Genomic DNA, 44,853 nt, shown 5'->3' with positions numbered 1-44,853 from the left:
CCCCACCAGGTCGGCCACCCCCTTCTTCAGATCCTCCGGACCCAGGCCGGCGGCCTGGAGCACCTTGGCCGCCACCCCCTGGCCCTCCCGGGCCAGCCCCAGCAACAGGTGCTCGCTCCCCACATAGCCGTGACCCAGCTCAGACGCGCTCTCCTGGGCCAGCCGGAGGGCCGTCTGGGCCCGCTGGGTGAATCGGGTGTCGCTCATGGTCTCACCTCGCCGTTCTCTCCTCCAGGGGAGGAACAGACGCTTGCGCTTTACGGGCTTCATTGGGTTTCTCACGCCCCTTTTCCTTTGTTCTACGGGTATGGGCCCCGCTTCGGGGCGCCCCGTTCAGTTCGGGCGTAAGACTGCCCGCCGCCTCCATGCGGAAGCTGGATGTTTGATCCATGGTATCGCTCCCTTCCCGCCTGGCTCCGTTTCTAGTTTTACCCGCCAGGAAAAAATATACCCATAGTCCAGTAATTTTAGCATTGCATTTTTCAAAAGTTATGATACAATAGCGTTAGCTTTAGAGTTTGGAGGTGGATCCGATGGCCTATGTCATCAGCGATTCTTGCGTGAGCTGTGGCGCTTGCGAGGGTGCTTGCCCCGTGGGTGCTATCTCTCAGGGCGATGACCACTACGTGATCGACGCTGGTTCCTGCATTGATTGCGGTTCTTGCGCCGACACCTGCCCCACGGGTGCTATTTCCCAGGGCTAATTGGTACATCCAATCAAAAAACAGCGGCATACCGATGGTATGCCGCTGTTTTTCCACATATACGCCGTTTTGCCGTTGGAAAGGAAGAATGGACATGCAGCTGAGGGGAAAGGGCCTGCTCCTGGTGGGCCTTACGTTATTTTCCATGTTCTTTGGGGCGGGCAATCTGATCTTCCCACCGGGCATCGCCGCCCAGGCGGGGACTGCCACCTGGGCCGCTTTCCTGGGGCTGTCCATCAGCGCGGTGGGCCTGCCAGTACTGGGCGTGGTGGCCGTGGCCCGCTCCGGCGGTCTGGACAAGCTATGTGGCCGGGTACACCCTCTCTTCTCCCTGGCCTTCACCATTGCCGCCTACCTGGCCATCGGCCCCTGCCTGGCCATCCCCCGCACCGCCACCACCTCCTTTGAGATGGCCCTCCCCCTGCTGCACGGGTTGGAGGTCCCTCAGGCCCTGCTGCGGCTGGTCTACTCCCTGGTGTTCTTCGCCGCCGCCCTGGCCCTGGCTCTCCGGCCGGAAAAGCTGTCCGACCGGCTGGGCAAGATCCTCTGTCCCATCCTGGTTGCCCTCATTGTGGTGACCTTTGTGGGATGTCTGGTCAATCCTCTGGAGGGCTACGGATCCGCCTGCGGTGACTACCTTACTCACCCGGTGGTGAAGGGCTTCCTGGAGGGCTACCAAACCATGGACACCATTGCCGCCCTGGCCTTTGGAATCGTCATCGCCGTGAACATCAGGGCCCGGGGAGTGGAGGAAGAGAGGGCCGTGGTACGAGGCACCATCTGGGCGGGCTTCATCGCCGGGGCCATGCTGCTGGCGGTCTATGCCATGCTGGCCCATGTGGGAGCCCTCTCCGGCGGGGCCGTTCCCAACCCCGCTGACGGAGCCGCCGCCCTCACCAACGTGGTGGGACTGCTCTTCGGCCCCATGGGCAACGCCCTGCTGGCGGGTATCTTCCTCATCGCCTGCTTCAACGTGTGCGTAGGACTCATCAGCTCCTGCGGAGAGTTTTTCCACAGTCTGTTCCCCAGGCTGAGCTACAGGAGCTGGGCGGCCCTCTTCGCCCTGGTGAGCATGGTGATCTCCAACGCTGGCCTGGCCCAGATCATCTCGGTGTCCGCCCCGGTACTGGGTGTGCTCTATCCCATGGCCATCATGCTCATCGCCCTGTCCTTCTTCCAGACCCGGCTGGAGGGACGGCGGCTGGTCTACCCGGTGACCATTCTGTTTACCGGCGTGGCCAGTCTGCTTTACGCCCTGCTGGACGCCGGACTTCCCCTCTCCTTTTTGAACGCAGTTCCCTTGGCCTCCATAGGCCTGGGCTGGGTACTCCCCGCCTTGGCCGGAGTCGTGCTGGGGCTCATCCTCTCCGGCCGCAAAAAATGACCGTTTCCGGGATACCGCCACGGCGGTATCCCGTTTGTTTTTGCTTGCCTTTTGTCCCGCTTGCGGGTATGATAAGATAGTATGAATTTAACTATGAACTGGTGATGCTTTTGAGATCCTTTCTGCGCATACTGCGATGGGTGGCTTTGATCCTGTTGATCCTTACCGCAGCCGTCCTTCTGACGGTGTGGCTTCTGCGCTGGCGGGGCCTGATCCTCTTTTCCCATGAGGCCGCCCCAGAGCAATGGGAGGTCTTTGGGGTGGACGTCTCCTCCTACCAAGGCACGGTGGATTGGCCGGTGCTGGCTGGACAGGGAGTGGATTTTGCCTTTATCAAGGCCACCGAGGGCTCCACCCTCCAGGATAAGGCTTTTGCGGACAACTGGTCGGGAGCCCAGGCTGCCGGGGTACGGCCAGGCGCCTACCATTTTCTCAGCTATGACAGTCCCGGAGAGACCCAGGCGGAGAATTTCATTTCCATGGTTCCGGTCACCGACGGCGCCATGCCGCCGGTGGTGGATATTGAGTTCTACGGGCCCTACCTCAAAACACCTCCGGACAAGGAGCGGGTTCAGGCCATTCTGGATCCCCTGCTGGCCGCTCTGGAAGCCCACTACGGGGTGAAGCCCATCCTCTACGTGACCTATCGCTCTTTTTACTCCTATCTCAACGAGGCCAAGTACGCCGACTACCCCATCTGGTGCTCCAGCCCCACCGTGTTCCCCCTGGTGCCCCGATGGGACTTCTGGCAGTATTCCCATTCCGCCCAGTTGGATGGCTACCACGGGGCCCAGACCCGCATTGACCTGAATATCTTCCGGGGCAGTCAGGAGGAATTTGAGTCCTTCGGTTTGAGATGATCTGATTGCCCACCACCCATTCCGCCAAGGAGGCTTATATGGATCGTTTTACCTCTCTTATCCAACAACTGAAGCAGACCGTCCCCGGCCTGGAGCTGCGGGAGAACGAACCCATGAAGTCCCACACCACCTTCCGCATCGGCGGCCCCGCCCGGCTCATGGCCCTGCCCAAAAACCGGCAAGAGGCTATCGCCGCTGTCCGAGCGGCCAGAGTCCTGGGTATCGCGCCCTTCTTCCTGGGGAACGGCAGCGACCTGCTGGTGTCCGACCAGGGCTATGACGGCTTTATTCTGAAAACCGCCGGACTGGACGGTCTGGAGAGCACAGAAGGCGGCTTGCGGGCTGAGAGCGGACTCCTGCTGGCCCGTGTGGCCAACGCCGCCTTGGACCTGGGTCTCACCGGCCTGGAGTTCGCCCACGGCATTCCCGGCAGCCTGGGGGGCGGGGTGAGCATGAACGCCGGGGCCTACGGTGGGGAGCTGGTGCAGGTGCTCACCGCGGTCACCTTCCTGGACGGTCAGGGAGACGTTCAAACCCTCCCGGCAAGGGAATGTCAGCTGACCTACCGCCACAGCCTGTTCAGCGACCACCCGGAGTATCTGATCCTTGCGGCTCAGTTCGCCCTGACCCCCGGAGACCAGGGGGTCATCAAGGCCCGTATGGAGGAGCTGATCCAAAAACGGCGGGAAAAGCAGCCCCTGGAGCTGCCCAGCGCCGGCAGCACCTTCAAGCGGCCGGAGGGCCACTTCGCTGCCGCCCTGATCCAGGAATGCGGTCTGAAGGGCGTTGGCATCGGCGGAGCTCAAGTGTCGGAAAAGCACAGCGGCTTTGTGGTCAACCGGGGAGGCGCCACCGCCGACGACGTACGGCGGCTCATGTCCCTGATCCAGGAGACCGTCCTCCGGGAGACCGGAGTGGTTCTTGAGCCCGAAGTGAAGTTTTTGGGATTTTGAGGTGAGTTGCCATGGATTTTATCATCATTTCCGGCCTGTCCGGCGCGGGCAAAAGCAAGGCGGCCTCCTTTCTGGAGGATATCGGCTTTTATGTGGTGGACAATATGCCCGCCCCGCTGATTCCCAGGTTTGCCGAGCTGTGCATGGCCACCCCCGCCCGATATGACCGGGTGGCCCTGGTCACCGACATCCGGGGAGGCCAGACCTTTGACGGCCTGTTCTCCGCCCTGGACGAGCTGCACACCATGGGCTGCGATTACAAGATCCTCTTTGTGGAGGCCAGCGTGGAGACCATCATCAAGCGATATAAGGAGACCCGCCGGGGCCACCCCCTGGCGGCTTCCGCCGACTCCCTCAACGAGGCCGTCCAACTGGAGCGTACCGTCCTCTCCCCCGTTCGCCAGCGGGCAGAGTACATCATTGATACCACCGCCCTGTCAACCGCCAAGCTACGGGGTGAGATGCTGCGGCTCTTCGGCCACAGCGGCGATACGCCGGAGATGACCGTCAATGTCACCTCCTTCGGCTTTAAGTACGGCATCCCCATTGAGGCCGATCTGGTGTTTGACGTGCGTTTTCTCCCCAACCCCTACTACATTGCCGAGCTCCGCCACCAGACCGGCCTGGACGCGGGAGTGTACGACTTTGTGTTCGGCTACCGTCAGACCGCTGACTTCATGAATTATCTGGAAAACCTGATCGGCTTTCTGCTCCCCCTCTATGTTGCCGAGGGCAAGACCGCCCTGGTCATTGCCGTGGGCTGCACCGGCGGCCACCACCGGTCGGTGGCCATCACCCATGCCCTGGCGGAGTTCATCAAGCAGAAGGGCTATCAGGCCGCGGAAAATCACCGGGATATGACCCGGGCGTAAGGGAGGACCAGCCATGTACCAATCCTTTTACGAGCGCCGCTGGGCCAACGGGCCCAAGGTGGTGGCCATCGGCGGAGGCACCGGGCTGTCCACCATGCTGCGTGGCCTGAAAAGCCACACCAAAAACCTTACCGCCATCGTCACCGTGGCCGATGACGGGGGCGGTTCCGGCATACTGCGGCAGGATCTGGGTATGCCCCCGCCGGGGGATATCCGTCACTGTATGGAGGCCCTGGCCAATGCCGAACCGGTGATGCAGCAGCTACTCACCTACCGCTTTCCTCAGGGCTCAGGCAATCTCACCGGTCAATCCTTCGGCAACCTGATCCTGGCCGCCCTCAACGGCATCTCCGGCTCCTTCGACGAGGCGGTGACCCGTATGAGCCAGGTCTTGGCCATCACCGGCCGGGTGCTGCCGGTGACCACCGCCGATGTGGTGCTGGAGGCTACCTTTGAAAACGGCACCAGGGTCCAGGGAGAGTCCAAGATCTGCGACTTCAAAAAGGCTCAGGACTGCCGTATCGAATCCGTCCGTCTGCTGCCCGAGCACCCCTCCGCCCTGCCTGAGGCTGTCAAGGCCATTCAGGAAGCCGATCTTATCCTGCTGGGCCCCGGCTCCCTGTACACCAGCGTCATCCCCAACCTGCTGGTGGACGGCATCGCCCAGGCGGTCTGCGCCGCCCGCTGCACTAAGATCTATATCTGCAACATCATGACTCAGGACGGAGAAACCGAGGGCATGACCGCCTCTGACCACGTAAAGGCCCTGCTGCGCCACTCTGGTCCCGGCCTGGTGGATATCTGCCTATGCAATTCCGCCCCGGTGCGCCCGGGTCTGGTGGCCCGGTACAAGGCGGAGGACGCTGTCCCTATTGTGGTGGACAAGGACGCCATTGAGGCCCTGGGGGTGGAGCTGATCACCAGGCCCCTGGCCTCTGAGACTCTGGACTATGCCCGCCATTCCTTTGCCCGGCTTGCCGCCGCAGTGATGGATATCTACGAGGAACGGGCCAACACCCGGGTGCTGTAAGGAGGCCGGCCATGTCATTTTCCTCCCAGGTCAAGAGTGAGCTCTGCCGCGTCCCCCTGAACCGGACCTGCTGCGCCCAGGCGGAGGCCTACGGAGTGCTCCTGTTCTGCTCCCTGTCCACTCCCGCCCAGGTGCGGATCACTACCGAGTCTCCGGAATTTGCCGGCCGCCTGCCCACCCTGTTTCAGAAAGCCTTCCAGACGCGCTTTGACCGTCTGCCCGCTGCGGGGGCGGGAAAGCGCGTCTTTTCCATCACCCAGCCGGATAAGCTGTCCACCCTGTGGGCGGTTTTTGGCCACGACCCGTCGGAGGCCCTGGCCCACCACATTAACTTTGCCGTGCTGGAGGAGCCGCATTGCCGCTCCGCCTTCCTCCGCGGGGCTTTTCTGGCGGGTGGCTCAGTCACCGACCCGGCCAAACGTTACCACCTGGAGCTGTCCACCTCCCACCTGTCGGTGAGCCGGGAGCTCCACGCCCTGCTGCTGGAAATGGGATTCTCCCCCAAGGAGAGCCGCCGCAAGGCCAACGCCATCACCTACTTCAAGCAGAGCAACGCCATTGAGGACGTGCTTACCGCTATGGGGGCCCCTTTGTCCGCCATGGCCCTGATGAACGCCAAGGCGGAGAAGGACCTGCGCGGGAGTATCAACCGCCGTGTCAACTGCGACGCCGCCAACCTGGACAAGGCGGTGGACGCCGCCCAGGGCCAAATGGAAGCCATTTACACCCTGGAGGCGCGCGGAATGCTGGAGGGCCTGCCGGACAAACTCAAGGAGGCAGTGGATCTGCGGATGGCCCACCCGGAGCTCACCCTGTCCCAACTGGCCGAGCTGTGTGACCCTCCTGTGTCCAAATCCGCCTTCAACCACCGGCTGCGCAAGCTGATGATGCTGGCAAAGAGATAATCTTGTATTTTTGAGAGGATGTGCTGTCATGAAAGTAGACCGCAAATGGCTGACCATCCCCGCGGTGCTGTGGGGGATCTGGGCCCTGGCGGGCCTGGCCATTCTTTTTATCCCCACGCCCCCCGCCTGGTTCTTCCCCGTCTTTCTGGTTGGGCTGATCCCGGTGGCCTTTCTGACCATACTCTGTCTCAGCCGGCTGCGCTGCCCCCACTGCGGGGCCAGCCTGTTCAGCCTGACCAAGCGCACCCTGGAGACCCGGAGCGACCGCACCTGCTGCGCCCAATGCGGTAACGAGGTCAAGTTGGACTGAGCCGCCCCTCTTTGCTGCCCGCTCATTTGGAAAGGAGGTTTCCATGCGCCGTTCCTCCCGTCTCTATCTCCTGCTAAGCTGTCTCAGCCTGGCCGCCATGGTAGCCGGAGCGTTCCTTGACGTCGGGCGGCCGGTCGCGCTGGCTCTGGTTTTCGGTGGGCTGGCCTGCCTGCTGCTCTTTCTCATTCTGCTGGGGCTCTCCCTGGCAAAGCGGTGTCCACACTGTGGCTGGCCCATTCCGGCCCGGTTTGGGACCCATACCCAAATCAATATCCGCCGCTGTCCCCGGTGTGGCGCCATTCTGAAAGACCACAGCGCCCGCAACTAAGGAGGTAACCCCATGTCCTTTGTCCACCTGCATGTCCATACCGAATTCTCCCTGCTGGATGGGGCCTGCCGTATCCCCCTGCTGGTCAAACGGGTAAAGGAACTGGGCCAGCCCGCCGTGGCCATCACCGACCACGGGGTTATGTACGGGGTGGTGGACTTCTACAAGGCCTGCAAGGCAGAGGGGATCAAGCCCATTATCGGCTGCGAGGTATACGTGGCCCCCCGGGGCCGTACCGACCGGGTCCATGAGCTTGACGCCGGAGCTTACCACCTGATCCTCCTGTGCCGCAACGAGGAGGGCTACCGTAACCTCTGCTATCTGGACTCCTGCGCTTTTACCGAAGGCTTCTACAACCGCCCCCGCATCGACAAGGAGCTGCTGCGGCAGCACGCCGGGGGGCTCATCGCCCTGTCGGCCTGCCAGTCCGGGGAGGTGCCCCGACGCATTCTGGCGGGAGATTATCAGGGCGCCAAGGCCATCGCCCTGGAAATGCGGGCGCTCTTTGGAGAGGATGGCTACTACCTGGAGCTCCAGGACCACAACCTGCCCAACGACCCGGCCATCAATCAGGGACTCATCCGTATCCACCAGGAGACCGGGATTCCCCTGGTGGTCACCAACGACGCCCACTACCTCCGCCGGGAGGATGCCCGAACCCAGGACATCCTCATGTGCATCCAGATGGGCAAGACGGTGGACGACCCCAATCGACTGAAGATGGAAACCAGCGAGCTCTACATCAAGTCCACCGAGGAAATGGCCGCCCTCTTCCCAGAATGGCCGGAGGCGGTGGAAAACACGCTGAAGATTGCCGATCTGTGCAATATGGACTTTCAGTTCGGCACCTATCATCTGCCGGAATTCAAGCTGCCCGAGGGATACACCGATGGGGATTCCTATTTTCAGATGCTGTGCGAGGAGGGCTACGCCCGCCGGTACCCTGACGATCCAAGCGGTTACCGGGACCGGCTGACCTACGAGATGGGAGTCATCCGGCAGATGGGCTTTGTGGATTATTTCCTCATCGTCTCCGATTTTATTGGGTATGCTAAAAGCCAGGGCATCCCGGTGGGCCCGGGACGCGGCTCGGCGGCGGGCTCCATGGTGGCCTACTGCATGAACATCACCAATGTGGACCCCATGAAGTACTCCCTCTTCTTCGAACGGTTCCTCAACCCGGAGCGGGTTACCATGCCCGACATCGATATCGACTTCTGCATCCGCCGGCGGCAGGAGGTCATAGAGTACGTCCAGGACAAGTACGGCTCCGACCATGTAGCTCAGATCGTCACCTTCGGCACCATGGCCCCCCGGGCCGCCATCCGGGACGTGGGCCGGGCCCTGAACATCCCCTATGCCGAGGTGGATACTGTGGCCAAGCAGGTGCCCACCAGAGGGCCGGACAACAAGCCCATCACCATGGACACCGCGTTGCAGCTGTCCAAGCCGCTGCGGGACGCCTACGAGGAAAATCCCCAGGTCAAGGGTCTTATCGACACCGCCAGAGCCATCGAGGGGATGCCTCGCCACGCCTCCACCCACGCCGCCGGGGTGGTCATCACCCGCCGGCCGGTGGTGGACTACGTGCCCCTGGCCAAAAACGACGACTCGGTGGTCACCCAGTACGTCATGACCACCCTGGAGGAGCTGGGCCTGCTCAAAATGGACTTTCTTGGTCTGCGCAACCTGACCGTGCTGGAGGACACCATCGCGCTGGTGCGGAAGACCCGGCCCGACTTTTCCCTGGCGGATATTCCCGACGATGACCGCTCGGTCTTTCAGATGCTGTCCGACGGCAAAACCTCCGGAGTGTTCCAGATGGAGTCCACCGGCATGACCGGTGTGTGTGTGGGACTCAAACCCCACAGCCTGGAGGATATCACCGCCATCATCGCCCTCTACCGTCCCGGCCCCATGGTATCCATTCCCCGGTTCATCGCCTGCAAGCACAACCCCGGCCAGGTGAAGTACAAGCACCCCACCCTGGAGCCCATCTTGTCGGTGACTTACGGCTGTATCGTTTATCAGGAGCAGGTCATTGAGATCTTCCGCCAGCTGGCGGGATACACCATGGGACAGGCCGACATGGTGCGCCGGGCCATCTCCAAAAAAAAGCGGGCCCAGATCGAAAAGGAGCGCCACACCTTCGTCCACGGTGATCCTGACCGGAACATTGCCGGGTGTACCGCCAACGGCATCCCTCAGCAGACCGCCGAGGATATTTATGACGAGATCGAGGCCTTTGCCGAATACGCCTTCAACAAGGCCCACGCGGTAAGCTACGCCGTGGTGGCCTATCAGACCGCCTGGTTCAAATGCCACTACACCAAGGAATACATGGCTGCTCTCCTTACCTCGGTGCTGGACTCCAGCGAAAAGGTAGCCGAGTATATCGCCGAATGCAAGGAATGCGGCATCCCCCCTCTGCCTCCCGATATCAACGAGTCGGAAGCTGATTTTACCGTATCCGGTCAAAATATCCGTTTCGGCCTGGCGGCGGTCAAGGGGGTAGGCCGGGGCTTTATCAACGACGTGCTGAAAGAGCGGCGGAAGGCTCCCTTCCACTCCTTCCCTGACTTCTGCCAGCGGATGTTCGACGCCGATCTGAACAAAAGGGTACTGGAAAGCCTCATCAAATGCGGCGCCTTTGACAGCATGGGCATCCCCCGCTCCCAGCTGCTGGACGCCTATGAGTCCCTGGTGGACACCATTGCCCAGAATAAGCGAAAAAATTTGGATGGACAGTTTGACCTCTTCGGCGGCGGTGGGGACGAGCCCCAGTCCGCCCCCCAGCTCAACCTGAAAAACATCCCGGAATTTTCCCGGCGGGAACTGATGAGCATGGAAAAGGCGACCACCGGGCTCTATCTGTCGGGACACCCCATGGACGAGTACCGGGAGCTGGTGAAGCAGCTGAAGGCCGTCTCCATTGGGGCCATTATCGCTGACTTTGATCAGGATAACGGACCCACCACCTTCCGGGATGAGCAGCGGGTGACCATCGCCGGTGTGGTGTCCGCTTCCCGCACCCGCACCACCCGAAACAACACTCTGATGGCCTATGTCACGCTGGAGGACGATACCGGCTCCATGGAGCTGCTGGTATTTTCCAAGGCTCTGGGGGAGAGCGGCCCCTATCTGAAAGAAAATGTGCCTCTGCTGGCCGAGGGCCGCATTTCGGTCCGGGATGAAAAAGCCCCCCAGCTCATGTGCGACCGCATCCGACCTCTGGACCACATCAACAGCGATGCTCCTCCTCCGGCGGAGCGGGCGCAAAGCAGGCGGCTTTATATCCGCATACCCAGTGTGGATGATCCCCGATGGGCCCGAATCCGGCTGGTGCTCACCATGTTTCCCGGTAGGGAGCAGCTGAAGGTGCGCTGCGCCGACACCGGCAAGCTGTTGGCCGCTCCCTGCCTGATTCATCCCGCCCTGGTGGCCGAACTGGAGGAGCTGCTGGGTCAGGAAAATGTAGTGGTCAAGTAACCCTTTCGCCAAAAGGAGGCCCCCTTGAACGTCAAAAAGCTAACCTCATGCCTCTTTCAGCGGACGGTCATTGTCTCCCTGCTGATCCTGCTGCAATTGCTGGTGCTGCTGGTACCCACGGTTTGGATCTCCAGCTATTATGTCTATGTCTACTGGATCTGCGTGCTCCTGTCCGCTCTGGCAGTGCTGATCATCGTCAGCCGTCAGACCGATCCGGGCTACAAGATCGCCTGGATCATCCCCATCCTGCTCTTCCCCATGTTCGGCTGGCTGCTCTATCTGCTGTGCGGCGGCAACCGCCTGTCCCCCCGTCAACAGCGGAAGATGGCAGGTATGGACCGCACTATGCTGGAACAGCTGGAAGAGGACAATAAAGCGGAGCAGCTGGCCTCACTGGGAGCGGACGAGGTCACCCTGGCCCGCTACCTGGAGCACTGTGCCCGCTGCCCGGCGTACACCAACACCTGGACCCGGTATTTTCCCCTGGGAGATACCCTCTATCCTGTTCTCCTGGAGGAGCTGCGCAAGGCGGAACGATACATTTTCCTGGAGTACTTCATCATTGCCCCCGGCCGGTTCTGGGACAGCGTGGTGGATATTTTGAAGGAGAAGCACGCCGCCGGGGTGGATGTTCGGGTGATTTATGACGACGTAGGCTCCTTGGCAACCCTGCCAGCTTACTTTTCCACCCAATTTGAGGAAGAAACCGGCATCCCCTGCTGCTGCTTCAATCCCTTCCGCCCAGTGATTTCCATCCGCATGAACAACCGGGATCACCGTAAATTCTGTATCATCGACGGACATACCGCCTTCACCGGCGGCATCAATCTGGCCGACGAGTATATCAACCAGAAAATCCGCTTCGGCCACTGGAAAGACAGCGCCATCCTGGTGAAGGGGGAGGCGGCCTGGAGCATGACGGTTATGTTCCTCACCATGTGGGAGTATATCCGGGAGGTAAAGGAGGATTACCACGCCTTCCGGCCAGCCTCCCTGCCGCTGGAGGCCCGGCTGGGGAAGGACTGCTTTGTCCAGCCCTATACTGACAACCCGCTGGATAATGAACCTGTGGGAGAGTCGGTTTATCTCCATCTGATTGCCCGGGCCAGGAAGTATATCTACTTTATGACGCCTTACCTGGTGGTAAGCAGCGCAGTAAATACGGCTCTATGCAACGCCGCCAAATCGGGGGTAGACGTGCGCATCATGACCCCCCATATTCCGGACAAGCGCACCGTTTTTGAGCTTACCCGAGCCCACTATCAGCCCCTGCTGGAGGCTGGGGTCACCATTCTGGAGTACACTCCCGGCTTTGTCCACGCAAAAAATGTGGTGGCTGACGACAAGTACGGAGTGGTGGGTACCATCAATATGGACTACCGCAGCATGTTCCTTCACTTTGAGAACGCTGTGCTCCTCTATCGGGACCCCTCTATTCTGGACATCAAGGCCGATTTCCTTGCCACTCAGCTCCAATGCACCCCTATCACCCTGGATCGCTGTCTGGACCGGTCCTGGCCCCGGCGGCTGTTCCGCTCGATCCTCCGGGTATTGGCTCCTCTGGCATGAAAAATTCCCCGGCGCAGCAGCGCCGGGGAATTTTTCATGGATGGATCAGTACAGCAGGTTCTTATCGGTCTGGGGATCAAACAGATGAACCAGCTCAGGACGGAAGGCAAAATTGATCTCGGTGCCGTAGGGGATACCGGCCCGGTGCTCCTCGGGCAGGTCAGTGGTGGGAATGCGCAGCACCACGTCCTTGCCAGCGGCAGTCACATGGAGATAAACCTCGCTGCCCATCATCTCGGACACATCCACCTTGCTGGACACGGTGTGAGGACCGGCCACGGAAGCGAAGGAGATATGCTCGGGACGGATACCGGCCACGATGTCCATCTCACCGGCGCCCTTGTCGGAGAGGATCTTCTGAGCCTTGTCAGCCAGCTCGATAACGGCGTCGGCCACAGCGATCTGATACTTGCCATCCTTCTTGATGAGCTTGCCGTCGAAGAAGTTCATCTGGGGAGAGCCGATGAAGCCGGCCACGAACAGGTTGGCGGGGCGGTCAAACACCTCTTGCGGCGTGCCGATCTGCTGGATGAAGCCGTCCTTCATGATAACGATGCGGTCACCCAGGGTCATGGCCTCGGTCTGGTCGTGGGTCACGTAAATGAAGGTGGTATTGATGCGCTGGCGCAGCTTGATGATTTCCGCGCGCATCTGGTTACGCAGCTTGGCGTCCAGGTTGGACAGAGGTTCGTCCATCAGGAAGACCTGGGGGTCCCGGACGATGGCACGGCCGATGGCTACACGCTGACGCTGGCCGCCGGACAGAGCCTTGGGCTTGCGCTCCAGGTACTGGGTGATGTCCAGAATGGCCGCGGCCTCCCGCACCTTCTTGTCAATCTCCTCCTTGGGTACCTTCCGCAGCTTCAGAGCGAAGGCCATGTTCTCGTACACCGTCATATGGGGATACAGAGCGTAGCTCTGGAACACCATGGCGATATCACGGTCCTTGGGCTCCACATCGTTCACCCGCTTGCCGCCGATGATCAGGTCGCCCTCAGAGATGTCCTCCAGGCCGGCCACCATCCGCAGGGTGGTGGACTTGCCGCAGCCGGAGGGACCTACCAGCACGATGAACTCCTTGTCGGCAATCTCCAGGTTAAAGTCGTGCACAGCGGTCACCTTGTTGTCGTAGATCTTCTTGATGCCTTTCAGAACCACAGTTGCCATATGCGTGAGCCGTAAGGGCAATGCCTCCGCAAATACCCTCTTATCCGGGGAGAGCGAAACTCCCGGGACATTACGACAGGTCTCCACACTGCCGCACCGCCGGCCCGGCGGAATTCCTCCTTTTTTACGACTCCCCCTGCCCTATGGGAATGGAGTAGGGCCGGGAGGCCAGATTTTGGGGGTGCGCTTTCTTCAACCGCGGACCAGCTGGCCGCGGTAGAACACGTCTTTTACGTTCAGATCCTGATCCAGAATGACCAGATTGGCACGCTTGCCAGGCTCCAGACTGCCCACCCGGCTGAAAATACCGATGGCCTGAGCCGGATTAACGGCGGCGGCCTGCACGGCGTCGGCCAGCGGGATGCCGAAGGACACGGCTGTCTTCATGCAGCTCATCAGGTCGGTGACTGAACCGGCCAGAGTACCGTCGGCCAGGGTGGCGTACTTGCCCTTCACCTGTACCGCCTGACCACCCAGGGTGTAGTCCCCGTCGGGCATACCGGCCGCCCGCATGGTATCGGAAATCAGGATCACCCGCTGGGCGCCAAACATCTTGAACACCGCCCGTACCGCCGCGGGGTGGATGTGGACGCCGTCGCAGATCAGCTCCACCCGCACCTGGGGATTGTCCAGGGCGGCCCCCACCACGCCGGGAGCGCGATGGGTAAAGGCGGGCATGGCATTGAACAGATGGGTCACCTGCCGGGCCCCCAGACGGAAGGCCTCCATAGCAGTGTCATAGTCCGCCGTAGTGTGGGCAATGGAAATGGTGACTTCGCTCTCCACAGCCTTGATGAACTCCATGGCTCCGGGCTCCTCAGGAGCCAGGGAAACCAGCTTCACCAGGCCTTGGGAAGCAGCCATCAGCCGGCGGAGCATATCCACGTCGGGAGCATGGAGCCAGTCGCCGTTCTGAGCGCCTTTTTTGGCCATGGAGAGGAAGGGCCCCTCCAGGTTGATGCCGCAGAGGGATGCGCCGGGCTTGTCAGCCTTCTTGTGAGCGGCGGCAGTCTGGCACACCTTGGTGAGCTGATCCTCCAGCAGGGTCATGCCAGCGGGGCAGATCTGGGTCACGCCCCGGGACAGCTGATACTTGGCCATGATTTCCAGACCTTCGGAATCGCCGTCGGAGAAGTCATGGCCCTTGCAGCCGTGGAAATGGACGTCCGTAAGGCCGGGGATCACATAGCAGCCGTTGGCGTCATAGTTTTCTCCGTCGCTGCTGGCGTTGGTAATCAGACGTCCGTCGAAACACAGGTCCTTCTGGACAAAGCCCTCATGCAGGTCAAAGACCTGACCGCCGGTTATCCGCATACGGGCACACCCGCTTCCACCAACTTGCTGAGAGCAGCCTTGTCGCCTACCAAGGTCACGTCGGGATGGAGCTGCAGGATAGAGGCGGGGACATCTGTGGTCACCGGGCCGACAAAGGCGTTGTACACGGCCTCTGCCTTGTCCTCGCCGCTGACCACCATCAGGATCCGCCGGGCATGCATGATGTTCTTGATGCCCATGCTCAGGGCATGGCGGGGCACCTCATCCCGGTTGTCAAAGAAGCGGGTATTGGCGTCGATGGTGCGGTCGGTAAGGGTGACCAGGTGGGTCTCCAGGCCAAAGTCGTCGCCCGGCTCATTGAAGGCAATGTGGCCATTGTGGCCCATGCCCAGCAGCTGCAGGTCGATGCCACCCAAATCCTGGATCAGCTTGTTGTAGGCGGCGCACTCCGCCTCAGGATTCTTGGCCAGGCCGTTGAGCACATGGGTGTTCTCCGGCTTGATATCAATATGGTCGAAGAGATTATCCTGCATGAAGTAGCGATAGCTCTGCTCATGATGGGGGGACAGGCCCACATACTCGTCCAGGTTGACAGACCGCACCTCAGCGAAGGACAGGTCGCCCTTCTTGTACCACTCCACCAACTGCCTGTAAGTGCCCACGGGGGTACCGCCGGTAGCAAGGCCCAGCACGCAGTCGGGCTTGTAAATGACCTGGGCGGAGATGATATTGGCGGCCCGGCGGCTCATGGCCTGATAATCTTCCGATTGATAAATACGCATGATATGTATACTCCTAACTTTTCAAATTGGGGCGGGCGGAAGGCCCGCCCCTGTTTTTGAACCGATCAGCAGTATTTGGCGATGGCGGCGGTGATCATGGCGTAGGACTCATCCACCACAGCGGCATCGCTGTCAATGAGGCCAGGCATAGGCTTGCGGACAGAACCGCACACCACGCCGCTCTTGGCCAGGATGCCCTTCATCACGGCGTACAGGTTGCCGTGGGCGGAGCACATCTTGTAGATAATGCGGCAGATCTCGTTCTGGATCTCCCGGGCAGGCTCCATCTCGCCCTTCTGGAAGTGCTCGTACACCTTCAGGAAAAGCTCGGGCATGACAGCATAGGTACCGCCGATACCGGCACAGGCACCCATGGCCAGACCGGAGATGTACTGCTCGTCGGGTCCGTTGAACACGATGACCCCGGCATCCTTCCACATCTGGATATCCTGGACAGGCATGGAGGAGTTCTTCACACCGATAACCTTGGGGTTTTTCTGCATCTCCGCCAGCAGGGAGGGAGTCAGCGCCACGCCGGCCAGCTGGGGAATGTTGTAGATGATAAAGTCGGTATTGGGAGCAGCAGAGGAGATGTCATTCCAATACTGGGCGATGCCATACTCGGGCAGGTGGAAGTAGATGGGGGGGATGGCAGCAATGGCGTCTACACCCAGGCTTTCAGCGTGGGCAGCCAGCTCCATGCTGTCGGCGGTGTTGTTGCAGGCCACGTGGGCAATGATGACCACCTTGCCCTTGGCCTCCGCCATCACGTTCTCCAGCACCACCTTGCGCTCGGCCACGCTCTGGTAAATGCACTCGCCGGAGGAACCACCCACGTACAGGCCGTTGACGCCCTTGCCGATGAGGTAGCGGGTAAGAGCGCGGACGCCCTCGGGAGAAATGTTGCCCGCCTCGTCATAGCAGGCATAGAAGGCGGGGATCACGCCCTGGTATTTTTTCAGATCGCTCATGTAAAAAACCTTCTCTCAAATGATTGGTAGAGGCATATGGGACATTAGCCCTTGACAGCGCCCATGGCGATGCCCTGGGTAAAGTACTTCTGGAAGGCGATGAACACCACCACAATGGGGATGGCGGCCAGGGCGGCGCCAGCCATGATCAGGCCGAAGTCGGAGGACATTTCGCCCTGGAGGTTGGCGATGGCCAGGGGCAGGGTCCAGATCTCTTCATCGGTCAGCATGACCAGCTGGAGGAAGTAATCGTTCCAGGTATTGACAAAGGTAAAGATAGCCAGAGCTCCGATGCCCGGCTTGATCATGGGGAATACCACGCTGAAGAAGGTGCGCAGCTCACCCGCGCCGTCCACCCGGGCAGCCTCCAGGATCTCGTTGGGAATGGTCTCGGAGAATTGCTTCATCAGGAACACGCCAAAGGGCCAGCCGACGGTGGGCAGGATGACCGCCCACAGGTTATTGTTCAAGTGGAAGAAGGTCATCTCCTGCAGCAGGGGGATAACAATGACCTGCTTGGGCAGGGCCATGGCACAGATGATGATGGTGAACAGGATACCCCGGCCATAGAACCGCTTCTTGCCCAAGGCATAGCCGGCGAAGGAGGCAGTGAGACAGGTCAGGATCATGGCCATGGCGGAGATGAACACGATGTTGAACAGCCACCGGAAGGCTTCGTGCTCAAACAGCCTGGCGTAGTTATCCGTAGTGGGATTCTGCGGGAACCAGATGGGGTACTTGGCGTTGATCTCGATGGCGTCCTTGAAGGAGCCGGTCACGATCCAGTACAGGGGGAACAGGAAGAACAGCGCCAGCAGGATCAGGACCACCACGGCAAATACCTTGTAGCCGGTAGAAGTACCGCTCAAATCAGTCGTTTTAGCTTTCATGTTCTCACCCCCCCTTAATCAGTCTTTACCACTTTGAACTGGATGGCAGAGAAAATCGCGATGATAATGGCCAGGATAACGCCGATGGCGTTGGCGTAGCCCAGGTCGTTCAGCCGGTAAGCGGTGTCGTAGACCTGGTACATGATGGTCATGGTGGCGTTCATGGGCCCGCCCTTGGTCAGCAACTGGATCAGCGCGAAGCACTGGAAGGAGTTGATGGTGGTGATGACCAGCACATACAGGGTAGTGGGCATGATCTGGGGCCACTTGATCTTCCAGAACACCTGGAGCTTGGTGGCGCCGTCTACCTGGGCGGCCTCCACCAGGGACTGATCCACATTGCCCAGGGCCGCCACATACAGCACGATGGGCTGGCCGATGGAGGTGGTGAACAGGATCAGGATGATGAACCAAATGGCGGTGCTCTGGTTGCCCAGCCAGTCAAAGCCGGCGGTGCCCGTCAGCTGATTCAGGATACCGTTGTAGGGATGGAGGATCCACTTCCACACCACGGTGATGGCCACCGAGCCGGTGACCACCGGCAGGTAGAACACGCAGCGGAAAAAGGACCGGGTAAAGGCGTGCATCTTGTAGATGGCGGAGCTCACCCACAGGGAAAAGGCGGTGACACAGGGCACCGCGATGACCACGATGAGCACGGTGTTCAGGAAGCCCTTGTGAAAAATGGGGTCCTGGAAGAGCTTGATGTAGTTGTCCAGGCCGGCAAAGCCCTTGATGCCGCCCAGGCCGTATTCCATAAAGCTATAGAACACGCAGATGAACATGGGAACGACAACGAAACCAACGAAGAATACCAGACTGGGCAGCAGGAACAGGTAGGCGGAGATGGTCTCTCTCCGGACCAGCGCCTTACTCATTCCGGAGAACTGGGAACGCTTTTCCTTCTTGGGTTTTTTGCCGGCAGTTGCCACGGCATTCTGCGCCATAAGTATCTCCCCTCTTTCAACGCATTTTTGGGTTACCTAAGGATCGCCGGACATTAGCAACTGTGCCCGCCCCCTCCCAGGGAGCGGGCACAGATCTGCTCAGGTCAGGTAAACCTTCTTGGAGTTTGGCCTTAGCCGATGTTGGCGTTGGCCTGGGTCACAAAGTCGTCGGCAGCGGTCTGCACGTCGGCGCCAGTGGTCATGATCGCCTGGAGCATGGGCCACCACAGGGCACGCTGCTCGGTCCAGCCGCCGGTCAGGGCATAGTACCGGCCCAGGTAATCGCTCATCAGAGCAAAGGGAGCACGGACCTCGGCGTCCTCAGCGTCGGCATAGACATCGCCCCAGTCAGCGTGGACGGGGAAGAAGCCGGTGGTCTTCACAGCCTCGGTGCCGGCGGTCTGGTCGTTGCACACAAAGTCCACGAACTTCTTGGCAGCCTCGATCTTGGCCTCATCCTTGTTGTTGAACACACCGAAGCCGTAGGGGCCGGCCATCTCCAGCTCGGGCTCGCCGTCGTCAGAGGGGAAAGCCATGGCAAAGGGAGTGAACTGGGTCTGCTCAGCATACTGAGTGTAGTTGGAGTAGTTCCAGCAGAAGGTGACAGCACAAGTCTGGTTGGCAAAGGCCTGCAGCTCGTCGGAAGCGGCGAAGCTGGCGTTGGCGCTCATGGACTTATTGTTGACCATCTCCTGCAGCAGGGTCAGGGCCTTCACGTTGTTGGCGCTGTTGGCATTGTAGGAGCTGCCGTCCTCGGTGACATAATAGTCGGAGTACAGGTTGTTCACCAGAGCGCGGGTGCCCTGGTCGCCGCCCTGGGCGCCGCAGTAGATGATGCCGGGCACGGTGATGTTGATGGTGCCGTTGGCAGAGGCGTCACGGATGGCTTCCATCGCCTTCACGAAGTTGTCGGTGGTCCAGGTGCGGGTCTCCTCGTCGATGTACTGCAGGGCGCCGGCGGCCTCAAAGGCCTCATAGTTGATGGCCATGCAGTGAGCGGCCACGCTCAGAGGATACATATAATAAGTACCGTCCAGCTGGGACACGGAAGAGATGCCCTCGGAGATGTCAGAGCCGCTGGCAGTCCACAGGTCGGACAGATCCACCATCAGGCCCTCACGGGCGTAGTTGCCCACGATGCGCTCGGGGCCCTCAAAGATGATGTCGGGGGCGTTATTGGAGCTGATAGCAGTGGTCAGCTTCTGGTCGCCGTCCTGATAGTTGATGGGAGTCACAGTCACCTTGATGCCGGGGTTGGCCTCCTCGAAGGCAGCCACGATGGAGTCCCAGGCAGCGGCGTCGGTAAAGCCGCCGATGTTGAAGGACCACAGGCTCAGCTCCACAGAGCTGGTCTCACCGCCGGAGCCGGTCTCACCACCGGGAGTGGTCTCGGTGGTGCCACCGCCGCCACCGCCGCAGGCAGCCAGACCCAGGGACATGGAAGCGGCCAGCAGGAGCGCAAGAATCCGTTTCTTCATTTCATACATCCTCCTCTTATTTTTTTGAATAAGAATGTGATTACCACAGCGGTAACCCGTTGTGTAGATTGTACAGTTCAACTCAGGATTTGTCAATAGCAAAATGCTTATTTTTTTCTTTTTTTATCGACTTTGCAAATTATTTTCAAAATTCGTGAAATGGGGTCAGATGTGTTTGTCGGAAAGCACCTCAGCTACCATTTCCTGCCTGCTCCGATATCCCTCCGGATCCCTGCGGCAGACCTCCCGAAACAGCACATCCATCAGGTAGAGCTGGGCCATGCGGGCGGCCACCGATCCGCCCTGGAGAGGGCCCTCCCGGGCGCCGCACTGGAGTACCACGTCGGCGTAGGCCGCCCCAGGGGACTTGGGAAACCGGGTCACCAGGATGGACCTGGCTTTTCGGTCCTGGATCAGCTGGAGGTTTTTCAGCAGGGCGGTGGTAGAGCCGGAGTAGGAGAAGTAGATCACCACATCTCCGGCGGTGAGCTGGGAGGCGGCGATGGCCTGCATATGGGAGTCCATCACGGCCTGGAAGTTCATCTGGATGGTGCTGAACAGATGGGCGCACTCCTGGGCCAGGATCATGGACCCCCCCTGCCCCATGCACAGCACCCGGCCAGCGGAGGCGATCATATCCACCGCCTTGTGGATGGTCTCCGGGCGCAGCAGCTCCAGGGTCTGGCGAAGGGCATCCACATCATTTTCATAGGCCACCCGGCAGCTTCCCTCCAGACTATCCTCTGCCAGATCCTCCCGACGTGCGCCGCCAGGTTCCTGCCGTCCGGCGGTGGCGTTGGCGATGGCCAGCTTGAAGGCGCTGTATCCTTTATACCCCAGCCGCTTGCAGAAGCGGGAGATGGTGGCCTCTGCCACCCCCGCCTCCTCCGCCAGCTCGGAGATGGACATAAACTGGGTCTGCTGCTGGTGGATCACCGCGTAGTCGGCCACCTTCTTTTCCGCGCTGGTCAGCTGATAGTACTCTCCGTTGATCTTTTCAAAGACGTTGACGCTGGGCATAGCCGCCCTCTCAATTCCGCCCCAGGATCTGGCCGATCATCACGTCACACATAATGAGCATGCGGGGCAGGTGGAACGGGCCCTTAAAGGTAGAACCCTTGCAGGGGGGCTCGGTGGGCTTGCCGTCCCGGCGGAGATAGCCGAACCAGTCGCCGTACTCCGGATCAGAGAAATACTGCTTGCAGTAGTCCAGAGTTTTTTCAAACCACTCCAGGTACTTCTCGTCCCCGGTGTCCCGGTAGATCATGATGGAGGCAATGAGGATCTCATCGTGGGGCCACCACAGCTTCATGTCGTGCTCATAGGCCTCGGGGGGACGACCCAGACAGTCGATGAAGTAGAGCAGTCCGCCGTACTCCTTGTCCCAGCCGGCATTGATGGCCTGGTCAAAGATCTTCACAGCGGTGGCGTGCTGCTCTTTGTTGCCCCGGAGGTTGGCGTCCTCCATCAGGAACCAGGAGCACTCAATATCGTGGCCGGGGTTGACTACACGGCCCTCGGTCACGTCGCCCCGGAACTCGCCGTTGGGGCCCACGCTCTCCAGGGTGCAGCCCAGCTCGGGCTTGTAGTGATAGCGGAAGATCTCGTCCACACACTGGGCGGCCCGCTGGTTGTACAGCTCGGCCTGCTCCGGATCCACCCGGCGGAGGACGGAGGTGATGTTCAGATAGATCATGGGGTTGGCCAGAGCACGGCCGGACCGGGTCTCGGGGATGGTCTTGGGTCCCATGCCGGTGGGATCCTGGATGAGACCGTTATTCAGGTTCCAGATCAGGTCATAGGCGGCCCGGGCACGCTCCAGACACACCTTCTCACCAGTCACACCATAATACTCGGCGTTGGCAATGGCGTAAAAACCCTCGGAGAAACAGTAGCGACGCTGGCGCAGGGGCTTGCCGTCCCCGGTGACGGTGAAGTACATCCGGTTGCCCGCCTCACGGTTGATGCAGAACTTCTCCATAAAGTCCAGACAGCTCTTGCTGGCGGCCAGCCACTCCTCCTTCACCCCGTAGGTATGGCACAGGTAGGCAAAGGTCCAGGCGCAGCGGCCCTGCATCCACACGCTCTTATCGGTGGAGAAGATCTTGCCCTCCCGGTCCAGACAGGTGTATACGCCGCCGTTCACCGGGTCCATGCCGTTCTTCAGCCAGAACGAGACGCTCCGCTCCAGCTCCTCCCTGATCCACTTCTGATGATCCTGCAGTCGAGCAGTGATATCCATTGTATCAGTCCACCTTTCATGATTGGGAGAGCCCTCCCGTTACGTTCATCATACCTGTCGGTACAGTTCCCGTCAAGAGAATTTTAGAAAATTATTTTCAGAAATGTGAAAATTCCCTTGACAGATTTAAAAAAGCTGATAGCCTATACGTAGAGCGATTTGTCTGCTTCCCACAAATGCAAGGAGGATCTCCATATGAAACATCTTGGAATTGAAGTTCCCGTCAAAAATGTCCCTGAACTGGACCCCGGCTTCCTCCCCCTGGGCAAATTCCGCGCCTCCTTTTTGAAGGATGCCAAGAAGCCTCTGGACCTGGCTGTGGAGCGGGCCGGCGGCGAGGTGGCCGTCTACAAGACTTTCATCCACGGCACCCCCGACATGGCGGAGGCTGACCGCTATTATGTGGACCGTATCATCAAGTCCATGCTGTGGTACATGGGCGGCTTCAAGGTGTACATCAGCGGCGATAAGGATATCTACGAGTCCATGAAGGCCACCTACTGTGTGGGCGGCAAACGGGCCTTTGACGCCGACTTCATGTCCAATGTGTATGAAAAGCCCTTTGAGGTGGTGTACTGCGACCAGGTCCCCGCCGAGTACAGTAACCCCCAGGCGGTGGGCCGCCACCTGGCCGGCTGCCGCATCGGCTTTGACGCCGGCGGCTCCGACCGCAAGGTATCCGCCGTCATCGACGGCCAGCCCGTTTTCTCCGAGGAGGTCGTCTGGTTCCCCAAGACCACCGCCGACCCCGACTACCACTATGACGGCATCGTGGCCGCCCTCAAGTCCGCCGCCGAGCATATGCCCCGGGTGGACGCGGTGGGCGTGTCCTCCGCCGGCATCTACATCGAGAACCGCACCATGGTGGCCTCCCTCTTCCTGAAGGTGCCCAAGGAGGACTTTGACGCCAAGGTGAAGGACATCTACATCCGGGCTATCAAGGACACCTTCGGCGACGTACCCTACGTGGTGGCCAACGATGGCGACGTGTCCGCCCTGGCCGGCGCCATGAGCCTGGAGGAGAACAATATCCTGGGTATCGCCATGGGCACCAGCGAGGCCGTGGGCTTTGTGGACGCTAACGGTAACATTACCGGCTGGCTCAACGAGCTGGCCTTCGCCCCCGTGGACGTGTCCCCCGACGCCATGGAGGATGAGTGGTCCGGGGACATCGGCTGCGGCGTGAAGTATTTCTCTCAGGACGGCGTTATCAAGCTGGCTCCCGCCGCCGGCATCGAGCTGGACCCCGCCCTCTCCCCCGCCGAGAAGCTGAAGGTGGTCCAGAAGGCCATGGAGGAGGACACCCCCGGCGCCGCCGCTCTTTACCGCTCCATCGGCGTATACCTGGGCCACTCCCTGGCTCTGTATCACCACTTCTACGGCTTCAAGCACGTGCTGCTGCTGGGCCGGGTCATGTCCGGTAAGGGCGGCGACATCATTCTGGAGACCTGTAAGAACGTCCTGGCCGACGAGTATCCGGAGATCGCCGACAAGATCAACCCCACCCTGCCTGACGAGAAGGCCCGCCGGGTGGGCCAGTCCGTGGCCGCCGCCTCCCTGCCTGAGATCAAGTAAGTGCGCCGGCACATCCTTTGTCTGGGGGACTCCAATACCCACGGTTACTGCGCCGACCCCGCCGACGGGGCCGACGGAGCCCTTCGCCGGTTCAACGAGGCGGAACGTTGGCCTTGCCTGTTGCAAAAGGCCCTGGGGGAGGGCTATTTGGTTATCGAGGAGGGTATGTCGGGGCGCACCACCGTCTTTGACGATCCGGTGGAGGAAGGGTTGTCCGCTCTGGCACACCTGCGGCCCATCCTGAAAAGCCACCGCCCCATCCACCTGCTGGTGGTCATGCTGGGCACCAACGACGCCAAGGAACGGTTCGCCACCAATCCACACGTTATCGGCCGGGGCATGGAACGGCTGGTACAGCAGGCCATGGTCACCGACTGCTGGGGAGGCGAGAAGCCCAACATTCTCATCGTAGCCCCCAAGACCATCGAGCCAGGAGTGCACACTTCCCCGGTGGCTCATGAGATGGGCCCTCGCTGCGTGGAAATTACCCGGGGGCTGGCCCCGGTGTACCACGAGGTGGCCGTGCGCAACAGCTGCCACTTTCTAGACGCCAACACCCTGGGGCTCACCTGCAACCAGATTGACTTTATGCACCTGACCCGGGCGGCCCACGCACGGCTGGCTGCTGCTCTGGCAGAGCTTATCCCCACACTTTTTCCTGAGTAACATAAAAAGTCCGCAGATCTTTTGGATCCGCGGACTTTTTATGTTATTTGCGCTTGGCCAGCTCTTTCCACACCGCCTGGGCGATGATCTCCTGTCCCTCGGGAGAGCGGAGGACCTCCAGCACCATGGCCTTGAACTGCTCCTTGGCTTGCCGGGTGGCAAAGAGGGCGTCCAGCATGGTGGCTCCGCCACCCATAGAGGCCGGCTCCGGTTTGGGTCGTTTGGGAGGAGGGGCGGGCCGGTATACCGGTTCCTCCTCCCGGCTGGTGAGGGCTCCGCTCATCCAGTCCTCCTGCCGGGTGCGGTCGCTGCTTTCTCCCCTGAGGTAGAAAATGGAGACCCCGAAATAGGCCGCCAGCTTCTCCTGCTGCTCCTTGGTAGGGGTGGCCCGACCGGTCTCAAACTTCTCAATGGCGTTTTTGGGAAAGCCCACCGCTGCCGACAGAGCGGGGCGGGACAGCCCCGCCTCGTCCCGCAGGGCTTCAATCCGCTGTGCCATAGTAACCATGTACATACACTCCTTTATTCAAAAGGGAAAGGGGCTTCCGCCCCTTTCCCTTTCGGTCTCAATCACCGCTCGCCCTTGTCGTAGGGGATGCCCTCCGCTCTGGGGGCGGCAGATTTTTTGGACGTAAAGGCCAACACAATGAGGGTGGCCACATAGGGGATCATCTTGTAGATATCGCTGGACAGGCCCAGCCCCGCCAGGAAGGGGATGTTGGCGTAGGTCACCGACAGGGTCTTCATAAAACCAAAGAAGATGGCGGCAAAGAGGATACGGCCCGGTTTCCACTGGCCGAAAATGAGCACCGCCAAGGCCAAAAAGCCGTAGCCCGACACGGTGGCGTTAAAGTTCACCGAGGTGGGCACCACAAAGATCACCCCGCCGATGCCCGCCAGGGCTCCCGAGATCAGGGTGCCGGCGTAGCGCATCTTATACACATTGATACCCACTGAATCGGCGGCCTGGGGATGCTCGCCGCAGGCCCGCAGCCGCAGGCCAAACCGGGTCTTGTACAGCACCACCCAGGAGAGCACCAGGATGGCTATCCCCAGATAGGTGGTGATATAGGCCTTCTGGAAGAACATGGGGCCCAGCACCGGGATATCCCCCAGCAGGGGTACCTTCTGGATAAGGAAATCATTTTTAAAGGTGACCTGCTGCACCCCCACCAGCATACGGGCCACATAGATGGCAAAGGCGGGGGCAAAGGTGTTGATGGCAGTGCCCGAGATGGTCTGGTCGGCCTTCATGTTAATGGAGGCAAAGGCGTGGACCAGACTGATGACCACACCGGACACGGCGGCCACCACCAGAGAGAGCAACAGGATGCCCTGGCCGGTGACGGTAAACTGCATCATGTGCATGAACAGGATCCCGGCGAAGGCGCCGATGATCATGATACCGTCCAGGGCGATGTTGACAATGCCCGAACGCTCAGCGAACAGGCCGCCCAGAGCCACCACCAGCAGGGGGATGGCAAAGGTCATGGTCTGCTGTACCAGGAAGATGATCAGGTCAAGACCACTCACACGCCCTCACCTCCTTTCCCCAGGTCAGCCGGGGGTGGACTTTCGGCGTTGGCGTTGCTCCGCTCCTTCCCCTTGGCCAGCTTGGCGATGATCTGGCTGAAGAAGAGGATGAAGGCGGCAAAGTAGACGATCACCGAGGTAATGATGGTAATAACCTGGGAGACAAAACCAAAGCTCTGCATGGCAAGGCCGCCCACTGTCAGATAGGCCATGAGAATACCGGTAAAGATGATGGCAATGGGGTTGGACATACCCAGCAGAGCCACAGCGATACCGTCAAATCCCTGCTGGGCCAGAGTATCGGACACCATGATGCCGGTCCCGGCGCCGGCCAGATAGTTCAGGCCGCCGCCGATGCCCGCCAAGGCCCCGGAAATCACCATGGCCTGGACGATGTTGCGCTTCTCGCTGATGCCGGCGTACTTGGCGGCATCTTTGTTGAACCCGCAGGCCTTCAGCTCATAGCCCATCCTGGTCTTCTCCAGGATGATCCACACCACCACCGCCAGCAAAATAGCCACCAGGATACCGGCATTCACACTGGAAGGGGTCCCCCCCTCCACCACAAAGATTTTGTCAAAGCCCAGCTTGGGCAGCTCCGCTGTGGCGGCGGGCCGGAAGGATTGGTTCTTGGCCCGGTCGTAAATAAAGGAACGAATGAGTTGGTTGGACATGCTCATGGCAATATAGTTCATCATGATGCAGGTGATGACCTCGTTGATCCCCCGCCAGGCCTTGAGCACCCCAGGCAAAATGCCCCACACCGCCCCGAACAGGCAGGCGGCCAGAATCGCGGCCAGACAGTGGAGCCCTGCCGGCAGAAAGGTCCACTTGACCCCCACGTAGACAGCGGCGAAAGCCCCCATCATATACTGGCCGGAGGCACCGATATTGAACAGGCCGGTCTTTTTGGCAAAGCCCACCGACAGGCCGGTCATAATGAGGGGAGTAGCATAGTAGAGCACCTGCCCCAGGTTCTTCAGATCGGACACGCCTCCGGTGAGGATAGCCAGCATACCCTCCCCCGCCCGGGACACGTCTGTGAACAGCAGGACGATAAGCCCTACCGCCATACCGATGAAAATAGCAATGATGGCAGCGATGGTATTTTGTACCCCCTGCCGCTGGAGAGGATTGCCCAGACCTTTGTCCTTCATTTATTTCCCCTCCTCTCGCTTAGAGCCTGCCATATAGAGGCCCAGTTCCTGGACGGTCACTGTCTTGGGGTCCAGATCGGCCACAATCTGTCCCTCAAAGATCACCAGGATACGGTCGGACAGGTTCATCACCTCGTCCAGCTCCAGAGAGATGAGCAGAACGCCCTTGTTCTGGTCCCGCTCGGCCACGATCTGCCGATGGATATACTCGATGGCGCCCACATCCAGGCCACGGGTGGGCTGGACGGCGATGAGCAGGTCTGGATCCCGGTCGATCTCCCGGGCCACAATAGCCTTCTGCTGGTTGCCACCCGACATGGAGCGGGCAATGGTGCGCCCTCCCTGGCCGGAGCGGATATCATAGGTCTGGATCAGCTTGTCCGCGTATTGGTTGATCTTGTCGTACTTCAAGAAGCCTCCCCGGCAGTATTCCGGCTCAAAATAGCTCTGAAGCACCAGGTTGTAGGACAGGGGGTAATCCAGTACCAGGCCGTGCTTGTGCCGGTCCTCGGGGATGTGGCCCATGCCGTGGGTGTTGCGGTGGCGGATGGAGCTGTAGGTTATGTCCGCCCCCTTCAGCTTTACCGTGCCCCCGTCGGTCTTAATCAGGCCGGTGAGCGCCTGGACCAGCTCGGTCTGGCCGTTACCGTCGATACCGGCGACACACACGATCTCTCCCCGGCGCACCTGGAAGGAGACGTTGTCCACCACCTTTTTCCCGTGCTCCCTGTTGACCACGGTCAGGCCTTCCACCTCCAGCACCTGCTCACCGGGATGGGCCTCCGCCTTTTCCACCCGGAGAGACACCTTGCGGCCCACCATCATTTCGCTCATCTCTTCTTTGGAAACCTGAGCCACTTCCACAGTGCCTACATACCTGCCCTTGCGTAGAACGGTACAGCGGTCGGCCACCTCTTTGATCTCGTTGAGCTTGTGGGTGATGAAGAGGATGCTTTTCCCCTCGGCGGCCAAGCCCTTCATGATCTTCATCAGCTCAGTGATCTCCTGGGGCGTAAGGACGGCGGTGGGCTCGTCAAAGATGAGGATCTCATTGTCCCGGTAGAGCATTTTTAAGATCTCCACCCGCTGTTGCATCCCCACGGTAATGTCCTCGATGAGGGCGTCCGGGTCCACCCGCAGGCCGTACTGCCGGGAGAGGTCCATCACCTTTTTCCTAGCCTCATCCATTTTCAGGAAACCGCCCCTGGTGGTTTCCACTCCCAGGATGATATTTTGGAGCACCGTGAAGTTGTGCACCAGCTTGAAATGCTGGTGCACCATACCGATGCCCAGCTCGTTGGCGTCGTTGGGATCCTTGATCTTGACCTCCCGGCCTTCCTTTTTGATGACACCCTTCTCCGGCTGATACAGCCCGAAGAGGACGCTCATCAGGGTGGACTTCCCCGCGCCGTTTTCGCCCAGCAGCGCGTGGATCTCTCCTTTTTTCAGCTGGAGCGTGATATCGTCATTGGCAATGATTCCAGGAAATTCCTTGGTGATATGGCACATTTCAATGACATATTCGCTCATCCGCCATCCCTCCTCTGTTTCGTCTTTTCCGCAGATAGGGCCACGGGCGGGAATTGCCCGTTCACTTAACAGTATTATACCGTTTTCCCGCCATTCACGCAAGCAGAAGTACAGTTACATAAAAATGGACGGGCCGCAAACACGGCCCGTCCATTGGGACTGAACGTTACTCCACGGTCACGGTCACATTGGCGCAGCCCAGATCGTTGGGGGAGGCAATGGCGTTGCCGTCGGCGTCGGTATCCTTCTGCGGGGTGATCTCGCCGTTGGCCAGCTTGGTAAACAGGGCCTCATAGTCGGCCTCGGAGAAGGTCTTCCACTTGGAGGTAGCCATGGGCAGCTGGACGGCGTCCTCGGCGGCGCCCAGGGTCAGGTTCTGGCCGCCCACAGAGAAGTTGTCGTTGTAGTAGGAGTCCAGCATCTGCTCCACCGCAGAGGCCAGGCCCTTCATGGCAGAGGACACCACGGTGTCGGACTCGGGGGACTGGTCCACGTCCACGCCGATGACCAGACCGTTATTCTGCTCAGCGGCAGCCATGACGGAGTTGCCCACAGAGCCGCCACAGCCAAAGATGATCTCAGTACCAGAGCTGTACCAGCCGGCGGCCCGGGTCTGGGCCTCAGGGGTGGCGTCAAAGCCGTCGGTGTTGAAGTAGCGCATCTCCACAGTGATGCCCAGCTCGGCTGCGGCATCATTGGCGCCCTGGACATAGCCATAGCCATAGCGGATAACGGCGGGGACAGGCTGTCCGCCGAAGAAGCCCAGCTTGGTGTAGCCGTCCTTCACGGCGGCGTAACCGGCCAAGTAACCGGCCTGCTCCTCGGAGAAGAGGATACCCACGGTGTTGTCGCCGGTCTTGTAGTCGCTGTAGTCGGCGTTGTGGGGATTGCCATCGATGAGGATGAACTTCACGTCAGGGTTGTTGTCCTGCACCAGATAAACAGGCTCCTCAAAGAGATAACCGGGGGTGACGACCACCTTGGCGCCGTCGGCAATGGCCTGCTCAATGGCGGTGACATAGTCGTTGGTGGTGGCGTCCACAGGCTTGTAGTACTTGCAGGTCTTGCCATTCTGCTGGCAGTACTCCACAATGCCCTCCCAGGTTCCCTGGTTGAAGGACTTGTCGTTGATATCGCCCTTGTCGGTGATCATGGCGATCTCGAAGCTGCCGTCCTCGGCCAGCAGCTCAGTGGGGATCTTGACCTCGGTCTCGCCGCCGGGGGTAGTCTCCTCAGTACCCGAGGGCGTGGAGCTGTTCCCGGCTGGGGTCTGTGTGTTCTCGCCGGAGGGAGTGGTGCTGGTACAGGCAGCCATTCCAAAGACCATGGCTAACGTGAGCAGCAGCGCAAGCAGTTTCTTTGTCTTTTTCAATGTGATCTACCTTCCCTTCTATAGAATAAAATGGCCCAGGTCGGTCCAGAACCTTGGGATCTTTTCCTCCTGAGCTTGTCTCTATTATACACGGTTCCGCTTCAAAGGGCAATCTTCATTTTAGCACGTTCCTCATTTTTTTCACGTTTGATGCCGGTCCTCTTCAGCTTGAAGAAAAAAGAGCCTGCCGCGCCCATACGCGGCAGGCCCTGCGGCTTAACTCAGAGACACCACCTGATAGCCCGCCTCGGTGACGGCATTGGTCAGGGTCTCGTCGGACACCTGGCCGGTCAGGGTGACCGTAGCGGTCTTGGCCGCCAGATCCACCGTGGCGCTGACTCCTTCCAATGCGTTGAGTGCCTTTTCCACGTGGGCCTGACAGTGAGGGCACATCATGCCCTCGATCAGCATAGTCTTTTTCATGTTCTCAGTTCCTTTCTCTGAATGGATTTGTTCCGGCTCCGCCGGAACTTCCCGGCGGTCCGGCTTGAAAAACCGCAGGCGCAGGGCGTTGGTGACCACGCACACCGAGCTCATGCTCATGGCTGCCGCCCCGAACATGGGAGAGAGCTGCCAGCCGGTTATGGGCGCCCATACCCCGGCGGCCAGCGGAATGCCGATGATGTTGTAGATAAAGGCCCAGAACAGGTTCTCCTTGATATTGCGGATCACCTTTTTGGACAGCCGCACCGCCGTCACCGCATCCAGCAGGTCACTCTTCATCAGCACAATGTCCGCCGATTCGATGGCTACGTCGGTGCCCGCCCCGATGGCCATGCCCACATCGGCCCTGGCCAGGGCAGGGGCGTCGTTCACCCCGTCGCCGATCATGGCCACCCGCTTCCCCTGGGCCTGGAGGGCGGCCACCGCCTTTTCCTTGTCCTGGGGGAGCACCTGGGCGATGACCTGACTCACCCCCAGCTCCTGACCCACCGCCTGGGCGGTGCGCTGGTTGTCGCCGGTGAGCATCACCACGTCGATGCCCAGCTCCCGGAAGGCCTGCACCGCCGCGGCGCTGGTGGGCTTGGGCCGGTCGGCCACCGCCACCACACCCAGCATCCTGTCCCGCTGGGCAAAGTACAGCGGAGTTTTACCCGCCTGGGCCAGCTCCTCTCCCCTGGCCTCAAAGCCAGCCAGGGAGATACCGGCCTGCTCCAGCATGGCCTGGTTGCCCGCCAGGATTTCCTCTCCGTGGAGCGCACCCCGGATGCCCCGGCCCGGAGCGGCCTGGAAGCCCTCCACCTCCACCAGGGGGATATTCCGGGCCCTGGCCTCCGCTGTGATGGCGTCGGCCAGGGGGTGCTCCGAGGGCTTTTCCAGGGAGGCAGCCACGCATAAAAGCTCCTCCTCGGTCACGCCGGGGGCGGGGATACAGTCGGTGACCTGAGGCTTGCCCTGGGTCAGGGTGCCTGTCTTATCCACCACCACGGTCTGGATGGTGTGGAGGGTCTCCAGGGCTTCGGCGGATTTGATTAGGATGCCGTTTTCCGCGCCCTTGCCGGTGCCCACCATAATGGCCACCGGAGTGGCCAGCCCCAGGGCGCAGGGGCAGGAGATCACCAGCACCGCCACCCCGGCGGTAAGGGCGGACTCCACGGATTGGGTAAGAATGAGCCACACCGCCGCCGTCACCAGGGCAATGGCAATGACGGTGGGCACGAACACCCCCGCCACCTTGTCGGCCAGCTTGGCGATGGGAGCCTTGGAGGAGGAAGCCTCCTCCACCAGTCGGATCATCTGGGCCAGGGTGGTGTCCTCCCCCACCCGGGTGGCCCGGAAGGTAAAGGAGCCGTTCTTGTTGATGGTGGCGGCGGCCACCTTGTCCCCCGGGCCCTTTTCCACCGGGATGGACTCACCGGTGAGGGCAGACTCGTCCACCGAGGAGCCCCCGGAGACCACTACCCCGTCCACCGGCACCCGGCCGCCGGGCTTGACCACAATGATGTCCCCCACCATCACCTCCTCCACCGGCAGCTCCATCTCTGCCCCATCCCGCACCACCAGGGCAGTCTTGGGGGCCAGATCCATGAGGCGGGTAATGGCCTGGCTGGTCTTGCCCTTGGACCGGGTCTCCAGCCATTTGCCCAGGGTGATGAGAGTGAGGATCATGCCGGCGGACTCAAAGTACAGGTCCATAGACCACTTGTCCACCCGAGCCTGATCCCCGTGGCCCAGACCCCAGGCCATCTGGAACAGGGCGGCCACCCCGTAGACCACCGCGGCGGTGGAGCCCAGGGCGATGAGGGAGTCCATATTGGGTGCCCGGTGCCACAGGGTCCTGAAGCCCACGGTGTAGTATTTCCGGTTCAGGTACATGATGGGCAGGGTGAGCAGAAACTGAATCATGGCCACCACCATCACGTTGCCCGTATCGTGGAAGAAGCCGGGCAGGGGCCAGCCCATCATGTGGCCCATAGCGATGTAAAACAGGGGGAGCAAAAACACCAGGGAGGCAAAGAACCGCCGCTTCATGCCGGCGGCCTCCTCCTCCATGGGGTTGGCCCGGACGGGGGCGGCCTTTGCCCTGCCGCCGGGGATGGACGCCCCGTAGCCCGCCGCCTCCACCGCCCGGATGATGGCGGCGGAGTCGGTCTGGTCCTCGTTGTAGTCCACCAGCATGGAGTTGCCCAGCAGGTTCACGTTGACCTGGTCCACCCCCGCCACCTGGCACACCGCTTTTTCCACATGGGCCGAGCACGCTGTGCAGGTCATGCCGGTCACATCAAACTTTTGCTTCATCGTGTCGCCTTTCTACTTTAAAATACGTCCCAGGGTGGTAATGAACTCGTCCACCTTCTGGCTGCGCTCCTCCGGCGTCTCCGCCTCCTGGACGCAGTGCTTCAGGTGGGCGGCCAGCACCTCCTTGTTGGTACGATTGAGCATGGCCTCGGTGGCCATAAGCTGCTGGGAGATATCGATACAGTACCGATCCTCCTCCACCATTTTGATAATGCCATCGACCTGTCCCCGGGCGGTACGCAGCAGCCGGAGGACGGTTTTCTGGTCTGCCATCATGTCAGACACCCCCCTGGGGTGTAGTATACCCCAGGCAGTTAGTCCTGTCAACCTGCCCGCCGGAAAATTCTCCAGAAAAAAAGTAGGATTCCCTCTTGACATATTAGAATATTTGAATATAATAATAAACAGAACAAAACGGGGAGGCGATCCCATTGGAGGAACAGGATACCATCTATCTGGAGAAGTCCGAACTGCTCAAGGCCCTCTCCCATCCCCTGCGGCTGCGCATTGTCCGGGGCCTGCTCCACTGCGGCTGCCGCAACGTGGGATGCATGGAGGCTAACACCGGCCAGTCCCAGTCCTGTATCTCTCAGCACCTGATGCGCCTGAAGGCCGCCGGCATTGTAAAGGCCGCCCGGTCGGGCAACGAGGTCTATTACGAGGTCTCCGACCCCAGGGCTGCCGCCGTGGTGGCCGCCCTCTTCGGAGAATGTGAGGAGGAATACCATTGTACGACATCGCAGTGATCGGCGGCGGCCCCGCCGGGCTGTCCGCCGCCGTCCAGGCCAGGGCCAGGGGCAAATCGGTGCTGGTGGTCAGCGGCGACCGTCGGGACAACGCCCTGTATAAAACCCCTCAGATCGACAACTACCTGGGCTTCTGGGGGATCACCGGCCAGGAGCTGCTGGACCGGTTCCACGCCCACGCGGCAGAGGCCGGAGCGGAGGAAAAAGAGGGCCGGGTGCTGAATATCATGCCCATGGGCGACACATTCTATCTCAGCATCGGCTCCGACATGGAGCAGGCCCGGGCCGTCGTCCTGGCCACCGGGGTGGTGCGGGCCAACAAATACCCCGGGGAGGAGGCCTTCCTGGGCCGGGGGGTGAGCTACTGCGCCACCTGCGACGGGATGCTCTACCGGGGCAAGGAGGTGGCCGTCATCGGCAAGGCCGCCGACGCCCCCCAGGAGGCCAACTACCTCCAGGAGCTGGGGTGTAAGGTCACCTACGTCAGCGACAAGGCCCCGGAACACCTGCGGACCGACATCCCCTTCGTGAAGGCCCCCAGGCCGGAGATCCTGGGAGAGCAGGCCGTCACCGGCCTGCGGGCGGGCAGCGTGACCATCCCCTGCGAGGGGGTATTCATCCTCCGGTCCTCCATGGCCCCGGCGGACCTGCTGCCCGGCCTGGCGCTGGAGGAGGGCTATATCCGGGTAGACCGGAACATGGCCACCAGCGTACCCGGGGTATTTGCCGCCGGGGACTGCGCGGGGCTGCCCCTCCAGGTGTCCAAGGCGGTGGGGGAGGGCCTGGTGGCCGGCCTCCGGGCGGCGGAATATGTGGATCAAATCACAAATCAAAAGGGATAAACAGAAAGGAAGTTTACTATGTCTATCATTCATCTCACCAACGAGGCCTTTGACAAGGCGGTTTCCAACGGCATTTCCATGGTGGACTTCTGGGCCTCCTGGTGCGGCCCCTGCAAGATGCTGGCTCCCGTCATGGAGGATCTGGCGGGCAAGTACGAGGGCAAGGCCCTGGTGGGCAAGGTCAACGTGGACGACGAGCTCGACCTGGCCCGGCGCTTCGGGGTCATGAGCATCCCCACCGTGGTGTTCCTGAAGGACGGCAAGGAGTTCGACCGGAAGGTGGGCGTCATGCCTCCCCAGGCCTACACCGCCGTGCTGGACGGCAACCTGTAAGCAAAACCCCGCCTGCCGCGGCCGCGGCAGGCGGGGTTTGTCAGTCGTCCTCTTCCTTTTCGATCAGGTGGGAGACCAAAGCGCAGATCACCCCGGCAATAGGATAGACGATCCATCCCCAGCGCCAGCCCCAGTCGCCGCTGTAATCTCCCACAGCGGCCATAGAACCAAAGCCTACGATCATATAGATCACGGTGGCAGCGATCATGATGGCGCCACACACCCAGCCCGCTTTTTTCTGGCGGGCCAGCTCTTCCGGGCTGGGGTTGTGCTGTTTGTTCCAGGCTTCAATATCGTATTTTCCTTTACGGAGTGCCGCCCATACCAGCACTGTTACCGCTACAGCCACCACTGCCAAAAAGCCGGCAACCAAGCCCATTTCTGCCCGCTCGCCCCGCTGCTCAGCCCATTCACCCAGCAGCACCAGCCACAGGGTCCCGATGATGATGCCTGCCACCGGAAGGGCGATCAGAAAGGGGAACCGGTTCAGATAGCGCTCCCGCTCCTCTTTGGTATAGAAATCCTGGAGTGTGGGGTGCTCCTTCTCAAAGCGGTCATACCGCATCCCGGCCACGATGAGAATGGCAACCGCCACCGCCACGCCGGACAGCAGCACCGCAGGGACGGCAATCTCCGGCGCCCCAAACCAGCCCCGGCAGCCCAACCCAAAGGCCACCGACAGAATGATCAGGCCGATGGAAAAGGCCACCCAGTTGGAAAACCAGTTCATGAACCGGTCATAGCCCACGGTGTCGCTATAAAACTTCTGGCTCACATCCTGCCGCAGCAGGGTATCCAGATCAGTATGGAACAGGTCGCACAGGATGAGCAGCTTCTCCATCTCCGGGAAGCTGGCGTCCGACTCCCACTTGCTCACCGACTGACGGGACACCTGGAGGGCCTCCGCCAGCCCCTCCTGGGTCATGCCCGCCTGGTCCCGCAGAAATTGCAGATTTGTGCCAAAGCTCATGGCTTTTCCCTCCTTCTCAGCAGGCATCAGCATAACAAAACCCAAGCGCAACCGGAACCAATTTGCGGTTGCGTTTGGGTTTTTTCCTGTCAACTTTGGGTTGCGGTGGGATTTTTACCTCAAAAATCTTCAATGGGAGCGGCTGCCCAGCATGGCGTTGAGCTCAGCCTGGGTGCAGTGGTAGTCCCCGTCCCCGCTGCGGCGGTAGGCCCCCCGGCGCAGGTTGCCCCCGATGTACACCGGCAGCTGGTCCCGCTGGGCCATGGGCACGGTGACCGCCACGATATCGCCCCCATCCACGTGGAGGATCTGGATGTCCTCCTCCCGGAGGATGTTGACGCTGACCACCGCCGGGTCGTCCAAACCGGCCATCAGCTCCTCCACCATGCCCTGGGGGTCCAGCAGGCCCTGCACCCGGAGGGTGTGGTCGGGCAGCTCCTCCACCCCCAAAAGGATCACCCCGCCGTAGGAGTTGGCAAAAGCGGAATAGGTCTCCCAAATACTGTGGGGCAGGCCGCCGGTGGCCAGCTTGGCCTCCAGCCGGTTGTTCTCCCGGTAATGGCTGATCTGGGTAAAGTCAAACATGGGCCCGCCCCCTCTCCTTTGCCCCATTATACTGTGGCGAGGCGCCGTTTGCAAGGGGCACTGTCTCTTACACCCGAATGGCCCCCAGCACCGCCCCGATGGGCTTGTTGATCACCAGGTCGGCCTCCATGTCGTAGGGAGTGGGGCTCTTGTTGATGAGGGTCAGCTTGTCCCCCCGGTAGTAGCGCACCAGCCCCGCCGCCGGATACACCGCCAGGGAGGTGCCTCCGATGATGAGCATATCCGCCCGGGAGATGGCCAGCACAGCAGCTTCCATGGTCTCCTGGTCCAGGGCCTCCTCGTAGAGCACCACGTCGGGCTTGATGAGCCCGCCGCACACCGGACAGCGGGGCACCCCGTCCTGCTCCATGACGAAATCCAGGCCATAGAAGGCGTGGCACTTCATGCAGTAGTTCCGGTGAACCGAGCCATGGAGCTCATAGACGTTGACGCTGCCCGCCGCCTGGTGGAGCCCGTCAATGTTCTGGGTCACCACCGCGCGCAGCTTGCCCGCCCGCTCCAGCTCGGCCAGCTTCAAATGGGCGGCATTTGGCTTGGCGGCGGGAAAGAGCATCTTGTTGTGGTAGAACCGGTAAAATTCCTCGGTGTTCCGCTCAAAAAAGGTGTGGCTCAAAATGGTCTCCGGAGGGTACTTGTACTGCTGGTTGTACAGCCCATCCACGCTGCGGAAGTCCGGGATACCCGACTCTGTGCTGACGCCGGCGCCGCCAAAAAAAACGATACTCCGGCTCCCGTCGATCCAATTCTGGAGCTGTTCAAGCAGTTGATCCATAACAGATACCTCCTTGTCGGCAGGCCGTAAACGCTTGCGGCCCTAGGGTTTACGGTGGCGGCACCAGGTGTGGGGGCAGCAGCCACAGCCACCGGAGCCGCAGCCCCGCTTGCCCTTGAGATTTTGGTGAAAGCGATAGATGAGGTAGGCCGCCGCCCACAGGACGAGGGCGGCCACACCGGCGTAAATCACATATTTCAGCATACGGTTACCTCAAGATCAGAGAGCCAAGCTGGTATACCAGGAAGGAGCCCAGCCAGGCCGCCCCCAGCTGCCAGGCAATGGAAGCCAGGGTCCAGCGCACCGAGTTCATCTCCTTGCGGATGGTGGACACCGCCGCCACGCAGGGGACGTACAGCAGCACGAACACCAGGAAGGAGTAGGCCGCCAGGGGGCTCTGGAAGGTGGAGCCCAGGGCGGCGGCGATAGCGGCGCCGCTGGCGGTGACTGAGAAGCCGTAGAACATGCTCATGGAGGACACCACCATCTCCTTGGCGATCAGGCCGGACAGCAGGGCCACCGCCGCCTGCCAGGTACCGAAGCCCAAGGGCACAAAGACGGGAGCCAGGAAGGAGCCGATGGTGCCCAGGATGGAGTACTCCTCATTGGAGACCATCCCGAAGGCGCCACCCTCAAAGCCGAAGGTCTGGAGGAACCACAGCAGCACGCTCATGGCCAGGATCAGGGTGCCCGCCTTGATGAGGAAGCCCTTCACCTTCTCCCACACGTGGAGGGCAATGTTCTTCAGGGTGGGCAGGCGGTAGGGGGGCAGCTCCAGCACGAAGGCGGCGGGCTCCCCCTTGAACACCAGCTTTTTCAGCAGGATACCCGAGAGGATGGCAAAGATCAGGCCCAGGAAATACAGGGAGAACACCACCAGCCCCCCGTACCTGGGGAAGAAGGCGGCGGTGAGCAGGCCATACACCGGCAGCCGGGCGGAGCAGGACATGAAGGGCACCAGCATGATGGTCATCCGCCGGTCCTTCTCGTTTTCCATGGTGCGGGCTCCCATGACGGCGGGGACGGTGCAGCCGAAGCCCATGAGCATGGGGATAAAGGCCTTGCCGCTGAGGCCGAACCGCCGCAGCAGCCGGTCCATGATGAAGGCCGCACGGGCCATGTAGCCCGAGTCCTCCAGGAAGGAGAGGAAGAGGAACAGGATGGCGATCTGGGGCAGGAAGGTGAGCACCCCGCCCACCCCGGCGATGACGCCGTCCACCAGCAGGGCCTCCACCCATGGGGCGGTGCCGGCGACGTTCAAAACGCTCCGGACCCATTCGGCAAAGCAGCCGCCAATGAGGGTGTCTACCCCATCAGCCAGCATTTGACCGGGGCCGAAGGTGAGGGCGAACATGGCCAGCATGGTCAGCAGGAACACGGGAATCGCCAGAAACTTATGGGTGACCACGGCGTCGATCCGATCGGACAGAGTGGGGGTACCCAGGGGCCTGCCCCGGCGCACACAGCCCTCCACCACCTGTTGGATGAACTGATACCGGGCATCGGCGATGAGGGTCTCCCGGTCGCCCAGATCATAGGCGCTCTCATACTCTTGGCAGATTTCCTCCAGCCGGGCCTTGTCCTCCTCCTCCAACCCCAGGGCCTGCTCCACCAGCTGATCCCCCTCAATGAGCTTGATGGAGGCCCAGTGGGCAGGGATGTGGGCGGCGTAGGCCTTGTCGTGGATGAGCTCACCCATCTTGTGGTGGATCTGGTGGGTAAAGTCGTCGTACAGGTCATCGGGCTCCACGGTGACCCCCACGTGCATCTGTCGGTGGGCCTCCTCCAGCAGCTCCTGGATGTTTTTTCCCGACCGGGCGGTGATGGGGATGACAGGCACTCCCAGGGCCCGGGACAGCCCTTCCACGTCGATCCTGTCCCCGTGGCGTTCCACCTCATCCATGAAATTGAGGGCAATGACCATGGGCCGCTCCAGCTCCAGCAGCTGGGCAGTAAGATAGAGATTGCGCTCAATGTTGGTGGCGTCGATGATGTCGATGATAGCGTCGGGGTGCTCTCCCACGATGAAGTCCCGGGCTACGATCTCCTCCATGGAGTAGGGGGACAGGGAGTAAATGCCGGGCAGGTCCACCACGGTAACGCTCTTGCCGTCCACCTCCGCCCGGCCCTCCTTCTTCTCCACCGTCACGCCGGGCCAGTTGCCCACGTACTGGTTGGAGCCGGTGAGGGCGTTGAACAGAGTAGTCTTGCCGCAGTTGGGATTACCCACCAGGGCCAGCTTCATCTGTCGGGTGTCATGGCTGGCGTAGTCGGGCTCCCCGCCATGCTCGGCGGCCTCATGGGCGTGGTCGGCGTCCATCCGGCGCAGGGTCTCCTCGTCGGGCAGGTGCTGCACCATGCCTATGCGCTGCTTTCGGACCTGCGCCCGCCGTTCCCCCTCCTGGCCGGTGGCTACCAGGATCTGGGCGGCATCCTCCTTCCGCAGAGAAAGCTCGTAGCCTCTCAGGTTGAGCTCCAAAGGGTCGCCAAAGGGGGCTATCTTGCGCACCATCACCTGGGTGCCGGGGGTAAGACCCATGTCCACCAGCCGCCGTTTCACCGGTCCCCGGTCGTTGCCTACCCGGAGGATGGTGCCCCACTGGCCGGGGCTCACCTGCTCCAGGGTTATATTGTCCACAGTCTGTTGTTGTTTCATCTTATCCCATCCGATTATGTAAGAGTTAAACGCATCTAATTCCCAGCCCATTATACTACGGCCCCATTGGATGGCGCAAGGGAGAAGGCCCGCCAATTTCAACAAAATCCCACCTTTTTGTGGGCATTCCCGGGAAACATCTGCCAAAGGCAAAAAAGAGCGCCGGGGACTGTCCCCGGCGCTCTCACAGTTTCTGTCTCGTGGTGTGTCTTACTCCTCGTGGTCGTGGTCCTCACAGCCGCAGCCACAGCCGCAATCGTTCTCGTCCTCATCGCCGCAGCAGCAGTCATCGGACAGGTCCAGGGCAAACTTCTGCTGGCAGCTGGGGCACTGGATGACGCCGGCGTCCAGGATGGACTCGTCGATCACCAGAGTCTCGCCACAGTTGGGGCACTCGGTCTCAAAAAAGTCGTCGTCCCCGCCGCAGCAGCAGTCGTCCTCTTCCTCCTCGTCCTCGTAAACAGCCTTTTCCACATCGGCCAGGTCGTCGGACAGGGCGTCGATCTCCTCGCCCAGGGCCTCGTTGTTCTCCTCCAGATCCTCGATGGACATGGAGATCTCCTCCAGGATGCCGATCATCACGGAGATCAGCTTGCCCTCCTTGGACTTCTCGGTGTCGATGTTGAGGCCCTCAGCCAGGCCCTTCAGATACGCGACCTTCTCAGAAATCGTCATAAACAGGTGTCTCCTTTTCTTAACAGTCGGCCTCGAAGGGCCAGTTCGATAAAGTTCCCACCGGGACGCTTAAGCCTTGCAGCGCTCCAGATACTCCCCGGTACGGGTGTCGATCTTGATCTTGTCGCCGGGGTTGATGAACAGGGGCACCTTGATCTCAGCGCCGGTCTCCAGGGTAGCGGGCTTGGTGACGTTGGTAGCGGTGTCGCCCTTGAAACCGGGATCGGTCTCACTGACCTCCAGCTCCACAAAGGTGGGAGGCTCCACGGCGAAGATCTTACCCTTATAGGAGTTGATCTTGCATACCATGTTCTCCTTGACGAAGCGGAAATTGTCGCCCAGCAGCTCAGAACCGATGGGCACCAGGTCGTAGGTCTCGGGGTCCATGAAGTAGTACAGATCGCCGTCGTTGTAGCTGTACTCCATGTCCTTGCGCTCCACATAGGCCTGCTCAAACTTGGCGGTGGGGTTGAAGGAGGTTTCAGTCACGCCGCCGGTAATGACGTTCTTCATCTTGGTGCGCACAAAAGCGGCGCCCTTGCCGGGCTTGACGTGCTGGAACTCCACCACCTGCATGACCTGACCGTCCATCTCGAAGGTCACGCCGTTACGGAAATCGCTGGCAGTAATCGTAGGCATTGGTATTCATCCTCCAAACAGGTATTCAAAAATTCAGCTAAGCTATTTTACCCCATAATCCCTTACTTTGCAAGGCTTTTTAAAGAATAATAAGCTCTTTGGGCGATTTGGTAAGATTCACCGAACCGTCCTCGGTGTAAATAAGCACATCCTCGATGCGCACACCGAATTTCCCGGGCAGATAGATGCCGGGCTCGGCGGACACGGCGGCCCCCACCGGCATGGGAGTGGTGTCCCGGCTGTTGGCGTTGGGGTCCTCATGAATCTCGATGCCTACGCTGTGGCCGAAGCCATGTCCAAAGTATGCCCCGTAGCCCGCCTCTTCAATCACCTGGGCGGCAGCCTTGTGGATCTCCACGCCGGGCACTCCGGCCTTGGCCTTTGCGATGCCCGCCAGCTGGGCCTGGAGCACCGTATCATACACCTTGCGCATCTCCTCGGTGGGCTGACCAATGGCGATGGTGCGGGTCATGTCGGAGCAATAGCCGCCGTACTTGCAGCCGAAGTCCATGGTGAGGAAATCTCCCACCTCCACCTTCCGGTCTCCGGGGATGCCATGGGGCAGGGAGCCGTTGGGCCCTGCCACCACGATGGGGTCAAAGCTCATCTTTTCCGCCCCCAGGCAAAGCATCTCGTACTGCAGCCGGGCGGCGATCTCCCGCTCGGTCATACCGGGCTTGATGAACTTCAGGATGGCAGTAAAGGCCTGGTCGGTGATCTCCTGGGCCCGGGTCATCAGAGCAATCTCCTCGGCATCCTTGGCGGCCCGCAGTCCGGTGACCAGCTTCTGGGCGGGCACCAGGGTACAGGGCAGGGCCTGGGCATAACTGTTGTACTGGGCCACCGTCATGTAGCCGTCCTCAAAGCCCAGCTTCTGGATGCCCAGCTCCTCCACCGCCTTGAGTACCAGGGGCTTCTGGGCGGCGGAGGCGGAGGTCATGGTGATGTTGGCGCCAGTGACCAGCTTTTCTGCCGCCTCAATATACCGGGAATCGGTAAAATAGCGGCACTCCCCTTTGGTGACCACCACGGCGCCCTCGCCGTGGAATCCGATGGCGTAGTACTCGCCGGGCTCGCTGGTGAGCAGCATGGCGTCCAGACCGTACTCCTCCAGCTTGGCGGCAATCTGCTTGAGATGATTCATGATAAAGACTTCCTTTCTGATGGCTTATGGAATCTCCAGCGGTGGGGCCGGCCAGGTGTCCGGCCCCTACAGAGCCTGTTGGTACAGCCCTTTCATAGTCAGCGCGTCCTCTGCCTGCGTACCGGCGCTTTCACAGATAAAGGTGGGGCTCCAGCCCCGGCGGGCCACCTCGGCCATCAGGGGAGCGGGGTCTGGGCCGAATTCTTCTTGGTCAAAGGTCAGGTGCATTTTTTCGCCCCCCTTGGGGGTGAACTGGATCTTGGAAAAGTGACTGTGGAAGCAGCTGGCCCGTTCCTCCCCCAGTACCTCCTGAATGCGGTCCAATATTCGTGCGCTGGCCTCCCGGCCCTCCAGCTCCCCCAGGGAGCGGGCGTACAGGTGGCCGAAGTCCACACAGGGGGTAAGCCTCTCGTCCAGGGTGCACAGCTCCAGTACCTCGTCCAGGTCCCCCAACTGGTTGATCTTCCCCATAGTCTCGGGGCAAAGGGTGATGTGACTGAAGCCGGCGCCGTCGCAGGCTGCCACCACCTCCCGCAGGGACTTCATCGCAATGTCCTGGGCCTCCCGCCGGGTGCGCTTCATCAGGGCCCCGGAGTGGATCACCACCCGCCCGGCCCCCATCCAGTCCGCCGCCCGGCAGGCGGCGGTAATGTAGCCCACGGTCTTTTGCAGGCTGTCCGGGTCCGGGTTGGCCAGGTTGATGAAATAGGGCGCGTGAAGGGACAGGCTGATATTCGCCTCCTTCGCCGCCGCACCCACCTTCCGGGCGGTGTCCTCTCCCACGTTGACCCCTTTGCCACACTGGTACTCGTAGCAGTCCAGCCCCAGACCTGCCAGCCATTTGGGGGCTTCCACAGAAGATTTATAGGGAAAAGAATCGGCGTTGCCCGCCGGTCCGAATCTGGCGCTCATAGTGGTTTTGCTCTCCTTTTCGTCAGGGCACGGAAGGGCCACTCGGCGGCGTACCGCAGGTAGCGCCCCGGGTTGCCCGCCAGGCGGATGGGCTCCACCAGGAGGGTGGTCACCCCAGCCCGACTGCCGCCCAGAATGTCAGTAAAAATCTGGTCCCCCACAATGGCGGTCTGGGCCGGGGTACAGCCCATCCGCTCCATGGCAAGGAAAAAAGAGGTTGGCTTGGGTTTGCCGGCGTGGCCGATAAAGGGGACCCCCAACGCGTTGGAGAACCGCTCCGGACGGCCGGGATGCCGGTTGTTGGACAGAACGAAGAGGGTAACCCCGTGGTCCGCCAGGGACCGAGTCCAGGCCCGCACCTGTTCGGTAGGCTCGGGCACCCCATAGGGTACCAGAGTGTTGTCCAGGTCGGCCAGCAACAGCTGGATGCCCCGCCGGGCCAGGGTCGCCGGTTCGATGTCAAAAATACTCTTTCCTGTCCAGTAGGCCGTCAGCATTCCTTCACCTCGTCTATCCGCCGTTTTGTCCGCATAGGATTATACACGCTTCTGACTGATTGGACAAGGGGGTAGCTGACCGATGGAGCTGAATTTCAAACCGATCCTCACCGTGCCGCCCGACCGCTGCCGGGAAGCTCTGACCTTTGGGCTGCCGGTAGCCCATGCCGCCTACCGAGTGGGGGGCGGCCCCCATCTGTTCCGGGCCAATATGCCGGTATCCGCCCGGGGAGGGCTTATGGGCCTGGATTGCGCAGGATTTGACGGACGGGGACAACCGGAGGCTTTCTGTCAGGAGGTAATGCGGGAATGCGCCGCCCGGGGGTTCACCGGCCTGCTGTGCGATTTTGAGGGGCGGCCCTTCCCCCTGTTGGAGGAGGTCCTCCGCCGGCTGTCCGCTCTGTTCCGGAACCGGGGGTGGCCCATTTACGTCACCGAGCCCTACGGAGGCTGCTGCGAAACCGTCCGGGTGCTGATCTCCTCCGCCCTGTCCGGCGGCTCCCTGACCCAGCGGCTGTCCGAGGCGACGGAGCGGTACGGCAAGGACCGGGTGGTGCTGGCTGTGGAGCGGGTGGCGGAGGATTTCTATCTGCCCTCTCCTGACGGACAGGGCAGGCCCCTCACCCGTCAGGCCCTTCGTCAGACGTTGGAAGAACGATCCCCCTCGGTGTTCTTCTCCTCCGAGCTGTGCGCCCATTACTTCACCTACATGTCCCGAGAAAACGGAGCTCACTTCATTCTCTTCGACGATGCCGGTTCCATCCGCAAAAAGCTTCAGGTGGCCGCCCGGCTGGGCATCCGCCAAGCGGTGCTGTCCTATCCCCAGGTGGATGATCTGCTGGAGGAGCTGCTGGCCTAAAACGTAACAAGCCCCGCGCCGTATGGCGCGGGGCTTGTAAAGTCAGCATCAATAATACTTCTTGCGATTCTTCCGGGCGGCCTCAGACTTCTTGCGGCGCTTGACGCTCGGGCTCTCGTAGTGCTCGCGCTTACGAACCTCGGCCAGAACACCAGACTTGGCACAGCTGCGCTTGAAACGCTTCAGCGCGTTCTCCAAGGACTCGCCGTCCTTCACATGGACTTCCGACATTGACTTCCCCTCCCTCCGAAGCGGCGGGATCCCACCGCCAAAGGGCCACATAGATATGGCTTTAACAGAATCATTGTATTCCTTCTCAGCGCAATTGTCAAGAGTGGATTTTCCCGGGACGTTATTCCACCACCACCGGCGTGGGCTCGGTCTCGCCGGTGCCCACCACGCCGGGGGCCGCGCCGCCGGCCCCGCCGGCCCCGCCGGCTCCGCTGGGCGTCATCTCCGGGCTGGGGGTGGGGC

45 protein-coding genes are annotated in these 44,853 nt (G+C 60.9%); 17 read left to right on the top strand and 28 right to left on the bottom strand.

Going from position 1 to position 44,853, the window contains the following annotated elements; genetic code table 11:
- Positions 1–270: Clp protease N-terminal domain-containing protein (locus tag H6B51_RS07420; RefSeq protein ID WP_243421181.1), on the bottom strand; the 270-nt coding region annotated here is incomplete at its 3' end.
- Between the two features lie 263 nt (positions 271–533).
- Here H6B51_RS07420 and H6B51_RS07415 point away from each other — a divergent pair.
- The 11 genes from H6B51_RS07415 (at position 534) to cls (ending at position 12,404) form a co-directional block, all read left to right on the top strand.
- A complete protein-coding gene (locus H6B51_RS07415; RefSeq protein ID WP_087341111.1) occupies positions 534–704 on the top strand; it encodes a DUF362 domain-containing protein in 171 nt (56 codons plus the stop codon).
- An 88-nt stretch (positions 705–792) separates the two neighbouring features.
- Positions 793–2,088: a branched-chain amino acid transport system II carrier protein gene (gene brnQ / locus H6B51_RS07410; RefSeq protein ID WP_204883076.1), complete on the top strand. Its 1,296-nt coding sequence runs from the start codon at positions 793–795 to the stop codon at positions 2,086–2,088.
- A 140-nt stretch (positions 2,089–2,228) separates the two neighbouring features.
- A complete protein-coding gene (locus tag H6B51_RS07405; protein WP_335342123.1) occupies positions 2,229–2,948 on the top strand; it encodes a glycoside hydrolase family 25 protein in 720 nt (239 codons plus the stop codon).
- A gap of 38 nt (positions 2,949–2,986) precedes the next feature.
- Entirely contained in the window at positions 2,987–3,901 is a 915-nt protein-coding gene (murB, locus tag H6B51_RS07400; RefSeq protein WP_204883074.1) for a UDP-N-acetylmuramate dehydrogenase, read from the top strand.
- Positions 3,902–3,912: 11 nt separating this feature from the next.
- Positions 3,913–4,773, top strand: a complete 861-nt coding sequence (gene rapZ / locus H6B51_RS07395; protein ID WP_204883073.1) for an RNase adapter RapZ — start codon at positions 3,913–3,915, stop codon at positions 4,771–4,773.
- Positions 4,774–4,786: 13 nt separating this feature from the next.
- Entirely contained in the window at positions 4,787–5,803 is a 1,017-nt protein-coding gene (locus H6B51_RS07390) for a gluconeogenesis factor YvcK family protein (protein ID WP_204883072.1), read from the top strand.
- Positions 5,804–5,814: 11 nt separating this feature from the next.
- Positions 5,815–6,708: a DNA-binding protein WhiA gene (gene whiA / locus H6B51_RS07385; RefSeq protein WP_204883071.1), complete on the top strand. Its 894-nt coding sequence runs from the start codon at positions 5,815–5,817 to the stop codon at positions 6,706–6,708.
- Positions 6,709–6,736: 28 nt separating this feature from the next.
- Positions 6,737–7,018 (top strand): hypothetical protein, encoded by a 282-nt coding sequence (locus H6B51_RS07380; protein ID WP_204883070.1) that lies wholly within the window; start codon positions 6,737–6,739, stop codon positions 7,016–7,018.
- A gap of 43 nt (positions 7,019–7,061) precedes the next feature.
- Positions 7,062–7,346: a hypothetical protein gene (locus H6B51_RS07375; RefSeq protein WP_204883069.1), complete on the top strand. Its 285-nt coding sequence runs from the start codon at positions 7,062–7,064 to the stop codon at positions 7,344–7,346.
- Between the two features lie 12 nt (positions 7,347–7,358).
- Positions 7,359–10,835 (top strand): DNA polymerase III subunit alpha, encoded by a 3,477-nt coding sequence (locus H6B51_RS07370; RefSeq protein WP_204883068.1) that lies wholly within the window; start codon positions 7,359–7,361, stop codon positions 10,833–10,835.
- Between the two features lie 24 nt (positions 10,836–10,859).
- Positions 10,860–12,404 carry a cardiolipin synthase gene (cls, locus tag H6B51_RS07365; protein ID WP_204883067.1) on the top strand — a complete coding sequence of 515 codons (1,545 nt, stop codon included), beginning with the start codon at positions 10,860–10,862 and terminating at the stop codon, positions 12,402–12,404.
- Between the two features lie 45 nt (positions 12,405–12,449).
- Here cls and H6B51_RS07360 read toward each other — a convergent pair whose 3' ends face one another.
- From H6B51_RS07360 to H6B51_RS07320, 9 genes are all read right to left on the bottom strand, one after another.
- Positions 12,450–13,571: an ABC transporter ATP-binding protein gene (locus H6B51_RS07360; RefSeq protein WP_204883066.1), complete on the bottom strand. Its 1,122-nt coding sequence runs from the start codon at positions 13,569–13,571 to the stop codon at positions 12,450–12,452.
- 192 nt (positions 13,572–13,763) lie between these two features.
- Entirely contained in the window at positions 13,764–14,885 is a 1,122-nt protein-coding gene (nagA, locus tag H6B51_RS07355) for an N-acetylglucosamine-6-phosphate deacetylase (RefSeq protein ID WP_204883065.1), read from the bottom strand.
- A complete protein-coding gene (gene nagB / locus H6B51_RS07350; RefSeq protein ID WP_204883064.1) occupies positions 14,876–15,628 on the bottom strand; it encodes a glucosamine-6-phosphate deaminase in 753 nt (250 codons plus the stop codon). The genes nagA and nagB overlap by 10 nt, the downstream gene beginning before the upstream one ends.
- A 65-nt stretch (positions 15,629–15,693) precedes the next feature.
- Positions 15,694–16,599, bottom strand: coding sequence for a dihydrodipicolinate synthase family protein (locus H6B51_RS07345; RefSeq protein ID WP_204883063.1), 906 nt, complete (start codon positions 16,597–16,599; stop codon positions 15,694–15,696).
- A gap of 44 nt (positions 16,600–16,643) precedes the next feature.
- Complete coding sequence (locus tag H6B51_RS07340) at positions 16,644–17,489, bottom strand: carbohydrate ABC transporter permease (protein ID WP_204883062.1); 846 nt, start codon at positions 17,487–17,489, stop codon at positions 16,644–16,646.
- Positions 17,490–17,503: 14 nt separating this feature from the next.
- A complete protein-coding gene (locus H6B51_RS07335) occupies positions 17,504–18,436 on the bottom strand; it encodes a carbohydrate ABC transporter permease (protein ID WP_204883061.1) in 933 nt (310 codons plus the stop codon).
- Positions 18,437–18,567: 131 nt separating this feature from the next.
- A complete protein-coding gene (locus H6B51_RS07330; protein ID WP_204883060.1) occupies positions 18,568–19,914 on the bottom strand; it encodes an extracellular solute-binding protein in 1,347 nt (448 codons plus the stop codon).
- Between the two features lie 165 nt (positions 19,915–20,079).
- A complete protein-coding gene (locus H6B51_RS07325; protein ID WP_204883059.1) occupies positions 20,080–20,934 on the bottom strand; it encodes a MurR/RpiR family transcriptional regulator in 855 nt (284 codons plus the stop codon).
- A 10-nt stretch (positions 20,935–20,944) separates the two neighbouring features.
- The gene (locus H6B51_RS07320; protein ID WP_204883058.1) at positions 20,945–22,156 is read right to left on the bottom strand and encodes an AGE family epimerase/isomerase; all 1,212 of its coding nucleotides are present in this window, start codon (positions 22,154–22,156) and stop codon (positions 20,945–20,947) included.
- A 195-nt stretch (positions 22,157–22,351) separates the two neighbouring features.
- On the opposite strand from H6B51_RS07320, the gene H6B51_RS07315 reads away from it, so the two are divergent.
- Together H6B51_RS07315 and H6B51_RS07310 are read left to right on the top strand one after the other, a co-directional pair.
- Positions 22,352–23,731, top strand: coding sequence for an ROK family protein (locus tag H6B51_RS07315; RefSeq protein WP_204883057.1), 1,380 nt, complete (start codon positions 22,352–22,354; stop codon positions 23,729–23,731).
- Positions 23,732–24,397, top strand: coding sequence for a GDSL-type esterase/lipase family protein (locus H6B51_RS07310; protein ID WP_204883056.1), 666 nt, complete (start codon positions 23,732–23,734; stop codon positions 24,395–24,397).
- A gap of 43 nt (positions 24,398–24,440) precedes the next feature.
- Here the strand turns inward: H6B51_RS07310 and H6B51_RS07305 are convergent, their stop codons facing one another.
- From H6B51_RS07305 to H6B51_RS07275, 7 genes are all read right to left on the bottom strand, one after another.
- Positions 24,441–24,905, bottom strand: a complete 465-nt coding sequence (locus H6B51_RS07305) for a helix-turn-helix domain-containing protein (RefSeq protein ID WP_204883055.1) — start codon at positions 24,903–24,905, stop codon at positions 24,441–24,443.
- 62 nt (positions 24,906–24,967) lie between these two features.
- Positions 24,968–25,888 carry an ABC transporter permease gene (locus H6B51_RS07300; protein ID WP_204883078.1) on the bottom strand — a complete coding sequence of 307 codons (921 nt, stop codon included), beginning with the start codon at positions 25,886–25,888 and terminating at the stop codon, positions 24,968–24,970.
- Between the two features lie 38 nt (positions 25,889–25,926).
- Positions 25,927–27,087: an ABC transporter permease gene (locus tag H6B51_RS07295; RefSeq protein ID WP_204883054.1), complete on the bottom strand. Its 1,161-nt coding sequence runs from the start codon at positions 27,085–27,087 to the stop codon at positions 25,927–25,929.
- The gene (locus tag H6B51_RS07290; RefSeq protein WP_204883053.1) at positions 27,088–28,617 is read right to left on the bottom strand and encodes an ABC transporter ATP-binding protein; all 1,530 of its coding nucleotides are present in this window, start codon (positions 28,615–28,617) and stop codon (positions 27,088–27,090) included.
- 166 nt (positions 28,618–28,783) lie between these two features.
- Positions 28,784–29,989, bottom strand: a complete 1,206-nt coding sequence (locus H6B51_RS07285; RefSeq protein ID WP_243421179.1) for a BMP family lipoprotein — start codon at positions 29,987–29,989, stop codon at positions 28,784–28,786.
- A gap of 216 nt (positions 29,990–30,205) precedes the next feature.
- Entirely contained in the window at positions 30,206–32,728 is a 2,523-nt protein-coding gene (locus tag H6B51_RS07280) for a heavy metal translocating P-type ATPase (RefSeq protein ID WP_204883052.1), read from the bottom strand.
- A gap of 12 nt (positions 32,729–32,740) precedes the next feature.
- Positions 32,741–33,004: a metal-sensing transcriptional repressor gene (locus H6B51_RS07275; RefSeq protein ID WP_204883051.1), complete on the bottom strand. Its 264-nt coding sequence runs from the start codon at positions 33,002–33,004 to the stop codon at positions 32,741–32,743.
- A 155-nt stretch (positions 33,005–33,159) separates the two neighbouring features.
- Here H6B51_RS07275 and H6B51_RS07270 point away from each other — a divergent pair, with 155 nt between their 5' ends.
- Genes H6B51_RS07270 through trxA form a run of 3 tightly spaced genes read left to right on the top strand, consistent with a single transcriptional unit; the run spans position 33,160 to position 34,649 of the window.
- On the top strand, positions 33,160–33,474 hold the full coding sequence (locus H6B51_RS07270; protein WP_204883050.1) for an ArsR/SmtB family transcription factor: 315 nt from the start codon (positions 33,160–33,162) through the stop codon (positions 33,472–33,474).
- Positions 33,456–34,316 carry an NAD(P)/FAD-dependent oxidoreductase gene (locus H6B51_RS07265; protein ID WP_204883049.1) on the top strand — a complete coding sequence of 287 codons (861 nt, stop codon included), beginning with the start codon at positions 33,456–33,458 and terminating at the stop codon, positions 34,314–34,316. The genes H6B51_RS07270 and H6B51_RS07265 overlap by 19 nt, the downstream gene beginning before the upstream one ends.
- Before the next feature lie 18 nt (positions 34,317–34,334).
- Positions 34,335–34,649 carry a thioredoxin gene (gene trxA / locus H6B51_RS07260; RefSeq protein ID WP_204883048.1) on the top strand — a complete coding sequence of 105 codons (315 nt, stop codon included), beginning with the start codon at positions 34,335–34,337 and terminating at the stop codon, positions 34,647–34,649.
- Between the two features lie 40 nt (positions 34,650–34,689).
- Here trxA and H6B51_RS07255 read toward each other — a convergent pair whose 3' ends face one another.
- The 10 genes from H6B51_RS07255 to H6B51_RS07210 all read right to left on the bottom strand — a co-directional run bounded on the left by H6B51_RS07255 (position 34,690) and on the right by H6B51_RS07210 (position 43,520).
- Positions 34,690–35,619: a helix-turn-helix domain-containing protein gene (locus H6B51_RS07255; protein WP_204883047.1), complete on the bottom strand. Its 930-nt coding sequence runs from the start codon at positions 35,617–35,619 to the stop codon at positions 34,690–34,692.
- 129 nt (positions 35,620–35,748) lie between these two features.
- Positions 35,749–36,204 (bottom strand): AlbA family DNA-binding domain-containing protein, encoded by a 456-nt coding sequence (locus H6B51_RS07250; RefSeq protein WP_204883046.1) that lies wholly within the window; start codon positions 36,202–36,204, stop codon positions 35,749–35,751.
- Between the two features lie 67 nt (positions 36,205–36,271).
- A complete protein-coding gene (locus H6B51_RS07245; RefSeq protein ID WP_204883045.1) occupies positions 36,272–36,997 on the bottom strand; it encodes an NAD-dependent protein deacylase in 726 nt (241 codons plus the stop codon).
- Between the two features lie 42 nt (positions 36,998–37,039).
- Positions 37,040–37,201: a FeoB-associated Cys-rich membrane protein gene (locus H6B51_RS07240; protein ID WP_204883044.1), complete on the bottom strand. Its 162-nt coding sequence runs from the start codon at positions 37,199–37,201 to the stop codon at positions 37,040–37,042.
- Positions 37,202–37,205: 4 nt separating this feature from the next.
- On the bottom strand, positions 37,206–39,653 hold the full coding sequence (gene feoB / locus H6B51_RS07235; protein ID WP_204883043.1) for a ferrous iron transport protein B: 2,448 nt from the start codon (positions 39,651–39,653) through the stop codon (positions 37,206–37,208).
- 210 nt (positions 39,654–39,863) lie between these two features.
- Positions 39,864–40,328 (bottom strand): CD1247 N-terminal domain-containing protein, encoded by a 465-nt coding sequence (locus H6B51_RS07230; protein WP_204883042.1) that lies wholly within the window; start codon positions 40,326–40,328, stop codon positions 39,864–39,866.
- Between the two features lie 69 nt (positions 40,329–40,397).
- Entirely contained in the window at positions 40,398–40,967 is a 570-nt protein-coding gene (gene efp / locus H6B51_RS07225) for an elongation factor P (RefSeq protein ID WP_204883041.1), read from the bottom strand.
- 79 nt (positions 40,968–41,046) lie between these two features.
- On the bottom strand, positions 41,047–42,111 hold the full coding sequence (locus H6B51_RS07220; protein WP_204883040.1) for a M24 family metallopeptidase: 1,065 nt from the start codon (positions 42,109–42,111) through the stop codon (positions 41,047–41,049).
- A 66-nt stretch (positions 42,112–42,177) separates the two neighbouring features.
- On the bottom strand, positions 42,178–43,023 hold the full coding sequence (locus tag H6B51_RS07215) for a TIM barrel protein (RefSeq protein WP_204883039.1): 846 nt from the start codon (positions 43,021–43,023) through the stop codon (positions 42,178–42,180).
- On the bottom strand, positions 43,020–43,520 hold the full coding sequence (locus H6B51_RS07210; RefSeq protein ID WP_204883038.1) for a YqeG family HAD IIIA-type phosphatase: 501 nt from the start codon (positions 43,518–43,520) through the stop codon (positions 43,020–43,022). Before H6B51_RS07210 ends, H6B51_RS07215 begins: the two co-directional genes overlap by 4 nt.
- Before the next feature lie 82 nt (positions 43,521–43,602).
- Here H6B51_RS07210 and H6B51_RS07205 point away from each other — a divergent pair, with 82 nt between their 5' ends.
- A complete protein-coding gene (locus tag H6B51_RS07205; protein ID WP_204883037.1) occupies positions 43,603–44,379 on the top strand; it encodes a glycoside hydrolase family 18 protein in 777 nt (258 codons plus the stop codon).
- Positions 44,380–44,427: 48 nt separating this feature from the next.
- Here the strand turns inward: H6B51_RS07205 and rpsU are convergent, their stop codons facing one another.
- A complete protein-coding gene (rpsU, locus tag H6B51_RS07200) occupies positions 44,428–44,610 on the bottom strand; it encodes a 30S ribosomal protein S21 (protein ID WP_009259223.1) in 183 nt (60 codons plus the stop codon).
- Positions 44,611–44,853 lie beyond the last annotated feature (243 nt).

Source organism: Pseudoflavonifractor phocaeensis (assembly GCF_016901955.1).
GTDB classification, from domain to species: domain Bacteria; phylum Bacillota; class Clostridia; order Oscillospirales; family Oscillospiraceae; genus Flavonifractor; species Flavonifractor phocaeensis_A.
This window is presented reverse-complemented; position numbering and strand designations above follow the sequence as displayed.

What these genes read in the sequence shown, in the direction of transcription:
- H6B51_RS07415 (WP_087341111.1), top strand. Translation starts at nt 534, where the DNA reads ATGGCCTATGTCATCAGCGATTCTTGCGTGAGCTGTGGCGCTTGCGAG.
- brnQ (WP_204883076.1), top strand. Translation starts at nt 793, where the DNA reads ATGGACATGCAGCTGAGGGGAAAGGGCCTGCTCCTGGTGGGCCTTACG.
- murB (WP_204883074.1), top strand. Translation starts at nt 2,987, where the DNA reads ATGGATCGTTTTACCTCTCTTATCCAACAACTGAAGCAGACCGTCCCC.
- rapZ (WP_204883073.1), top strand. Translation starts at nt 3,913, where the DNA reads ATGGATTTTATCATCATTTCCGGCCTGTCCGGCGCGGGCAAAAGCAAG.
- H6B51_RS07390 (WP_204883072.1), top strand. Translation starts at nt 4,787, where the DNA reads ATGTACCAATCCTTTTACGAGCGCCGCTGGGCCAACGGGCCCAAGGTG.
- whiA (WP_204883071.1), top strand. Translation starts at nt 5,815, where the DNA reads ATGTCATTTTCCTCCCAGGTCAAGAGTGAGCTCTGCCGCGTCCCCCTG.
- H6B51_RS07380 (WP_204883070.1), top strand. Translation starts at nt 6,737, where the DNA reads ATGAAAGTAGACCGCAAATGGCTGACCATCCCCGCGGTGCTGTGGGGG.
- H6B51_RS07375 (WP_204883069.1), top strand. Translation starts at nt 7,062, where the DNA reads ATGCGCCGTTCCTCCCGTCTCTATCTCCTGCTAAGCTGTCTCAGCCTG.
- H6B51_RS07370 (WP_204883068.1), top strand. Translation starts at nt 7,359, where the DNA reads ATGTCCTTTGTCCACCTGCATGTCCATACCGAATTCTCCCTGCTGGAT.
- H6B51_RS07360 (WP_204883066.1), bottom strand. Translation starts at nt 13,571, where the DNA reads ATGGCAACTGTGGTTCTGAAAGGCATCAAGAAGATCTACGACAACAAG.
- nagA (WP_204883065.1), bottom strand. Translation starts at nt 14,885, where the DNA reads ATGCGGATAACCGGCGGTCAGGTCTTTGACCTGCATGAGGGCTTTGTC.
- nagB (WP_204883064.1), bottom strand. Translation starts at nt 15,628, where the DNA reads ATGCGTATTTATCAATCGGAAGATTATCAGGCCATGAGCCGCCGGGCC.
- H6B51_RS07345 (WP_204883063.1), bottom strand. Translation starts at nt 16,599, where the DNA reads ATGAGCGATCTGAAAAAATACCAGGGCGTGATCCCCGCCTTCTATGCC.
- H6B51_RS07340 (WP_204883062.1), bottom strand. Translation starts at nt 17,489, where the DNA reads ATGAAAGCTAAAACGACTGATTTGAGCGGTACTTCTACCGGCTACAAG.
- H6B51_RS07335 (WP_204883061.1), bottom strand. Translation starts at nt 18,436, where the DNA reads ATGGCGCAGAATGCCGTGGCAACTGCCGGCAAAAAACCCAAGAAGGAA.
- H6B51_RS07330 (WP_204883060.1), bottom strand. Translation starts at nt 19,914, where the DNA reads ATGAAGAAACGGATTCTTGCGCTCCTGCTGGCCGCTTCCATGTCCCTG.
- H6B51_RS07325 (WP_204883059.1), bottom strand. Translation starts at nt 20,934, where the DNA reads ATGCCCAGCGTCAACGTCTTTGAAAAGATCAACGGAGAGTACTATCAG.
- H6B51_RS07320 (WP_204883058.1), bottom strand. Translation starts at nt 22,156, where the DNA reads ATGGATATCACTGCTCGACTGCAGGATCATCAGAAGTGGATCAGGGAG.
- H6B51_RS07315 (WP_204883057.1), top strand. Translation starts at nt 22,352, where the DNA reads ATGAAACATCTTGGAATTGAAGTTCCCGTCAAAAATGTCCCTGAACTG.
- H6B51_RS07305 (WP_204883055.1), bottom strand. Translation starts at nt 24,905, where the DNA reads ATGGTTACTATGGCACAGCGGATTGAAGCCCTGCGGGACGAGGCGGGG.
- H6B51_RS07300 (WP_204883078.1), bottom strand. Translation starts at nt 25,888, where the DNA reads ATGACCTTTGCCATCCCCCTGCTGGTGGTGGCTCTGGGCGGCCTGTTC.
- H6B51_RS07295 (WP_204883054.1), bottom strand. Translation starts at nt 27,087, where the DNA reads ATGAAGGACAAAGGTCTGGGCAATCCTCTCCAGCGGCAGGGGGTACAA.
- H6B51_RS07290 (WP_204883053.1), bottom strand. Translation starts at nt 28,617, where the DNA reads ATGAGCGAATATGTCATTGAAATGTGCCATATCACCAAGGAATTTCCT.
- H6B51_RS07280 (WP_204883052.1), bottom strand. Translation starts at nt 32,728, where the DNA reads ATGAAGCAAAAGTTTGATGTGACCGGCATGACCTGCACAGCGTGCTCG.
- H6B51_RS07275 (WP_204883051.1), bottom strand. Translation starts at nt 33,004, where the DNA reads ATGATGGCAGACCAGAAAACCGTCCTCCGGCTGCTGCGTACCGCCCGG.
- trxA (WP_204883048.1), top strand. Translation starts at nt 34,335, where the DNA reads ATGTCTATCATTCATCTCACCAACGAGGCCTTTGACAAGGCGGTTTCC.
- H6B51_RS07255 (WP_204883047.1), bottom strand. Translation starts at nt 35,619, where the DNA reads ATGAGCTTTGGCACAAATCTGCAATTTCTGCGGGACCAGGCGGGCATG.
- H6B51_RS07250 (WP_204883046.1), bottom strand. Translation starts at nt 36,204, where the DNA reads ATGTTTGACTTTACCCAGATCAGCCATTACCGGGAGAACAACCGGCTG.
- H6B51_RS07245 (WP_204883045.1), bottom strand. Translation starts at nt 36,997, where the DNA reads ATGGATCAACTGCTTGAACAGCTCCAGAATTGGATCGACGGGAGCCGG.
- H6B51_RS07240 (WP_204883044.1), bottom strand. Translation starts at nt 37,201, where the DNA reads ATGCTGAAATATGTGATTTACGCCGGTGTGGCCGCCCTCGTCCTGTGG.
- feoB (WP_204883043.1), bottom strand. Translation starts at nt 39,653, where the DNA reads ATGAAACAACAACAGACTGTGGACAATATAACCCTGGAGCAGGTGAGC.
- H6B51_RS07230 (WP_204883042.1), bottom strand. Translation starts at nt 40,328, where the DNA reads ATGACGATTTCTGAGAAGGTCGCGTATCTGAAGGGCCTGGCTGAGGGC.
- efp (WP_204883041.1), bottom strand. Translation starts at nt 40,967, where the DNA reads ATGCCTACGATTACTGCCAGCGATTTCCGTAACGGCGTGACCTTCGAG.
- H6B51_RS07220 (WP_204883040.1), bottom strand. Translation starts at nt 42,111, where the DNA reads ATGAATCATCTCAAGCAGATTGCCGCCAAGCTGGAGGAGTACGGTCTG.
- H6B51_RS07215 (WP_204883039.1), bottom strand. Translation starts at nt 43,023, where the DNA reads ATGAGCGCCAGATTCGGACCGGCGGGCAACGCCGATTCTTTTCCCTAT.
- H6B51_RS07210 (WP_204883038.1), bottom strand. Translation starts at nt 43,520, where the DNA reads ATGCTGACGGCCTACTGGACAGGAAAGAGTATTTTTGACATCGAACCG.
- H6B51_RS07205 (WP_204883037.1), top strand. Translation starts at nt 43,603, where the DNA reads ATGGAGCTGAATTTCAAACCGATCCTCACCGTGCCGCCCGACCGCTGC.
- rpsU (WP_009259223.1), bottom strand. Translation starts at nt 44,610, where the DNA reads ATGTCGGAAGTCCATGTGAAGGACGGCGAGTCCTTGGAGAACGCGCTG.